The sequence below is a fragment of the Agrobacterium bohemicum genome (assembly GCF_001562555.1).
Lineage (GTDB): Bacteria > Pseudomonadota > Alphaproteobacteria > Rhizobiales > Rhizobiaceae > Agrobacterium > Agrobacterium bohemicum.
Genome location: NZ_KQ961033.1, coordinates 113006 through 170676, shown reverse-complemented (window position 1 = coordinate 170676; position 57671 = coordinate 113006). Strand labels below are relative to the sequence as shown.

General features: G+C 56.0%; 51 protein-coding genes, 1 tRNA gene and 1 other annotated feature (2 of these 53 running past the window's edge). Of the genes, 37 read left to right on the top strand and 15 right to left on the bottom strand.

The window, feature by feature from the left end:
• Positions 1 to 640, top strand: partial view of a helix-turn-helix domain-containing protein gene (locus tag ATO67_RS17780; RefSeq protein WP_067652383.1) — the 3' portion only. Its footprint begins 197 nt before the window's first position; the window shows 640 of its 837 coding nt (coding positions 198-837); the start codon falls outside the window, past its left edge; its stop codon occupies positions 638 to 640.
• A gap of 195 nt (positions 641 to 835) precedes the next feature.
• On the opposite strand, the gene ATO67_RS17775 is transcribed toward ATO67_RS17780, so the two are convergent.
• The 5 genes from ATO67_RS17775 to ATO67_RS17755 form a co-directional block, all read right to left on the bottom strand.
• Positions 836 to 1732, bottom strand: a complete 897-nt coding sequence (locus ATO67_RS17775; RefSeq protein ID WP_067652466.1) for a dihydrodipicolinate synthase family protein — start codon at positions 1730 to 1732, stop codon at positions 836 to 838.
• 22 nt (positions 1733 to 1754) lie between these two features.
• Entirely contained in the window at positions 1755 to 3374 is a 1620-nt protein-coding gene (locus ATO67_RS17770) for an ABC transporter ATP-binding protein (protein ID WP_067652381.1), read from the bottom strand.
• The gene (locus ATO67_RS17765) at positions 3367 to 4233 is read right to left on the bottom strand and encodes an ABC transporter permease (protein WP_170063832.1); all 867 of its coding nucleotides are present in this window, start codon (positions 4231 to 4233) and stop codon (positions 3367 to 3369) included. Before ATO67_RS17765 ends, ATO67_RS17770 begins: the two co-directional genes overlap by 8 nt.
• Before the next feature lie 95 nt (positions 4234 to 4328).
• On the bottom strand, positions 4329 to 5243 hold the full coding sequence (locus tag ATO67_RS17760) for an ABC transporter permease (RefSeq protein WP_067652377.1): 915 nt from the start codon (positions 5241 to 5243) through the stop codon (positions 4329 to 4331).
• A gap of 200 nt (positions 5244 to 5443) precedes the next feature.
• A complete protein-coding gene (locus ATO67_RS17755; RefSeq protein ID WP_067652375.1) occupies positions 5444 to 6961 on the bottom strand; it encodes an ABC transporter substrate-binding protein in 1518 nt (505 codons plus the stop codon).
• A 351-nt stretch (positions 6962 to 7312) separates the two neighbouring features.
• Between ATO67_RS17755 and ATO67_RS17750 the strand changes: the two genes are divergently transcribed.
• The 3 genes from ATO67_RS17750 to ATO67_RS17740 are packed head-to-tail and all read left to right on the top strand — an operon-like array spanning position 7313 to position 10590.
• Entirely contained in the window at positions 7313 to 8503 is a 1191-nt protein-coding gene (locus ATO67_RS17750; RefSeq protein WP_067652373.1) for a sialidase family protein, read from the top strand.
• Positions 8504 to 8506: 3 nt separating this feature from the next.
• Positions 8507 to 9472, top strand: a complete 966-nt coding sequence (gene pdxA, locus ATO67_RS17745) for a 4-hydroxythreonine-4-phosphate dehydrogenase PdxA (RefSeq protein WP_067652371.1) — start codon at positions 8507 to 8509, stop codon at positions 9470 to 9472.
• The gene (locus tag ATO67_RS17740) at positions 9469 to 10590 is read left to right on the top strand and encodes an iron-containing alcohol dehydrogenase (protein WP_067652369.1); all 1122 of its coding nucleotides are present in this window, start codon (positions 9469 to 9471) and stop codon (positions 10588 to 10590) included. The genes pdxA and ATO67_RS17740 overlap by 4 nt, the downstream gene beginning before the upstream one ends.
• 60 nt (positions 10591 to 10650) lie before the next feature.
• Here ATO67_RS17740 and ATO67_RS17735 read toward each other — a convergent pair whose 3' ends face one another.
• The gene (locus ATO67_RS17735; RefSeq protein WP_067652367.1) at positions 10651 to 11355 is read right to left on the bottom strand and encodes a FadR/GntR family transcriptional regulator; all 705 of its coding nucleotides are present in this window, start codon (positions 11353 to 11355) and stop codon (positions 10651 to 10653) included.
• A gap of 3 nt (positions 11356 to 11358) precedes the next feature.
• A complete protein-coding gene (locus tag ATO67_RS17730; RefSeq protein WP_067652364.1) occupies positions 11359 to 12387 on the bottom strand; it encodes a four-carbon acid sugar kinase family protein in 1029 nt (342 codons plus the stop codon).
• A 421-nt stretch (positions 12388 to 12808) separates the two neighbouring features.
• Between ATO67_RS17730 and fdhA the strand changes: the two genes are divergently transcribed.
• A complete protein-coding gene (gene fdhA / locus ATO67_RS17725) occupies positions 12809 to 13999 on the top strand; it encodes a formaldehyde dehydrogenase, glutathione-independent (protein ID WP_067652464.1) in 1191 nt (396 codons plus the stop codon).
• Between the two features lie 295 nt (positions 14000 to 14294).
• Here the strand turns inward: fdhA and ATO67_RS17720 are convergent, their stop codons facing one another.
• The 4 genes from ATO67_RS17720 to ATO67_RS17705 are packed head-to-tail and all read right to left on the bottom strand — an operon-like array spanning position 14295 to position 19336.
• Complete coding sequence (locus tag ATO67_RS17720; RefSeq protein ID WP_067652362.1) at positions 14295 to 14828, bottom strand: sarcosine oxidase subunit gamma family protein; 534 nt, start codon at positions 14826 to 14828, stop codon at positions 14295 to 14297.
• Positions 14821 to 17784 carry a sarcosine oxidase subunit alpha gene (locus ATO67_RS17715; RefSeq protein ID WP_067652360.1) on the bottom strand — a complete coding sequence of 988 codons (2964 nt, stop codon included), beginning with the start codon at positions 17782 to 17784 and terminating at the stop codon, positions 14821 to 14823. Before ATO67_RS17715 ends, ATO67_RS17720 begins: the two co-directional genes overlap by 8 nt.
• Complete coding sequence (locus ATO67_RS17710; RefSeq protein ID WP_067652358.1) at positions 17781 to 18059, bottom strand: sarcosine oxidase subunit delta; 279 nt, start codon at positions 18057 to 18059, stop codon at positions 17781 to 17783. The genes ATO67_RS17715 and ATO67_RS17710 overlap by 4 nt, the downstream gene beginning before the upstream one ends.
• A 26-nt stretch (positions 18060 to 18085) precedes the next feature.
• Positions 18086 to 19336: a sarcosine oxidase subunit beta family protein gene (locus ATO67_RS17705; RefSeq protein WP_067652356.1), complete on the bottom strand. Its 1251-nt coding sequence runs from the start codon at positions 19334 to 19336 to the stop codon at positions 18086 to 18088.
• Between the two features lie 96 nt (positions 19337 to 19432).
• Between ATO67_RS17705 and ATO67_RS17700 the strand changes: the two genes are divergently transcribed.
• The 18 genes from ATO67_RS17700 (at position 19433) to ATO67_RS17615 (ending at position 37973) form a co-directional block, all read left to right on the top strand.
• The gene (locus tag ATO67_RS17700; protein ID WP_067652354.1) at positions 19433 to 20407 is read left to right on the top strand and encodes a GlxA family transcriptional regulator; all 975 of its coding nucleotides are present in this window, start codon (positions 19433 to 19435) and stop codon (positions 20405 to 20407) included.
• Positions 20408 to 20444: 37 nt separating this feature from the next.
• Positions 20445 to 21104 (top strand): helix-turn-helix domain-containing protein, encoded by a 660-nt coding sequence (locus tag ATO67_RS17695; protein ID WP_067652352.1) that lies wholly within the window; start codon positions 20445 to 20447, stop codon positions 21102 to 21104.
• Between the two features lie 91 nt (positions 21105 to 21195).
• A complete protein-coding gene (locus tag ATO67_RS17690; RefSeq protein ID WP_067652462.1) occupies positions 21196 to 22101 on the top strand; it encodes a class II glutamine amidotransferase in 906 nt (301 codons plus the stop codon).
• A gap of 29 nt (positions 22102 to 22130) precedes the next feature.
• Entirely contained in the window at positions 22131 to 22817 is a 687-nt protein-coding gene (locus ATO67_RS17685; RefSeq protein ID WP_067652349.1) for a GltB/FmdC/FwdC-like GXGXG domain-containing protein, read from the top strand.
• 15 nt (positions 22818 to 22832) lie between these two features.
• A complete protein-coding gene (locus ATO67_RS17680) occupies positions 22833 to 24161 on the top strand; it encodes an FMN-binding glutamate synthase family protein (protein WP_067652347.1) in 1329 nt (442 codons plus the stop codon).
• 83 nt (positions 24162 to 24244) lie between these two features.
• Positions 24245 to 25552 carry a type III glutamate--ammonia ligase gene (gene glnT, locus ATO67_RS17675; RefSeq protein ID WP_067652460.1) on the top strand — a complete coding sequence of 436 codons (1308 nt, stop codon included), beginning with the start codon at positions 24245 to 24247 and terminating at the stop codon, positions 25550 to 25552.
• A gap of 71 nt (positions 25553 to 25623) precedes the next feature.
• Positions 25624 to 26508, top strand: coding sequence for a formyltetrahydrofolate deformylase (gene purU, locus ATO67_RS17670; RefSeq protein ID WP_067652345.1), 885 nt, complete (start codon positions 25624 to 25626; stop codon positions 26506 to 26508).
• 151 nt (positions 26509 to 26659) lie between these two features.
• Positions 26660 to 27361 (top strand): GntR family transcriptional regulator, encoded by a 702-nt coding sequence (locus ATO67_RS17665; protein ID WP_067652343.1) that lies wholly within the window; start codon positions 26660 to 26662, stop codon positions 27359 to 27361.
• A 232-nt stretch (positions 27362 to 27593) separates the two neighbouring features.
• Positions 27594 to 28196, top strand: a complete 603-nt coding sequence (locus ATO67_RS17660) for an amino acid synthesis family protein (RefSeq protein WP_067652341.1) — start codon at positions 27594 to 27596, stop codon at positions 28194 to 28196.
• A gap of 14 nt (positions 28197 to 28210) precedes the next feature.
• Entirely contained in the window at positions 28211 to 29047 is an 837-nt protein-coding gene (locus ATO67_RS17655; RefSeq protein ID WP_082760315.1) for an alpha/beta fold hydrolase, read from the top strand.
• Positions 29044 to 29973: a flavin reductase family protein gene (locus tag ATO67_RS17650; RefSeq protein ID WP_067652339.1), complete on the top strand. Its 930-nt coding sequence runs from the start codon at positions 29044 to 29046 to the stop codon at positions 29971 to 29973. The genes ATO67_RS17655 and ATO67_RS17650 overlap by 4 nt, the downstream gene beginning before the upstream one ends.
• A 2-nt stretch (positions 29974 to 29975) precedes the next feature.
• Positions 29976 to 31016, top strand: coding sequence for an LLM class flavin-dependent oxidoreductase (locus ATO67_RS17645; RefSeq protein WP_067652337.1), 1041 nt, complete (start codon positions 29976 to 29978; stop codon positions 31014 to 31016).
• A gap of 3 nt (positions 31017 to 31019) precedes the next feature.
• Positions 31020 to 32483, top strand: a complete 1464-nt coding sequence (locus ATO67_RS17640) for an aldehyde dehydrogenase (protein ID WP_067652335.1) — start codon at positions 31020 to 31022, stop codon at positions 32481 to 32483.
• A gap of 214 nt (positions 32484 to 32697) precedes the next feature.
• Positions 32698 to 33708, top strand: a complete 1011-nt coding sequence (locus ATO67_RS17635; RefSeq protein WP_067652333.1) for an ABC transporter substrate-binding protein — start codon at positions 32698 to 32700, stop codon at positions 33706 to 33708.
• Between the two features lie 94 nt (positions 33709 to 33802).
• A complete protein-coding gene (locus ATO67_RS17630) occupies positions 33803 to 34672 on the top strand; it encodes an ABC transporter permease (protein WP_067652331.1) in 870 nt (289 codons plus the stop codon).
• Positions 34672 to 35472 (top strand): ABC transporter permease, encoded by an 801-nt coding sequence (locus ATO67_RS17625; protein WP_067652329.1) that lies wholly within the window; start codon positions 34672 to 34674, stop codon positions 35470 to 35472. Before ATO67_RS17630 ends, ATO67_RS17625 begins: the two co-directional genes overlap by 1 nt.
• Complete coding sequence (locus tag ATO67_RS17620) at positions 35469 to 36554, top strand: ABC transporter ATP-binding protein (protein ID WP_067652327.1); 1086 nt, start codon at positions 35469 to 35471, stop codon at positions 36552 to 36554. Before ATO67_RS17625 ends, ATO67_RS17620 begins: the two co-directional genes overlap by 4 nt.
• A 594-nt stretch (positions 36555 to 37148) precedes the next feature.
• Complete coding sequence (locus ATO67_RS17615) at positions 37149 to 37973, top strand: SHOCT domain-containing protein (RefSeq protein ID WP_245304018.1); 825 nt, start codon at positions 37149 to 37151, stop codon at positions 37971 to 37973.
• Between the two features lie 121 nt (positions 37974 to 38094).
• On the opposite strand, the gene ATO67_RS17610 is transcribed toward ATO67_RS17615, so the two are convergent.
• Positions 38095 to 38184: transfer RNA gene (locus ATO67_RS17610), tRNA-Ser, on the bottom strand.
• A gap of 242 nt (positions 38185 to 38426) precedes the next feature.
• On the opposite strand from ATO67_RS17610, the gene ATO67_RS17605 reads away from it, so the two are divergent.
• From ATO67_RS17605 to ATO67_RS17590, 4 genes are read left to right on the top strand one after another with little or no spacing between them, the layout of a single operon-like run.
• Complete coding sequence (locus tag ATO67_RS17605) at positions 38427 to 39215, top strand: N-formylglutamate amidohydrolase (protein ID WP_067652325.1); 789 nt, start codon at positions 38427 to 38429, stop codon at positions 39213 to 39215.
• Positions 39212 to 41086, top strand: a complete 1875-nt coding sequence (locus tag ATO67_RS17600; protein ID WP_067652323.1) for a flavohemoglobin expression-modulating QEGLA motif protein — start codon at positions 39212 to 39214, stop codon at positions 41084 to 41086. The genes ATO67_RS17605 and ATO67_RS17600 overlap by 4 nt, the downstream gene beginning before the upstream one ends.
• An 11-nt stretch (positions 41087 to 41097) precedes the next feature.
• Complete coding sequence (locus ATO67_RS17595) at positions 41098 to 42144, top strand: glutathione synthase (RefSeq protein ID WP_067652321.1); 1047 nt, start codon at positions 41098 to 41100, stop codon at positions 42142 to 42144.
• Positions 42145 to 42183: 39 nt separating this feature from the next.
• A complete protein-coding gene (locus tag ATO67_RS17590) occupies positions 42184 to 42801 on the top strand; it encodes a nucleotidyltransferase family protein (protein ID WP_067652319.1) in 618 nt (205 codons plus the stop codon).
• Here ATO67_RS17590 and ATO67_RS17585 read toward each other — a convergent pair.
• The 3 genes from ATO67_RS17585 to ATO67_RS17575 are packed head-to-tail and all read right to left on the bottom strand — an operon-like array spanning position 42790 to position 44456.
• Entirely contained in the window at positions 42790 to 43494 is a 705-nt protein-coding gene (locus tag ATO67_RS17585; protein WP_067652317.1) for an XdhC family protein, read from the bottom strand. The genes ATO67_RS17590 and ATO67_RS17585 overlap by 12 nt on opposite strands.
• Complete coding sequence (locus ATO67_RS17580; protein WP_425352230.1) at positions 43494 to 43835, bottom strand: XdhC family protein; 342 nt, start codon at positions 43833 to 43835, stop codon at positions 43494 to 43496. Before ATO67_RS17580 ends, ATO67_RS17585 begins: the two co-directional genes overlap by 1 nt.
• Positions 43836 to 43883: 48 nt before the next feature.
• On the bottom strand, positions 43884 to 44456 hold the full coding sequence (locus tag ATO67_RS17575) for a DUF6030 family protein (protein WP_067652313.1): 573 nt from the start codon (positions 44454 to 44456) through the stop codon (positions 43884 to 43886).
• A 215-nt stretch (positions 44457 to 44671) separates the two neighbouring features.
• Here ATO67_RS17575 and paoA point away from each other — a divergent pair, with 215 nt between their 5' ends.
• The 10 genes from paoA to leuC all read left to right on the top strand — a co-directional run.
• Positions 44672 to 45307 (top strand): aldehyde dehydrogenase iron-sulfur subunit PaoA, encoded by a 636-nt coding sequence (paoA, locus tag ATO67_RS17570; protein WP_067652311.1) that lies wholly within the window; start codon positions 44672 to 44674, stop codon positions 45305 to 45307.
• The gene (locus ATO67_RS17565; protein WP_067652310.1) at positions 45304 to 46254 is read left to right on the top strand and encodes an FAD binding domain-containing protein; all 951 of its coding nucleotides are present in this window, start codon (positions 45304 to 45306) and stop codon (positions 46252 to 46254) included. Before paoA ends, ATO67_RS17565 begins: the two co-directional genes overlap by 4 nt.
• A gap of 3 nt (positions 46255 to 46257) precedes the next feature.
• Positions 46258 to 48456 (top strand): aldehyde oxidoreductase molybdenum-binding subunit PaoC, encoded by a 2199-nt coding sequence (gene paoC / locus ATO67_RS17560; protein WP_067652308.1) that lies wholly within the window; start codon positions 46258 to 46260, stop codon positions 48454 to 48456.
• A 378-nt stretch (positions 48457 to 48834) separates the two neighbouring features.
• Positions 48835 to 50556, top strand: a complete 1722-nt coding sequence (locus tag ATO67_RS17555) for a sensor domain-containing phosphodiesterase (RefSeq protein ID WP_245304017.1) — start codon at positions 48835 to 48837, stop codon at positions 50554 to 50556.
• Positions 50557 to 50624: 68 nt separating this feature from the next.
• A complete protein-coding gene (locus ATO67_RS17550) occupies positions 50625 to 51608 on the top strand; it encodes a GGDEF domain-containing protein (RefSeq protein WP_067652304.1) in 984 nt (327 codons plus the stop codon).
• Positions 51609 to 51933: 325 nt separating this feature from the next.
• Positions 51934 to 51989: a sequence feature (sul1 is cis-regulatory element that is thought to sense ions involved in sulfur or methionine metabolism; They are found in Alphaproteobacteria), on the top strand.
• 70 nt (positions 51990 to 52059) lie between these two features.
• Positions 52060 to 53526, top strand: coding sequence for a SulP family inorganic anion transporter (locus tag ATO67_RS17545; protein ID WP_067652453.1), 1467 nt, complete (start codon positions 52060 to 52062; stop codon positions 53524 to 53526).
• A 395-nt stretch (positions 53527 to 53921) separates the two neighbouring features.
• A complete protein-coding gene (locus ATO67_RS17540; RefSeq protein ID WP_067652302.1) occupies positions 53922 to 54599 on the top strand; it encodes an isochorismatase family protein in 678 nt (225 codons plus the stop codon).
• A gap of 1 nt (position 54600) precedes the next feature.
• A complete protein-coding gene (locus ATO67_RS17535; protein WP_210176148.1) occupies positions 54601 to 55548 on the top strand; it encodes a polysaccharide deacetylase family protein in 948 nt (315 codons plus the stop codon).
• Positions 55548 to 56471, top strand: a complete 924-nt coding sequence (locus tag ATO67_RS17530) for a polysaccharide deacetylase family protein (protein WP_067652300.1) — start codon at positions 55548 to 55550, stop codon at positions 56469 to 56471. Before ATO67_RS17535 ends, ATO67_RS17530 begins: the two co-directional genes overlap by 1 nt.
• A gap of 36 nt (positions 56472 to 56507) precedes the next feature.
• Positions 56508 to 57671, top strand: the 5' portion of a protein-coding gene (gene leuC / locus ATO67_RS17525) for a 3-isopropylmalate dehydratase large subunit (protein WP_067652298.1). 243 nt of this gene lie beyond the right edge of the window; the window shows 1164 of its 1407 coding nt (coding positions 1-1164); the start codon lies at positions 56508 to 56510; its stop codon lies off the right edge, out of view.

Here is a 57671-nt window from a genome sequence, read left to right as displayed (position 1 = left end):
GCTCGACTGGCTGCTTGGCCTTTCCCACGATCAGGGCTTGATGGGTGAACTGCGACCAAGCTTCGAGATCGAGGAAGGCGGGGCGGATTACACCGATACGCTTTTGATGAAATGGCATGCGGAAGCGACAGGCTCTAAAATCCGCTATGTGCCTGCACGCATTCCTGATCTTCTGCGCACGCCTGAGATTATCGCTTTCGAAGCGATGGGTGCGCATCAAAGTGTTATGGCGCAGGTCAGCGAAACGGCCTTTCGTCTCGACTACAACCGGCAGCCTGGCACCGACATGGAAGTGTGCATGCCTCGCGAAACTCTGGAGGCATTTGCACATGGGCACGGCATGTGGAGCGGATTGGATCCCCACATACGTGCAGAGCAACTCCAGCACATGTCTGCATTGATCAGCGAACTCTATCCGTCATTCAGACTGTTTCTGTTCAATGAAAAAGAACGTTTTTCCGTGCCCTACACCATCTTTGGCTCGCAACGGGCAGCGCTTTTCGTGGGCGGCATGTATCTTGTTCTCAACAACGCGGAAGCCATCCGCAAGATGCAGTGCCACTTCGATGAACTGATCCGTTTCACATGCATTCACGCCCATGAGACTGCTGATTTTGTAAAAAAACTAGACATCAGATAGTGGCCAATCGTGAACCGCGCTGCTCAAGGTGATCAATCAGGGCCTTACCATCAACTGCAAAACGACAAGTCATCAAGGTATTGGGCGTTGCCTCCACCGGCCCGGTCGCCCCCTCAATTGCGGCACCCGCATCCCCGCGGCAGGGGGTGCATGGCTCCCGCACACGGTTGATCCATTACCCCCGTCAAGCAATACTCAAGCGGCACGTACGGTCAAAAGATCGTATTTTCTGAGGATGTCTCTGATCTTATCGTCCTGTTCGGTATTGGGCATCAATGCGGGCTGGCGACTTGCGCCGACAGACGCGTCCTGCAAATAGAGCGCGCGTTTGACCATCGCCGGAGGAAAACCGTGGGCATAGAGGTCCGTGCGGAAGGCGGTGTAAACGGACTGTTGACGTTCCGCTTCCGCAATGTCTCCAGAATTGAAACCATTGACGATACCGGCAAGAACGTCGGGCATCGCGTTGCCGAGACCGGAGATGCAGCCCGCGGCTCCATTTTGCAGTGCCCAGAGGACGAGATGATCAGGGCCGGAATAGACCTCGAATCCATTGACCTCCTTTGAGACCTGCAAGTAAGCCTCCAATGTCTCCTGCGCCCCGCCGGAATCCTTGATCCCGGCAATATTGCCATGGGCCGCCAGTTTTCGCGCCGTTTCGGGTTCGATGTGGTTCTGGGTGCGCGCTGGAATGTCATAGAGATAGACCGGCGTGTTCACCGCATCTGCCACCGTCGAAAAGTGGCGAACCAGACCATCCTGCGTGCAGGCTATGAAGAATGGTGTGATGACGGCAATGCCCTTGACGCCGATGCGGTCGAATTCCTTGGCAAGCTGCAGCGTCTCGAAAGTCGCGGGCATACCGGCATTGACGATGACATCGACCTTACCGTCGACTTCATCGACCACTTCTTCCAAAAGCCGGATTTTTTCGGAATGAGTGAGCGCGGTGAAATCGCCATTGGTGCCAGCGCACATGATGTTGTTGCCGGCAACCACTTGACGGCGAACCTGCGCGCGGGTGGCGTCGTAATTGATAGTCTCGTCATCGTTAAAGCAGGTCACGATCGCGACGGACGCTTTTCTGGTCATCATCTATACTCCGGTCATTCAATCAGGAAACGCTGGCGAGGCGAGCATTCCGGTTGGCCGCCTGGACGTCCGGGTCAGGGTCGAGGGTGGCGGAAATCAGGGCTCGTGTGTAGCGCTGCTGTGGATTGTTGAAGACTTGCGCAACTGTGCCGAACTCGACCACCTCACCTTTCTGCATGACCATGACGTAGTCTGCAAAATCGCGCACCAGAGGCAGGTCGTGAGCGATGAAGATGAAGGCAATTCCCATCTCTCGGCTCAGCTTGTCGAGCAGCCTCACCACCTGCGCCTGCACCGATACGTCGAGCGCCGAAACGGCCTCGTCACAAACGATCAGTTGCGGCTCCAGCGCAAGCGCGCGAGCAATGGCGATACGCTGACGCTGGCCACCGGAGAACTGATGCGGGTAGCGGCCCATATGTTCGGGCGACAGCCCGACTTGATCTAGCAATTCTGCGGCGCGTGCGCGCCAGTTCGCCTTGGGCAGAATCTCCGGGTGAATGACCCAGGCCTCGGATATCAACTGGTAAACCGTCATGCGCGGATTGAGCGATTGGGTCGGGTCCTGAAACACCATTTGCAGGTCGCGGCGCAGTTTGAAGAGATCGCCCGGCGAAAGCGCAAAAAGGTCTTGGCCTTTCCAATGCGCCGTGCCGCTATCCGGGTCATCGAGGCGCAACAGAATGCGGGCGAGGGTGGATTTTCCAGAACCGCTTTCACCGACGACAGCAACCGTTTCGCCGGCCTTCAGATCAAAGGAAATGCCCTTCAGTGCTTCGAAACCGCCATAGGACTTGCGGGCATCCCGAACCTTCAGGATCGGCTCGCCATCGGTAGAAGGCTCGTGCAATTGACCCTTGCCGGGGGCTGCTGCGATCAGTTTCTTGGTATAGGGGTGCTGTGGATTGCGGTAGACTTCGCGAACGGTGCCACTTTCGACCAGCACGCCTTTTTCCATGACGACCACACGGTCAGCGACTTCCGACACGACGCCGAGATCGTGGGTGATGATCAGAACACCCATGCCGGTTTCGCGTTGCAGTTCCTTGAGCAGCGCCAGAACCTCCGCTTGCACCGTGACGTCGAGCGCTGTGGTCGGTTCGTCCGCGATCAGCAGGTCGGGTTTCAACGCCAGCGCCATGGCGATCATCACGCGCTGTCGCTGGCCACCGGAAAATTCGTGTGGATATTTGTCGAGCGCCTTTTCAGGCTCCGGTAGGGCCACCCGTTTGAACAGACGCAAGGCTTCGGCCTGGGCTTGGCGGTTATCGATACCGTGCGTTCTTAGCGCTTCGCGCATCTGCCAGCCGACCGTGTAGACCGGGTTCAAGTGGCTGAGCGGGTCCTGAAAAATCATGGCGATGAGGCGGCCATTGACGGCCCGGCGGTCCTCCGCACTCATCTTCAAAAGGTCCTTGCCGTTGAGCAGGATTTCGCCAGACGAAATCTTGCCGGGCGGCATGTCGATCAGGTTCATGATCGCAGAGGATGAAACCGACTTGCCAGAACCGCTCTCACCCAGAATGGCGAGCGTTTCGCCACGGTCCAGATGGTACGAGATGTTGCGCACAGCTTTGACAGTTCCGGTAGCGGTATAGAAGTCCACCGAGAGGTTGCAGACCTCCAGCAAATGATCAGCCATTTTTCGGTCCTTTCATTTCCAGGCGCCAACGCTGGACGGGGTCGAGCGCAATACGCAGCCAGTTGGACAGAAGGTTGAGTGATAGCGTGGTGAGGATGATTGCCAGACCCGGCCAGAAGGACAGCCACCAGGCATTGGTGAGATACTGACGGCCCTGACTGATCATCAGACCCCAGGTGATCTCAGGCGGCTGAATGCCGATGCCGAGGAAGGATAAGGCACTTTCCGCCAGCATGACATAGGCGAAATCCAGCGTCGCCAGGGTCGTGAGCGTTGGCAGAACGACGGGCAGGATGTGGCGGAACAGGATGCGCTTGGACGACGCGCCCATGACACGTGCCGCCTGCACGAACATACGACTGCGGATCTCCATCACCTCGGCGCGCGTGGTACGGAGATAGACGGGGATACGCGTAATCGACAGAACCAGCATCAGGTTGAGGATCGAAGAACCCAGAATGTAGAGCACGATTACTGCGACAAGCAGCGAGGGGAACGACATGATGACGTCGGCAAGGCGCATGATGATCTGGCTGGTGCGCTGTGACGAAAAGCCTGCGATCAGGCCCAGCAGCGTGCCAACGACGGCAGATATGAAGACTGCCCCGGCGGCGACCATGATGGTGTTCTGCGTTGCAACAATGATGCGTGGCCACAGCGGCCGCCCCAGCGCATCGGCACCGAGCCACATGAACCATTCGCGGCTGAAATCGAACGGCGCGAGGTTACGGCCACGCAGGTTCTGTTTGGTCGCGAGTTCGTTGAGCAGGGTCGGGCCGATAATTGCGAGGATGATCACAAGGATGAGAAAGATCGCGGCACAGAGCGCAAACTTGTCTGCCCAGAGCATGCGTGCCATGCGCACGATGGCGCTGGCTTCTTCAGTGACGGGTTCTTTTGCGCTGCTGTTATCGGCGGTGTTGGGGGATTGAATGGCCATGGTCATATCGATCCTCAGTAGCGGATGCGCGGATCGAGCAGCGCATAGGCAAGGTCGATCACGAGGTTCATGAGGAAGATGGCGAAAGCGGTGAGGAGGATTGCCGCCAGCACGACGTTGAAGTCACGCTGCAGAATGCTGTCGATCATCAGCTTGCCAACGCCGGGGAAACCGAAGATCGTCTCGATAACGACAGCGCCATTGAGAAGGCTCGCGGCCTGGTCTCCGATGACGGTGATGACGGGCAGCATCGCATTGCGCAGCGCGTGAATGAAGATGATCGGGCCGGATTTCACGCCCTTGGCGCACGCTGTCTTGACGTAAGCAGACGACAGCGCCGAGATCATCGATCCGCGTACGACCTGCACGATGATGCCGAAGGGGCGCACGAACAGCACGCCGATCGGCAAAATCCAGTGGGACAACGTGCCGGTACCGGAGGTGGGCAGCCAGGAAAGCTGGATGGCGAACACGACGATGGCGACGATGGCCAGCCAGAAGTCAGGCACCGATGCGCCGATCAGCGAGACCATCGAGGAGAAGCGGTCGAAGAAACCGCCGGTGCGGAATGCGGCGAGCGACCCGACGACGATGGCGCAGATGGTCACCAAGGTCATGGTGATGACGGCAAGCCACAACGTCCAAGTGAAAGCCTCGAGCACCACGTCTAGGGCAGGGCGGGCCTTACGCAAGCTCTCGCCGAGATCGCCCGTCATGACATTGCCGACGTATTGGACGAACTGCACAAGAAGCGGCTGGTCCAGCCCGTGCAGGGCACGAAACTCGGCTTTCATCTGAGCGGAGGCTTCGACGGGAAGAAACAATGACGCAGGGTCACCGGTCAGACGGGACAGAAAAAACACCATGACCAGAAGCCCTATCAGCGAGATAAGGCTGGCGAGGGCGCGTTTGCGGATGAATCTGAGCATTGAGACCTCGATCTAGCTGGAATGGCCGGCAAAGGTTTCGCCGTCCACTTCACGTCGACAGGACGATCAAACGCCCTCTGGTTGGATCGGCAGAGCGGCAAATGATGACGTGCCGCTCTGACCTCTGTTCAAGGAGGAATTTCCATCCTGCCCACATGACCGTGACCCGATCAAGGCTGGCAGGATGGTGTCTTCAGGGCTTACTTTTTGAAGCCAATCTCCGAGAGCTGCAGCATGGAGTTGGTGGCGATGGTGGGCTTGAAGTCCAGACGTTCCGACACACGGGAGTAACCGACCATGTGGAACAGGAGGACATCGGCAACCAGATCGTCATGGACATAGGCGATCAGCTGTGACCAGAGTTTTGCGCGTTCGTCACCGGTCGCGGCAGATGCGCGGGCGATCAGGTCATCCACGGTCTTGTCGGAAAAGCCCGACTGTGTGCCGTTGGTATCGTACTTGAAGAACATCGTAAACGATGGGTCGCCCTTGGAATTGTCGTGCATGGCAGCAACGATCTGCGGACCACGGCCTTCCTTGAACGGCTTCGAGTAATAGACCTCATGCTCGGCGACTTCGACGAAGCGCAGCTCGACCTTGAAACCAACGTCCTGCAACTGCGCCTGCACGGCTTCCATGATTTCCGTCACATTCGGGAAATTGGCTGTGCGCGCAATGATGGTGATCGGGGTGTCGACCGGAACGCCAGCGGCCTTGGCTTCTTCAAGCAGCTTCTTTGCCTGATCGGGATCGTAAGGGAAAACCTTGACGTCCGGGTTCCATCCAAGCGTCGTCGGCGGCACCAAGGCAGTTGCGAGAACGGCGTCCTGCGGAACGAGCGTGCCGATAAACGCCTGCCGGTCGATGGCAAGGTTCAGCGCCTTGCGAACGCGGACATCGTTGAGCGGCGCGATATTGCCATCGAGGCGCAGATACACCGTTTCGCTGTCGAGATAGGAGAAGTCCGTCTTGTCGTTGGTCGCATCCACCTGGGAAATCGACGGAGCGAGACCAGCTTCACCGGCTTGAACCATGGCGGCGCGAACGGCTGGATCGGCACGGAATAGATATGTGGCCTTGGTGACGGCGGGCTTCTTGCCCCAATAATCGTCACGGGCATCGAGAACGATCTGCTGGCCCGGCGTCCAGTTGGACAGCTTGTAGGGGCCGGTGCCGATAGGCTCGCGCACGAATGCCAGCGGCGTTCCATCCGGAACAATGGTGACGAGGGAGAGCAGCAGCGGCAGGATCGGCTGAACCGGATCGACCTTGAAATCGATGGTGTTGTCGTCAACGACTTTAACGTCAAACTTCATGCCGCCGAAATAACGGCGCGACTCGCAGATGTTCTTGTCGCTGAAAATGCGGTCGAAGCTGTATTTGACATCCTTGGCACCAAAGGTCTTGCCGTCGGAGAATTTGACGCCCTGACGCAGGTGAAAACGCCAGGCGCCATCGCCGGTCTGTTCCCATTTTTCGGCAAGGCGGGGCATGACACCCTGTTTGCCACGCACGTCGAGCTCGGTCAGCGTTTCGCTGACATTTTCCATGATGACGCGCCCGATATTGGAGCGTGTCGCCATGCAGGGCTCGAGCAGGTCGGCCTCTTCAGGCAGAACGATCTTGATATCCGTCGACGCGGCCTTGACCGGTGCGATGCCGGTGCTGAGTACGAGAACGGAACCCAGAATGGCTCCGAAAAGATGTGAGGTTTTCATGTCATTCTCCTCCCTATAGGTGCAGATCGCACCGCTTATTACTCACCTCGCGACGGCATCGATGCGACGCGGTTTGAATGCATTCCTCCTTGAAGCCCTATGCGCCACCAGAGATACCTCGTTCTCTTGATGTCGCCATAAGTGGGCTGGCGCAGACCATCGGATTTCCTTGCAAGTTTGTCAAATTAAATATTCATTGCCGTCATTTTGTGAAAAATTCATACGGATAAATATGTTATATTTCATATAGATATTGATATTGATTACGTCAAAAATAGCAAGTTTCCATACTTTTCAAACTTGACAACTTTATGATTTTTGTGATTTTCGTAGCTGTAAGAGGAGACCGTGATGACGCCTGAGCAGATTGCAACCGTCATGACCGGCAAAGTTGAAGCTGCCGGAAAAGGACGACATGAGGCCGTGCTGGCCTCGCCGATGATTCAGAACCACGCATCCTTCCTGCACCTGACCGATGATGGCGCGCTCATCTGCGCTTGGTTTGGCGGTACGCTGGAGGGAAAATCGGATATTTCCATCTTCGCGTCGGTTCTGGCAGCGGGGTCCAATAAATGGGGCGAGCCGCAGCGGCTGAGTTTCGATCCTGATCATTCCGAGCAGAACCCGGTGCTGTTTGCAGCGCCCGGCAACACGCTGTTGCTGTTCCATACGTCGCAGCCATCAGGCAATCAGGATGAATGCTGTATCCGGATGGCGGAGGTTTCGCGCCACGCCTCGGACCCGACCAGACTGACGGCGGGTGAGGGACGTTATCTCGACCTGCCGCGTGGCTGCTTCGTTCGTGCGCCACTGATAGTTCGGGCGGACGGCGCATGGCTTTTGCCGATCTTCCGTTGCATCCAGCGTCCGGGCCAGAAATGGAACGGCAGCCATGACCGCGCTGCGGTCGGCATTTCCGAAGATGGCGGCAAGACCTGGCGTCTGGAGGATATCGACCAGTCCACAGGCTGCGTGCATATGAGTCCCTTGGTGATTGGCGACGAAAAGCTGGCTGCGGTGTTCCGCCGTCGTCAGGCCGATTTCGTCTATCGCACGGAAAGTGCCGATGGCGGTCGCACATGGTCGGCGCCCCAGGCGACCGATGTGCCCAACAACAATTCGTCCATTGCCGCGATCCGTTTAAACGATGGCCGTATCGCGATGATCTGCAATCCAACCAATGCCGCCGTGTCGAGCGACCGCCGCGCCTCACTCTATGATGAGTTGGGCGAGGATGACGACCGGCCTGATGCCAACCCCGATGGTGGCTGCGTGCCGATCTGGGGTGTGCCGCGTGCACCAATCACGGTCTGCATTTCAGAAGATGGCGCAAAAAGCTTTCCGCAGCGGATCACCATCGAAGATGGTCCCGGTACCTGCCTTTCGAATAACTCCATTGACGGTCACAACAAGGAAATGTCCTATCCGTGGCTGCTTGAGGGAGCCGATGGCAGTCTCCACATAGCCTACACCTATTATCGGCGCGCTATCAAATATGTTCGTCTGGCTCCGGGCTGGGCACGTGCGGAAGACGGGAGATAAATCATGAGCAATATCATTGGTATCACCATGGGTGACCCCTGCGGTGTCGGACCGGAAATCACGGTGCGGGCGCTGGCCGAAATGGATGAGGCGGATCGCGCCGCCACGCGCATCTACGGTAACCTGCCAACACTGGAAGCGGCACGCAAGGCGCTGAATGTCGATATTGATCTGGCGCCCTATGTGGTCGATCTGCCGATCGAAGGTGCGCCGTTGGCCTGGGGTCAACTGTCGCCTGTTGCCGGTGATGCGGCTTTCCGCTTTATCGAAAAAGCAGTGCGCGATGCTGAGGCTGGATCGATCGGCTGCATCGTGACTGCGCCGATCAACAAGGAGGCGCTTAATCTTGCTGGCCACCACTATGATGGCCACACCGGCATGCTGCGCAGCCTGACCAAATCAGCCGCGGCCTATATGCTGCTGGCCTCGGAAAAACTGAAGGTCATCCATGTTTCCACCCATGTGTCATTGCAGGAAGCAATCCGTCGCGCCACGACCGAGCGGGTTCTGGCGACCATCAAGGCTGGCAACGACCACCTGAAACGCACCGGTTACGAGCGCCCGCGCATTGCGGTTGCCGGGATTAACCCGCATTGCGGTGAAAACGGCCTTTTCGGCACGGAGGATGACGATCAGATCGCGCCCGCCGTTGCCGCCGCTCGCGCCGAAGGCATTGATGCTTATGGTCCGATTTCCGCCGACACGGTGTTCCACCGCGCCTATTCCGGTGGCTTCGATCTCGTCGTAGCACAGTATCACGATCAGGGGCATATCCCGATCAAGCTTGTCGCCTTCGATACGGCGGTGAACGTTTCCGTGGATCTCACCATCGACCGCACCTCTGTCGATCACGGAACGGCCTTCGACATCGCTGGCAAGGGCATCGCCAATCACGGCAACATGCTGTCCGCCATTGCATACGCCCGCAAGCTCGTGGCTGGCGGCGCTTCCAAGGGAGCGCAGGCATGACGAGCACTCCCATCATCACCCTGCATCAGCCAAAGCGGCTGATCGTCGGTGCCGGAACAATCGGCGACGTCGCCAACTGGGTCGGAGAGGTCTCCTCGACGCTGGTCATTGCCTCGCCGATCACCGGCAGCTTCGTTGACCGTATGAAACTGCCTGGCAAAGTCGCCTTGTTCGACGCCATTCCGGGCGAGCCTGAGATATCCACGCTCGATGCAGCGCTGGCAGCGGCACGCGTGGCCAAACCTGATCTCGTCATCGGTCTCGGCGGCGGTTCGGTGATGGATGTGGCCAAGCTGGTCGCCGCCCTGTGGGATGGCGAACAGACGCTTGCCGATGTCGCAGGCCCTAACAAAGTGGCGGGCCGCCGAACCCGGCTGGCGCAGATTGCCACCACGGCTGGCACCGGCTCGGAAGCGGGCATCCGCTCGCTGATCACCGATCCAGTCAAGGGCAACAAGATCGCGGTCGAAAGCCCGCATCTGATTGCCGATCTCGCCGTGCTCGATCCCGAACTGACCTATTCGGTACCTCCTGCGGTAACGGCCGCAACGGGCGTGGATGCCATGGCGCATTGCGTCGAATCCTTCACCAGCAAACGCTCGCATCCGATGATCGATGGCTTTGCCCGCATGGGGTTTCACCTCGTCGGTAAATTTCTGGGTCGCGCGGTGCGTGACGGGTCGGATCGGGAAGCACGCGAAGGGTTGATGCTGGCTTCCTATTACGGCGGGATCTGCCTTGGACCCGTCAACACGGCGGCAGGTCATGCCATCGCCTATCCGCTTGGAACGCTGCTGCACCTCCCACACGGATTGGCCAATGCAATCGTGTTCCCGCATGTGCTTGCTTTCAATCAGCCCGTCGTTTCGGCCAAAACGGCGGAAGTTGCCGAAGCGCTCGGTCTTGGGGCTGGTCTGTCGCAGACACAGTTGCAAGACAGCGCTCGTGGCTTCTGTTCCGATCTCGGGATCGAGATGTCACTTGCGAAACATGGTGCGACCGAGGCTGATTTGTCGCGCTACGCTGCCGATGCGCATGCCATCCGTCGTTTGATGGACAATAATCCGGCAGATATGAGCGTCGATGACGTCCTCGACGTCTACAAGGCCAGTTTCTAAGCAACGTCAGTACAGCAGGAAAAGGCAGCGCATATGTGCTGCCTTTTTGGTTTGATCGGCCTATTTCTGCGAGGCTTGAAAAAGCCGTCCGCGCGATCCCTGAAGATGCTCGAACATTAGCCTTCTCGCATCGTCCTCTTGGCCATCGGCAATTGCTTTGGCAATAGCCTCATGTTCAGCGAAGACACGGGTCAGGCCTGTGGCTTCACGACGGATAGACGCACCGTGGAATTTCATGCCGACCGCAATGTGGTCTTTCAGTGCTTCCATTGCAGTGGAGAAATAAGTGTTCTGGGCAGCGCGGGCTATGGCCAGGTGAAACTGAAAGTCGGCGTCCTCACGGTGCGATTGCCTATTCGTGGCATCGCGGAGCAGTTCAAGTGCCTGCCTGATGGCTTTCAGGCTGTCGGCGTCATGGCGGCTGGCTGCTGCCGCTGCTGCTGCAGGCTCAAGCGTCAGGCGAAACTCGTAGCAATTCAACAGATCGGCGACATTTTCCAACTGGCCGAAGCCAAGTGGCTGCCGAAGTCCGACGGAGCGCACAAAACTACCCGCGCCGCGGCGCGAATAGATCAGGCCCTGATCGCGCAGACGCTTGAGCGCTTCGCGAATAACAGGGCGCGAGACCTCAAACTCAGCGGCGAGTTCGTGTTCGGTGGGCAGACGTTCGTCAGAATTATAGGCGCCTGATTTAATAGCGCGCAGCATGCGCTCGAACACGATGTCGGCAAGGCCTTTACGAGCGATTCCGGCTTCCAGTCCCATATATCAACTTGCCTTTCGCAGAACCATGTCTGCAACTATCTTGAGGGTATCTGGATGCCCGAACCCGCCTGATTTGGCAATGATGGTGCGCCCATTTGCCGAGGCGACGCCGAGCCCCGGCAGGCATTCACCGTGCAGATGAAGCCGTGACACACCAAGGCTGCGCATAACGGCATCAGCCGTGGCGCCACCCGAAAGAAGCAACGTGTCGAAGTGCCGCGACAGGCTGTCTCTAAGGCTATCGCCAAGAGCCTCTGCGACCGCTAGCGGGTTTACGTCCCGAGTACCCGGTGTTGCTTGTATCAAGGTCAGCGCGACGTCCGGGCCTATCGCATCTTCTGAATGACCATTCGGCGCGGCCACGTAATGCAAGTTCATGGCAGAGCGAAGTGCGTCTATCTGGACAAGTGTAATCGGATCGCGTGAACCAATGACAAATGTAGCGCGGCCGGCGGGGATCATCACCAGTTGCGAAGACGCGCCCTTGGTCATGCGGCAGGCAAGGGCATCGGCAAGGCCGCGCGCGCCGATCAAAAGGTCTATGCCATCGCGTTCGGCGGCAGCGAGCGCCTCTTCCATGTCGGCCTGCGTCCCCGTGTCAGGCGCATTGATACGGGCGAAATGCGAACCGAAGCGATCTGCTATCGATATCGGCTTTTCAATACCGTGACCTGTGACGTGACCTGCCTCGACAATACGGTCGAACGCCGGAATAGCGGGTGCGGCGAGTGCGCGGGAGTAGGGGATAGCATCGAGTTCAGCAACAATATTACCCTTAAGTCGCGAGTCGACCTTCTTGAACAGGCGCGTCCCGGTCGGCAACAAACGAATTGCGGCCGCGGTTGCTATCCTTGCATCGTCGGCGCCGATCTCACGGGTGTTAAGATTTATCGAAATCACATCCGGCTTATCTGCGACGATGTCGGGAACAGTCTTTAAATCCAGCGCGATGTATGCATGAAGGCCACGCGAAGCGAAAGGGGCTGCCGAATCAAGCGCGCCGGTCAAATCGTCCGCAAGAATGGCCAACATAATTTTTACCTTATAAAGTTGTTATCTTTATAATTGCAAAAAACGCTTTATTGTCAATCATTCATCACGATATCCGAACAAATCATGTTGCAGGCTCCGTATCGCTGAATGACTGCCAGCGCTCGCCGTTATTGGTGTAGAATATCCAAGTTGAGCGGAGGTCCTCTGCTGAGGATAGTTACAGAAGTTGTCTGCCCACTTTGCAGGATGTGGCGTATCAACGATCGCATGTCGTGTAGCACATTGAATCTGTCGCAATCCCTGCCACATCTGATGTCTCACTCTGGTCTTCTGAATGGGATGCGTATGCCCATCAATGTGCATGGGAAGAAGTGAAGATCAAACATTGTCAGAGGAGTGGCGAGGTTTGGTCAAGCCAGTTGATCATCGTGACCGCAGCATCGACAAGGAGGAGATTGAAATGAGCAGGAACCGTGGCGTCGTTTATCTGAAGCCGGGAAAAGTGGAAGTCCGCGATATCGATGATCCGAAGCTTGAGGCGCCCGATGGTCGCCGTATCGAGCACGGCGTCATCCTTAAGGTTATTTCGACCAATATCTGCGGATCTGACCAGCACATGGTCCGCGGTCGCACCACCGCGATGCCGGGCCTTGTTCTTGGCCACGAGATTACCGGCGAGGTGATCGAGAAGGGCCTCGACGTCGAGATGCTCGAGATCGGTGACATCGTTTCGGTTCCCTTCAACGTCGCATGCGGGCGATGCCGTTGCTGCAAGTCCCAGGACACCGGTGTTTGCCTGACCGTTAATCCGTCGCGGGCTGGCGGTGCGTATGGCTATGTCGATATGGGCGGCTGGATCGGCGGGCAGGCCCGCTATGTCACCATCCCCTATGCGGATTTCAATCTTCTGAAATTTCCCGACCGCGATCGGGCAATGTCGAAGATACGTGATCTTACCATGCTTTCCGATATCCTGCCGACTGGCTTCCATGGCGCAGTCAAAGCAGGTGTCGGGGTCGGGTCAACCGTCTATGTCGCTGGTGCTGGCCCCGTTGGTCTTGCCGCCGCAGCGTCTGCACGCATCCTCGGTGCTGCGGTTGTTATGATTGGCGATTTCAACAAGGATCGCCTTGCGCATGCAGCCAAGGTCGGTTTCGAGCCTATCGACTTGTCGCAGAGCGACCGTTTGGGCGACATGATCGCGCAGGTGGTCGGTACAAACGAGGTGGATAGCGCGATCGATGCCGTTGGCTTCGAGGCCCGAGGACACGGTGGCGGTGAGCAGCCGGCTATCGTGCTGAACCAGATGATGGAAATCACGAGAGCTGCTGGCTCTATCGGAATTCCCGGCCTTTACGTCACCGAAGATCCAGGCGCCGTGGACGCCGCTGCCAAGCAGGGAAGCTTGTCGCTACGCTTTGGCCTTGGCTGGGCGAAGGCACAGTCGTTCCATACCGGTCAGACGCCAGTCCTCAAGTACAATCGTCAACTGATGCAAGCCATACTGCACGACCGTCTTCCGATTGCCGACATCGTCAACGCCAAGATCATCCCGCTGGATGAGGCCGCACAGGGGTATGACAGTTTCGATCAGGGAGCGGCGACCAAATATGTGCTTGATCCTCATGGGGACCTGATCAAGGCCGCCTGAGACTCGCACCGTCTCGATTGAGTTCTCAAAGCACCCGGTATCACTTTTGATACCGGGTGCTTTTCCCGATCAACGTTCGTCATTCAGTGAAAGACAGACCTTCGGATTGACCCAGTACTGACTGTGGTTTCGTGCACAAAGAACTTTACTGGGATCACTTGGCGCATGCAAAGCGAAGTGGGTTCTGTCGTGGCGATATAGCACAGCAACGAAAAGGTGGTTGATGTCTGGACGTTGTTTATCGTCGGTCTCCGACATCGCATGCGCGTGCCGACTCGAATCCATTAGCGCAGAGTTAAGCGAATTCTCTGCACATCGCCACAAGGTCATCCCAAAGACTTTCTGCGAAGCCTCTGAGTACCATGAGTTCAAAGGCGAACATGCTGGTCCTTGTCATATGCGTGGCGATGTGTCCCATCAAGGTGACGGTTGCACTGCCAACTGGAAAGCTGGTTGGGGCCAGATCGACCGATGTTCCCTTGCTGAGAACGCGCTCGACCATTGTGCCTTGCACAAGAATACGCACACGGCCAGCACTTTGATCGACGCCGTAAATATCCGCGCCTAGTCCTGTGAAGAGCGCTTCGATTTCCCTCTGGGTCTTGGGGTGGTCGCCAACAATAAACCATTGGCCCGGCCCAGCTGCGCGCACGGCGTTTGGCTGGCGTTCTGAAAGAGAGGCCAGCTGGGTCTCAGCGTTGGTGGTACCTGGTTTTCCCATGACGAGAATGACGTGACCTTCAGGAAGCACCTCCATTGAGATACGTTCACCAACTATCGGCTTGCGATCTGCAAGTGCTGGCTTTGAGACGAGGCGAAAGTCAGACATGAAGCTTCTCGTTTTTTGGATCGACAAAGACAGGGTTGCACAGGCGTCCGGGTGTGAATTCGTTGCGGATACCGTTCCAGATCATCACCTCCTCGCCGTGGCGCTTAGAACCGCGCTTAACGAGTGCAAGGCCGATCGTGCATCCTACATGCGGAGAGAACGCGCTGGAGGTGACATAACCCTGGTCATTTTCAAGCGTTGCAGCTGCATTCTCTTCCAGAATGTGTGAGCCGCTGCGGAATGATGTATTCGGATCAAGCGGGATAACGCCGACGAGCTCCGGTCGCTCCGGTGATGTGAGGCCCTCGCGCTCGACCATTGCCTTGCCGATGAAATCCGCCTTGGTGGAGGAGACCATTTTGCCGAAACCGAGATCGGCAGGCACCACCGTTCCATTAATTTCATTGTGGGTGACATGGCCTTTTTCGATACGCAACACACTCAGCGCCTCGACGCCATATGGCTGGATACCATGTTCGCCACCTGCTTCCATCAGCGCATCTGCCACACTTTCACCGTAACCTGCCGGGACGGCGAGTTCGAACGCCAGTTCACCTGAGAAGGAAATCCGGAACAAGCGCCCGTGAAGCTGGCCGCTAAACAGAGACACGTCCCGTGCACCCAAGAACGGGAAAGCGTCGTTGGAAATGTCTTCATCGACAATGGTCTGGAGAATGAGACGGGCTTTGGGTCCGGCGATGGCCATTTGCGCCCACTGGTCCGTCGATGACGCCAAGTGGACGTCGAGGTTTGGCCAGAGGGCTTGTGCGCAGAATTCAAGGTGGTTCATGACGCCGGCGGCGTAAGCGGTGGTGGTCGTCATGAAAAAGCGTTCTTCCGAAAGACGGCTTGTCGTGCCATCATCATAGATCACGCCGTCTTCGCGCAGCATGAGGCCATAGCGTGCTTTGCCAACTGGTAGCTTCAGGAAGGCATTCGAATAGACACGGTTGAGGAATTCCGCCGCATCCTTGCCGCAGATCTCAATCTTGCCCAGCATGGACACATCACACAAGCCAGCGTTCAGGCGCACATTACGCACTTCGCGATCGACGCTTTCCCGCCAGGTCGTTTCACCATGGCGCGGGAACCAGGAAGAGCGGTACCACAAACCTGTCTCGACAAAGGTTGCACCATTCTTCTTCGCCCAGCCATGCAACGGCGATTTGCGCACGGGCTGAAAATGTTCGCCATGGTACACGCCGGTTAGCGCGCCGAATGATACCGGCGTGTAGAACGGCCTGAATGTTGTCGTGCCAACCTCTGCCGGGGAGACACCCTGGGCTTCAGCCAGAAGGCCGATGGCGTTGACGTTTGAAAGCTTACCCTGATCCGTCGCCATACCGTTGGTGGTATAACGCTTGGCCAGTTCCACATGGCCGTAACCTTCCTGAACGGCGAGGCCCAAATCCTTGCGGTGCACATCGTTCTGATAATCGACGAAGGCTTTGCCTTTGATGCCGGGAATGTTCCAGACGGGTTTGGCCGCAGGCGAAACGGTATCGCCTTCGATTGTGCCGAATGATACGGGTGACGTCTTGAAGCCGAGTTCCTCGACAAGTGAAGCTGCGCGATTTGTGCCCTCTTCAAAGCAAGCGGCGATGCCGGCAGTGGTGGCGACGGCACCTGCAAGCTCAATACCTTTCAGGCCCTGCGGTGCGAGAAAGGCTGGCTGTTGGTCCGACCAGATAGGTTTGCCGCCACGATGGCAGGCGAGATGGATAATGGGCGAAAAACCACCTGACATAGCCAACGCGTCCACCTTGATCGTCTCTGCGATGCCATTCTTGAAAACACTGATGGAGGAAAGTGCCTTGCCGCCATGGGCATCGGACACATAGGCACCCTTGATGAGACGCGCTTTGCCCGCATAGGCACAGTGTCCCTCCGGCCTTGAATCGATGATAGCGACGGGCAAAATTCCGCACGTTTCAAGATCATTCGCCAGCGCGTAGCCGCTGTCATTGGTGGTGAAGATCGCGATCTCTTTGCCGGGCGCAACACCATAGCGGTTGAGATAGGTGCGCATGGCTGTCGCCATCATCACGCCGGGTGTATCGTTGCCGCCAAAGACCAGCGGGCGTTCCTCCGCACCGCTGACAAGTAGGGCTTTTTTCGTAACGATGCGCCAGAGGCGCTCTATGGGCAACGCTGGATTCGGAAAAGAGATATGCTTCTGAACCCGTTCCACCGCGCCGAAGACGTTGCCGTCATACCAGCCGAAGGCCGTTGTGCGTGTGAGAACCTGAACGTTGGGCAGCGAATTGAGTTCGTCCATAGATTGCTTAACGAAGGTGGGCGCTGCCGCATTGCCAATTGTGGCAGTTTCAGACAGAAGCGAGCCGCCAGCCAAGGAATGCTCGTCTACCAGAATGACGCGCGCTCCGGAGCGACCGGCGGTCAGCGCCGCCGCGATGCCTGTGGGACCGGAGCCGATAATCAGTAGATCGCAATGGGCCCAGCATTTCTCGTATGTGTCCGGGTCTGCTTCGTACGTTGCTTTTCCCAAGCCCGCCGCCTTGCGGATGAAGGGTTCGTAGAGCTTTTCCCAAAGTGGCGCTGGCCACATGAACGTCTTGTAGTAGAAACCTGCACCGAGGAAAGGTGAGAGCAGACTGTTCAACGCGCCGATGTCGTAGTCAAGCGATGGCCAGCGGCTTTGGCTTTTAGCTTCCAGTCCTTGATAAAGTTCCTGCATCGTGGCGCGGGTGTTGGCTTCGGTACGACCGCCGCGACCGATTGTCATCAACGCATTCGGCTCTGCGGACCCTGCCGTCAGGATGCCGCGTGGGCGGTGATATTTGAAACTGCGGCCAACCAGTTGCCGCCCGTTGGCCAGCAGGGCAGAGGCGAGGCTATCGCCTTCGAGACCCAGCATGCGCTTGCCGTCGAAGGTAAACGACACGGTGGTCTGGCGGTCGATCAGCCCGCCGGTCTGCAAACGATAGGATGTCATGGGCGGATATCCGTTGCCTGGGCGAGTGCCACGTCGCGGCTATTTTCGATGTCATGGGTCGCCGTGTTACGCGTTACCACCAGCCAGCGGCGGCAGCCTGATGTGTGGTGCCAGTACTCCTCATAAGCACCACGCGGGTTGTCGCGTAAATAGACGTAATCCATCCACACATCCGTTCCGGCATCTGGGGCCGGGCGGGCAAGGGCTGCACCCTTGATGGTGAATTCTTCCTTGGGTCTTGCACCGCAATGCGGGCAGGGGACGAGACTGGCCATATCAGGCTATTCCTTGTGCTGCACTGTCAGTGAAGATTGGGCTGGGCACCCTGGCCTTTTTCATCCAGCATGAAACCGCGGGCGAAACGATCCAGCCGGAACGCCGTGGCTGTTTCCTGCGGGGTTCCGCGCGCCAGAAGATGGGCGAAACAGAACCCGGAAGCTGGTGTCGCCTTGAACCCGCCATAGCACCAGCCCGCATTGAGATAGAGATTATCGAGATGCGTGCGGTCGATGATCGGTGATCCATCCATCGACATATCCATGATGCCGCCCCAGGACCGCAGAACGCGCACGCGCGAAAGAGACGGGATCATGGCTTTTCCGGCTTCCGCCACATGTTCCACGGTCGCCAGATTGCCGCGCTGGGCATAGGAATTGTAGCCATCGATATCGCCACCGAAAACGAGGCCGCCCTTGTCGGACTGCGATACGTAGAAGTGGCCAGCACCAAAGGTCACGACGCCATTGATGAACGGCTTCAGCCCTTCGGAGACGAACGCCTGAAGCACATGGCTCTCAATCGGAAGCTTTAGTCCCGCCATTTCAGCCACGCGGGATGAGTTGCCAGCGGCCGCAAGGCCCAACTTGCCGCAGCCGATAAAGCCCTTCGTGGTTTCGACGCCGGTGACTTTGCCATTTTCGCGGCGGATACCGGTGACTTCGCAATTCTGGATGATGTCGACACCGCGCATGTCGGCCCCGCGGGCATAGCCCCAGGCGACCGCATCGTGGCGTACCGTGCCACCACGCTTTTGCAGCAGGCCGCCCTGTATCGGGAATCGGGCGTTATTATAATCGAGAAAAGGCAGCATCTTTTGCACCGCCGCCTTGTCCAGCAGATCGGCGTCGACACCGTGTAGCCGCATGGCATTGCCACGTCTGGTATAGGCATCGCGCTGCGCGTCCGAATGGAACAGGTTCAACACGCCGCGTTGGCTGACCATTGCGTTGAAATTGAAATCCTGCTCGAGACCTTCCCAAAGCTTCATCGATAACTCGTAGAACGGGTTGTTGCCTTGCAGCAGGTAGTTGGAGCGAATGATCGTGGTGTTGCGCCCGACATTGCCAGAGCCGATATAGCCCTTTTCCAGAACCGCGACATTGGTGATGCCGAATTCCTTGGCAAGATAATAGGCTGTCGCCAGACCATGCCCGCCGCCGCCAACGATGACGACGTCGTAATGCGGTTTCGGTTCCGGTTGCCGCCACGCGGGCGACCATGTCTTGTTGCCGCGAAGTCCGTTTAAAAACAGGGAAAGAGCCGAATAACGCATGTGATTGCCGCATCTCTCGAAAATGTTGCCGCAAGTGTAGGCTCCGATTACCAATACGGATTGCACAAAAGAGACGTTTTCAGATAGATATAGGCCATGTCACGGTCTGATACTCCCACGCTGCAACGCATCGGTTTCGTATTGATGCCGAATTTCGCGCTGATGTCCTTCGCATCCGCAACCGAACCTTTACGAGCCGCTAATTTGATCGCAGCATTAACGCTCTACGAGCCAATAGCCTTGTCTGCCAACGGGCAACCCGTGCACTGTTCATCAGGTCTAAGTGTCGAATGTCATGATCTGATGGCGCATGGCAGTGCCTGTCACACGGTGTTCGTTTGCGCGGGTGGTGACCGTGCGGATTGGGACGATCGTGGTGGTCTCTATGCCGCTTTGCGAAAGCTTGCGCGGCAAGGCGTACGGATCGGGGCAATTTCCAGCGGTGCGTATGTTCTGGCCGCTGCCGGTTTGCTGGAAAACCGCGATTTTACAATTCACTGGGAACACGCGGGCGTCTTCAAAGAGGCGTTCCCACATCTTAACCCGCGTCAAGCGCGTTACTTCATCGATGGCGACAGGGTCACCTGCGGCGGCGGCATCGCGCCTCTCGATATGATGCATGCCATGATTTCACAACGTATGGGCTCGCATTTTGCGCGCCGGGTCAGCGACTGGTATCTGCATACGGCCATTGCCGAACCAGGTGCGCCACAGCGTGGATCGACAGCGCAACGCTTCGGCACCCACCATCCTGCCTTGTTGACCGTGCTGGAAAAAATGGAAGCGACCATCGAGCAACCTATGGACCGCGCTACGCTTGCGCAATTGGCAGGCGTCAGCGTCCGTCATCTTGACAGGCTCTTCACCGAACATCTTGGCAAAAGCTTTCTGGAAACCTATCGCCTCATTCGCCTGCGTCATGCCCAGAACCTGTTGGAGCAAAGCGCTCTTTCCATTTCGGAAATCGCCTTCGCTACCGGCTTTTCGAGTGCTAGCCATTTATCGCGTGCTTGCAAAGATGTGCTCGGCAAATCACCGGGTGCTTTTCGTTTGAAGTTTCCTGCTGATTAATGGAATATTCCTCTCAGGATAATTTCGAGAGGTGAATATGGCGAAAATCGAAGCGAATGATGATTCAGGAGCGGCGTTGTCACAGGACCCGCACGCCGTAAAAGAGCCACGCGGAAACAATCTTGAAATGGCAATAGGCCACGAGGTGCGTACCTATCGCAAGAAGCTCGGCATCACAGTGACAGATCTTGCCGCCGCAACAGGCGTGTCTGTCGGCATGCTGTCCAAGATCGAAAACGGCAATATCTCGCCATCGCTGACAACGCTTCAGACGCTGTCTCGCGCGCTCGGTGTACCGCTGACGGCATTTTTTCGCGGCTTCGAAGAAGCGCGCAGTGCGACTTTTGTAAAGGCAGGCGAAGGCGTTAATCTGGAGCGGCGCGGCACGCGTGCGGGCCATCAATACAGCCTGTTGGGCCATATCGATAACAACAGCAGCGGCGTCACCGTCGAACCCTATCTGATCACGCTGACGACGGATTCGGATGTCTTTCCTACGTTCCAGCACGAGGGCATGGAGTTTCTCTACATGCTGGAGGGAGAGGTGGTCTATCGCCACTCGGAAAGTCTCTACGCCATGCAACCCGGCGATAGCCTGTTCTTCGATGCCGACGCGCCGCATGGCCCGGAACAGCTTGTGAAACTGCCCGCGCGTTACATCTCAATCATTTCCTATCCGCAGAACAAAGCGAAATAAATTGCCTTAGAAGAAAATATTATTCTTCATAGTTGATATGTGAAATGCTCTATGCTAGCAATTCCTCCATCGAAGAATGGAGACGCTGGCCATGTGTGGTATTGTTGGATTGTTTCTGAAAGACAAAAGCCTCGAGCCGCAGCTTGGGGAATTGCTGTCGGATATGCTCATCACCATGACGGACCGTGGGCCGGACTCAGCTGGCATCGCGATCTATGGCGCACCGGCATCTGGCAAGGCCAAGGTGACGTTGCAGTCAGCGCAGCCGGATGTGGATTTTGGCGGTCTGGACGCCGATCTTGCCGCGGCTGGCATTGATGCCACGGTTATCGTGAAGAGCACCCACGCTGTGGTCGAGATTGCCGCCGCCAAACTTTCATCCGTCCGCTCAGTGCTGTCTGAAATACGGCCTAATATCCGCATCATGGGTTCTGGTGATAGTGTCGAAATCTATAAGGAAACCGGTCTGCCGAAGGATGTTGTTGCTCGCTTCGACGTGCGCTCCATGGGCGGGACGCATGGTATCGGCCACACCCGCATGGCGACCGAATCTGCCGTCACTACGCTTGGCGCGCATCCGTTTTCGACCGGTGCTGACCAGTGCCTGGTGCACAATGGTTCGCTGTCCAACCACAACAATCTGCGCCGCGAGCTGGTGCGTGAAGGCATGACTTTCGAGACGCAGAACGACTCGGAAGTTGCCGCCGCGTACCTGACGGCAGAAATGGCCAAGGGCAAGGATCTGGGTGAGGCGCTGACCGGTGCTCTGGAGGATCTGGATGGTTTCTTCACCTTCGTCGTCGGCACCAAATCCGGCTTCGGTGTTGTGCGAGATCCCATCGCCTGCAAGCCTGCGGTCATGGCCGAGACGGATCAATATGTCGCCTTCGGTTCGGAATATCGCGCACTGGTCAATCTGCCGGGCATCGAAACCGCGCGCGTCTGGGAGCCGGAACCGGCCACCGTCTATTTCTGGGATCACGACAAGGCCGCCTGAGACAAGCCCATATCGAGAAAGTTCACACCATGCCAGTTTTCGATCTCTCCACCACGCCCTTGCGTGAACTCAACAGTGCGCTGCATGCCTTGTCCAAAGGCGCGAATGACACAGAATTTGAAGTCATCAATCCGCGTGGCAGCCATTCGGTCGCTGTTGGTATCGACGCACCCGTCACCGTCGAAGTGCGTGGTTCGGTCGGTTATTATTGCGCCGGTATGAATGATGGCGGCACCGTCACCGTTCATGGCTCTGCTGGTCCCGGCGTTGCCGAAAATATGATGTCCGGCACTGTCATCATCGAAGGCGATGCCAGCCAATATGCCGGGGCCACGGGTCGTGGCGGTCTCTTGGTCATAAAGGGCAATGCGGCGTCGCGTTGCGCCATTTCGATGAAAGGCATCGATATCGTCGTGCACGGGAATGTTGGCCATATGTCAGCCTTCATGGGTCAGTCAGGCAACCTCGTCGTTCTTGGCGATGCGGGCGATGCGCTGGGCGACAGCCTGTATGAGGCCAAGCTCTTTGTGCGCGGTACCGTCAAGAGCCTTGGGTCCGATTGCATCGAAAAGCAGATGAAGCCCAAGCATCTGGCGAAGCTGGCGGAGCTTTTGGAAAAGGCTGGTGTCACAGATGTGAAGCCCGAAGAGTTCAAACGGTATGGCTCTGCCCGCACGCTCTACAATTTCAACATCGATAACGCCGACGCGTATTAAGGCGAGGGACATTTCATGAGCTATCACAATCCCCACACCCCGCCGCGCAAATCCGCGACATTCGATGATGCGACGCTGGCCGAAATCCGCCGTGCCGCCGCCACCGGCATCTATGATATCCGGGGAGGTGGCACCAAGCGGAAGGTTCCGCACTTCGATGATCTGCTGTTTCTCGGGGCCTCGATCTCGCGCTATCCGCTCGAAGGTTACCGCGAAAAATGCGATACCTCCGTCGTTCTCGGCACGCGTTTTGCCAAGAAGCCAATCCACCTGAAAACACCCATCACCATCGCTGGCATGTCCTTCGGCGCTCTCTCGGGTAATGCCAAGGAAGCGCTGGGTCGCGGCGCGACGCTGGCGGGCACATCCACCACCACGGGCGATGGCGGCATGACGGATGAGGAGCGCGGTCACAGCCAGACGCTGGTCTACCAGTATCTGCCATCGCGTTACGGCATGAACCCGAAGGATTTGCGCCGCGCCGATGCTATTGAAGTGGTGGTCGGCCAAGGTGCTAAACCGGGCGGCGGCGGCATGCTTCTGGGTCAGAAGATTTCCGACCGTGTCGCCAATATGCGCAACCTGCCGAAGGGCATCGACCAGCGCTCGGCCTGCCGTCACCCGGATTGGACCGGCCCGGACGATCTGGAAATCAAAATACTCGAACTGCGCGAAATCACCGATTGGGAAAAGCCGATCTACATCAAGGTCGGCGGCGCTCGCCCTTATTACGACACAGCCCTCGCCGTCAAAGCCGGTGCCGATGTGGTGGTGCTGGATGGTATGCAGGGCGGCACGGCTGCAACGCAGGATGTGTTCATCGAAAATGTCGGCATGCCGACACTTGCCTGTATTCGCCCTGCCGTTCAGGCGCTTCAAGATCTGGGTATGCACCGCAAGGTGCAACTGATTGTTTCAGGCGGCATCCGCTCCGGTGCGGATGTGGCGAAAGCTCTGGCGCTGGGTGCAGATGCGGTTGCCATCGGAACGGCTGCACTTGTGGCGCTGGGTGATAATGACCCGAAGTGGGAAGAAGAATACCAGAAGCTTGGCACCACGGCTGGCGCGTATGATGACTGGCACGAAGGCAAAGACCCGGCTGGCATCACCACGCAGGATCCGGAACTTGCTGCGCGTCTGGAGCCTATCGCTGCCGGTCGGCGTCTTGCCAACTATCTCAAGGTCATGACGCTGGAAGCCCAGACAATCGCGCGCGCCTGCGGCAAGAACCATCTGCATAATCTGGAGCCGGAAGACCTCTGCGCGCTGACCATGGAAGCCGCCGCAATGGCGCAAATTCCGTTGGCTGGCACCAACTGGTACCCTGGCAAGGGTGGCTTTTAAGCCCCCTTACGCAATAGCAGGCCGCGTTTGGGAGGATGCGGCTTGTTGACGATGAGTGTCTGATATCCAAAAAGGGGAACAAAGTGACACTGGATCTCTCGCAATATGCCTCCGAAAACGGCGTCAAATATTTTATGATCAGTTTTACCGACCTCTTCGGTGGCCAGCGGGCAAAGCTGGTTCCGGCCGAAGCCATTGCCGATATGCAGGAAAACGGTGCCGGTTTTGCGGGTTTTGCCACCTGGCTTGATCTGACGCCCGCCCATCCCGATCTTTTCGCCGTTCCAGATCCATCCTCCGTCATCCAACTGCCGTGGAAAAAAGACGTTGCCTGGGTCGCTGCCGATTGTGTGATGGAAGACAAGCCGGTCGAACAGGCCCCGCGCGTTCTCTTGAAGAAACTGATCGCAGAAGCGGCTGGAAAAGGGCTGCGCGTTAAAACCGGCGTCGAACCTGAATTCTTCCTGATTTCGCAGGATGGCTCGAAAATATCAGACGAGTTCGATACCGCAGAAAAGCCTTGCTACGACCAACAGGCGGTGATGCGCCGCTATGATGTCATCGCCGAAATCTGCGATTACATGCTGGAGCTTGGCTGGAAGCCCTACCAGAACGACCATGAGGATGCCAACGGCCAGTTCGAGATGAACTGGGAATATGACGACGCGCTTCAAACCGCCGATAAGCATTCCTTCTTCAAGTTCATGGTCAAATCCGTTGCCGAAAAACACGGGTTGCGCGCCACCTTCATGCCCAAGCCCTTCAAAGGCCTGACCGGCAATGGCTGCCACGCCCATATCTCTGTGTGGGATACGGATGGCAAGGTCAACGCATTCGCTGACAAGGGGATGGATTTCGGCCTCTCGGCGCAGGGCCGCACGTTCCTCGGCGGGATCATGAAACACGCGTCTGCTTTGGCGGCTGTCACCAATCCCACCGTCAATTCCTACAAGCGCATCAATGCACCGCGCACGATCTCGGGGGCGACATGGGCACCGAACACGGTGACCTGGACAGGTAATAACCGCACCCACATGGTGCGCGTGCCGGGTCCTGGTCGTTTCGAACTTCGTCTGCCGGATGGCGCGGTCAATCCTTATCTGTTGCAGGCAATCATCATTGCCGCAGGCCTGTCCGGCATTCGCACCAGCGCCGATCCCGGGCCGCATCACAACATCGATATGTACCGCGACGGTCATACGATTACCGATGCGCCCAAGTTGCCTTTGAACCTGCTGGACGCCCTTCGCGAATACGAGAAGGACACCGAGTTGCAGCAGGCCATGGGAACAGAGTTCTCGAGCGCTTATCTGAAACTCAAACAGGGCGAGTGGAATACATATTGTTCCCAGTTCACATCATGGGAACATGACACGACGCTGGATGTCTAGGTGCCGCCTTATAGCTCAGCCCCGCGCTATCGTCCGGGGCTTTTTATCGCCTTTCCAAAAGAGATCGCCCGATGACGAAATTCATTCTGACAGTCACCTGCACATCGACACGCGGTATTGTTGCAGCACTGTCCGGTTATCTGGCGAAGCTCGGTTGCAACATCATTGACAGCTCCCAGTTCGATGATCTGGATACAAATCGCTTCTTCATGCGCATCAGTTTTTTGTCGCAGACCGGCGCCACTCTCAAGCAACTCGCTGAAGGCTTGAAGCCGATCTCGCAAGAGTTTCAGATGGATGCAGAGATCCACGACGCGACGCAGCGTATGAAAGTGTTGTTGATGGTCTCGCGCTTCGGCCATTGCCTCAACGATCTGCTATACCGCTGGAAGATCGGTGCACTGCCGATAGATATTGTCGGTGTCGTGTCCAACCATTTTGACTACCAGAAAGTCGTGGTCAATCACGATATTCCTTTCTACCATATTCCCGTGACAAAGGAGAACAAGCCGCAAGCCGAAGCAAAGATCATGGATCTGGTGGAAAGCACCGGCACCGAACTGATCGTGCTGGCACGTTACATGCAGATCCTCTCGGACCGCATGTGCACCGAAATGTCCGGCAAGATCATCAACATCCACCATTCCTTCCTGCCCAGCTTCAAGGGCGCAAACCCCTACAAGCAGGCGTATCAACGCGGCGTAAAGCTGATTGGTGCGACAGCGCATTACGTAACTGCCGATCTAGATGAGGGGCCGATCATCGAGCAGGATACGGTGCGCGTTACCCACGCGCAAAGCCCTGATGATTATGTGTCGCTTGGCCGGGATGTGGAGGCGCAGGTGCTGGCGCGTGCCATTCATGCGCATATTCACCGTCGTACCTTCATCAATGGCAACCGAACCATCGTCTTTCCCCCGAGCCCTGGCTCCTATGCTTCAGAGCGTATGGGGTAGCCCGCGGCTCTGTACACATGTCTGAGGGAGTTGCAAAACAGATGTCCCGCCGATATGTATTTGGTACGCCATAATATTATGCTGCCTATCTGAGTCGCTATTTAGCAATTCGGTTGTGCGTCAGAAGGCGTCTCAGTACAGGGAGCGGGTAATGAATACGATTTTGCAGGGCTCGACAATCAAGGTGGAGCGTCCGGCAAAAACGTTGCGCGAACTAGCACTCGAGAAGGTACGGGAAGCTATCGTCAGCGGTCACTTCCGTCCGGGGGATCGTTTGGTGGAGCGTGATCTCTGCGCCCAGCTTGGCGTCAGCAGAACCATCGTGCGCGAAGTCTTGCGACATCTGGAATCCGAAGGGCTGGTTGCCAACCTTCCAAACAAAGGGCCGATCGTCGCGCAACTGGACCTGAACGAGGCGCGTCAAATCTATGAAATCCGCGGTGCGCTGGAAGGCATGGCCGCACGTTTGTGCGCCGAACGTAACGACCCCGCCATCGTCGCTGCGCTGGAAAAATCGCTGCACGGCATCCGCCAGTCTTATCATGACAAGGACATGCAGGGCGTTCTCACGCATACATCTGCATTCTATCAGACACTGTTCAGCAGTGTGGAGCGCACGGTGGCGTGGGGCATCGTCAATCTGCTGACGGTCCGTATCAACCATCTGCGCTCAATGACAATTAAGACGGAGAGCCGCAATATCGATGGCCCCGCGCAGATGGAAAAGATCATCGAGGCCATCCGCAAGGGTGATGGAGAGGCGGCTTACCAGGCAGCAATGAAGCATGTTGCCAGCGCATCGGCCATTGCCGAAGCTGTCCTTTCCGCGCAGTCACCCGTTCCTCGCGTATAATCTCCTCGTCCGTTCAATTCAGATAAGCTTACCAAACGCATTTTTACGCGCGACGCCGAGATGCGACCGGTGACGTGTGTGTCCACGTTTCCGGCTTATGTTATCCCTTTAAGCAGTTGATTTAATTCGATTAAATAATGATCTACTGACGATCATATATCGTTGGCAGAAAGTCTATTGACAGCTCTATATTATGGCATACCATAACCTCATATTCAATTGAGGGCCGAGCATGACCATTCAAATCCGCAAGACGATTTTGCAGGTTGAGACCGCCTTGATCGAGGGTGGGAAGGCGGCGCCGATCCCGTTGAAACTCTATTCCGCCTTCGCCGTCGTGAAGAACCCATGGGCTGGTCGTGGCTTTGTCGAGGACCTGAAACCCGAAATTCACGCACTCGCGCCGGTGCTTGGCGAGTTGTTGACGCGCATGATTATCGACGCTGTTGGTTCGGGCGAAGCGGTAGAAGGTTACGGCAAGGCGGCGGTTGTTGGTCTCGATGGTGAAATCGAACATGCCTCGGCGCTCATTCACACGCTGCGCTTCGGCAATCATTACCGCAATGCAGTCGGGGCCAAATCCTATCTTGCCTTCTGCAACACGCGCGGTCCCGCCAATGCGCCGATCATGATCCCGCTGATGGACAAGAATGATGAGGGTCGTCGCTCCCACTACCTGACTATTCACACCGCCATTCCCGATGCGCCAGCCGCAGACGAGATCGTCGTTGCTCTGGGGGCATCTGTCGGTGGACGCCCGCATCATCGCATCGGAGACCGTTATCAGGATCTGAAAGATCTGGGTAACGATGTCGCCAATCCCGCAGGCGTTTGAGATCGGTCGCCGCCATGCACACCAGCCCCACCGTTTCGCCTGACAACATATCGCAGCCGCCACAGTTTCAGCGTTTGCATACCGATGGCGGCGTCTCTTATGTCGAGGCGGGTTCTGGCGAGCCGTTGGTCCTGATCCACGGCGTGGGTATGCGGTTGGAGGCATGGGCTCCGCAGATTGGGATTTTTGCGAAGACGCACCGCGTGATCGCGGTTGATATGCCCGGCCATGGCGAAAGCGAAAGACTGCCTGACGGAAGCACACTTGAAGACTTCGTTGTTTGGTTTGGCCGGTTTCTGGACGAGATGAAAATCGAGAAAGCCAACGTTGCCGGTCACTCCATGGGCGCGTTGATCGCCGGAGGTGCTGCCGCCACGCTCAGTCAGCGCATCAAGCGGGTTGCCTACCTCAACGGTGTCTATCGACGGGACCCGGAAGCGAAAGCTGCTGTCATGGCGCGGGCTGCATCGATCGGCACTGTTGGTATTGATCGCGAAGGGCCGCTGAAGCGCTGGTTTGGCGACGATGCCGAGAGCTTGCATGCGCGTGAACTCACGCGCAACTGGTTAAGCCAGGTTGATCCGCAAGGTTACGGCGTTGCCTATACCGCCTTTGCGGGCGGCGACGAGACTTATGCAGACCATTGGCGCGATGTTCGCTGCCCGGCGCTGTTTTTGACCGGCTCTCACGATCCGAATTCGACACCAGACATGGCGCATCAGATGGCGGAGATAACGCCGAATGGTTGGGCGAAGATCGTGGAGGGGCATCGGCATATGGTCAATCTGACTGCACCCCATGCCGTGAATGGCCTGCTTGCAGAGTGGCTTGAAACAGAGGAGCCGAAATGATGCCGGATACCATTGATCCCCGCGCATTGAGAGATGCTTTCGGCGCTTTTCCAACCGGCGTTACGGTTGTTACCACCCGAAATTCGGATGGCAAGCCGATCGGTTTTACGGCCAACTCGTTCACGTCGGTCTCGCTAGATCCGCCGATGCTGCTCGTCTGTCTTGCACGCACCTCCCGCAATTTCGCAGTTATGACAAATACGAAAACTTTCGCCGTCAACATTCTCTCTGAAACGCAGAAGGATGTTTCCAACACCTTCGCCCGGCCTGTCGAGGATCGTTTCGCGGCGGTGTCGTGGAGCGATGGCCCCAAAGGTTGCCCTGTTTTCGATGATGTGGCGGCGTGGTTCGAGTGCACGATGGAAAACGTGCTGGAAGCGGGCGACCACGTCATTCTTCTTGGGCAGATTACAGCCTTCACCAACAGTGGCCGCAACGGTTTGGGTTATGCACGCGGGGGCTATTTCACGCCGCAACTGGCGGGCAAGGCAGTTTCAGCGGCAAGCGAGGGCGCATTGGAAATTAGTGCCGTTCTCGAAAGCGATGGCGACGTATTATTGCTAGGCACCGAAACACTGTCACTGCCAACCTGCCACAGCACGGATGGTGATCCGACGCTCGTGCTGGCCGCCTATCTCAAAGAACTAACGGGTCTCAGCATCACAATCGGCTTTCTATATTCCGTTTTTGAAGACAAGGCCGAACGTCGCCAGCATATTGTCTACCGTGCTTTTGCTTCCGAAGGCGTACCGAACGAAGGACGGTTCTTTTCGCCCTCCAGCCTGTCGGGCCTGACATTCAACACGGCCGCCACGGCCGATATCGTCAATCGTTTCGCGATGGAAAGTTCGCTGGGTAACTTCGGGGTCTATGTCGGCAACGAAACGGTTGGACGCGTTCACTCCATCAACATGAAGGGCGTCTAACCGTGAAATTTTCCCTTTTCGTCCATATGGAACGCCTTGATCCAAGCCAAAACCACAAGGCTCTCTACGAAGAATTCGTGGCGCTTTGCGAAATTGCCGATAAGGGCGGCATGCATGCCATCTGGACCGGCGAGCATCACGGCATGGACTTTACCATTGCTCCAAATCCATTCGTCACGATTGCCGATCTGGCGCGTCGTACGAAGAATGTCAGGCTCGGTACAGGCACTGTGATCGCGCCCTTCTGGCACCCGATCAAGCTGGCTGGCGAAGCCGCCATGACCGACATCATCTGCGATGGCAGGCTGGATATCGGTATTGCGCGTGGTGCCTATTCCTTTGAATATGAGCGCTTGTCGCCGGGTCTGGATGCCTGGGGCGCTGGCCAGCGCATGCGTGAACTGATCCCCGCCGTCAAAGGCATATGGGATGGCGACTATGCCCATGACGGCGAGTTCTTCAAGTTTCCGGCCACGACTTCCGCACCAAAGCCCCTGCAGGAGCCTTACCCACCAATTTGGGTTGCAGCGCGTGATCCTAACTCCCATGAATTTGCCATCGCCAATGGCTGCAATGTGCAGGTGACGCCGCTGTGGCAGGGTGACGATGAAGTCACTACGCTGATGTCACGTTTCAACGACGCCTGCGCCGCGCATCCCGACATCAAACGTCCAAAGATCATGCTGTTGCGGCACACATATGTGGGTTCGGATGAGGAAGACATTGCGCTCGCGGCCCATGAATTGAGCGTCTATTACAATTACTTCTTCGCCTGGTTTAAAAACGAAAAGCCTGTCACCCAGGGTCTGATCGAGCGCATTCCAGATGACGTGATCGCCGCAAACGAGATGATATCCGCAAACTCGATGCGCCAGAACAATGTCGTCGGCAATGCCGATGATGTCATTGCGCGTTTGAAGACCTATGAGGCCATGGGTTACGACGAATATTCCTTCTGGATCGACACCGGCATGAGCTTTGAGCGAAAGAAAGCATCGCTTGAGCGCTTCATGGCTGAGGTCATGCCAGCGTTCGCGGAGTAGACCATGCAGCACTTCCAGTATTACATCGATGGACAGTTTCTCGAAGGCGAGGCACGCTTCGATAGTCTTGACCCTTCGACGGGAAAGCCATGGGCAACAATGCCGGAGGCCCGCGAAGCAGATGTCGACCGCGCCGTTTCTGCCGCATACACTGCGCTTTACGACGGCCCCTGGCCTAAACTTACCGCCACGCAACGCGGCAAGCTGCTGTATAAGCTGGCTGATCTGGTGGCTGCCAATGCGCAGAAACTGGCAGAGCTGGAAACACGCGACACCGGAAAAATCATCCGCGAGACCTCGGCCCAGATCGCTTACGTGGCTGATTATTATCGTTATTATGCGGGCCTTGCTGACAAGATCGAAGGCTCCTATCTGCCGATCGACAAGCCGGACATGGATGTCTGGCTGCGGCGCGAACCGGTGGGTGTGGTCGCCATGGTCGTGCCATGGAACAGCCAGTTGTTTCTGTCGGCGGTCAAAATTGGTCCGGCACTGGCAGCCGGTTGCACCATGGTGGTCAAGGCGTCCGAGGATGGCCCGGCACCGCTTCTGGAACTGGCGCGGCTCATTCATGAGGCAGGGTTTCCTGCGGGTGTCGTCAACATTCTGAACGGCTTTGGCCCATCTTGCGGTTCGGCGCTTGGGCGTCATCCGAAGGTCGCGCATGTTGCCTTCACTGGTGGCCCGGAAACGGCGCGCCATGTGGTGCGCAACTCAGCTGAAAACCTCGCCTCGACCTCGCTGGAACTGGGTGGCAAATCGCCCTTCATCGTCTTTGCCGATGCCGATCTTGAAAGTGCGGCCAATGCGCAAGTTGCCGGTATTTTCGCGGCGACCGGGCAAAGCTGCGTTGCCGGTTCGCGATTGATCGTCGAGAGAAGCATCAAGGACCGTTTTGTCGCTTTGCTGAAGCAAAAGGCTGAGGCCATCCGTATTGGTGCCCCACTGGATATGGCGACCGAAGTTGGGCCTCTTGCCACAAGTCGTCAGCGCAAAGGCATCATTGATCTCGTTGCTCGCTCGCTCGACGCCGGTGCTGTTCTTGTGACAGGGGGCAAAGCGCTCGATGGTGATGGGTTTTATTACCAACCGACGATCCTCGATTGTGACGGCGTTGCTTCGCCATCGCTGGTCAACGAGTTTTTTGGCCCGGTTCTTTCGGTGGTGTCCTTCGAGACGGAGCAAGAAGCTCTGCGCCTTGCCAACGATACAGTTTTTGGTCTCGCATCCGGCATCTTCACGCAGAACCTGACCCGTGCGCATCGTCTGATGAAGGGTATTCGCGCTGGTGTCGTCTGGGTCAACACCTACCGCGCCGTTTCTCCCATTGCGCCGTTCGGCGGGTTTGGCCTGTCTGGACACGGGCGCGAAGGCGGTATGGCGGCGGTTATGGATTATACCCGCACCAAAACCATCTGGCTGCGGACGTCGGATGATCCAATCCCCGATCCCTTCGTGATGCGGTGACCCCGATGTTTTATGAAATCCGCACCTACAGACCGAAGAACGGGGCAATACCCGCCTATTTTGAGGTTCTAGAATTCGCGATTTGATCGAGGTCGGGGAAAACAAGATCATGAAACCAGCCCGTTTTTCTCCCTTTGGAGGCAGCGCGCCAAAGGCATAAGCATAAAAACAAGCAACGCATAAAAAGCTCTATTAAAACAAGGAGTACGGGAACATGAAAATCACATTCGCATTAGCGGCTTTTACCGCAACGGTGTCCGCATCGGCACCGGTTTTCGCCGCTGATATCGTCTTTTCCAGCTGGGGCGGAACGACGCAGGATGCGCAGAAGTCCGCTTGGGCCGATAAATTCACCGAAAAAACCGGCATCAAGGTGCTGCAGGACGGACCGACGGATTATGGCAAGATCAAAGCCATGGTGGAAGCCAAAGGCGTGACCTGGGATGTGGTCGATGTCGAGGGCGATTATGCCGCCCAGGCAGGAAAAGGCGGCATGCTCGAAAAGCTCGACTTCTCCGTCATCGACAAATCCAAGCTCGATCCACGCTTCGTCACAGATTATTCCGTCGGCAGCTTCTATTATTCCTTCGTCATCGGGTGCAACGCCGATGCAGTCGATACTTGCCCCAAGACGTGGGCGGACCTGTTCGATACGGCAAAATTCCCCGGCAAGCGGACATTCTACAAGTGGTCGGCCCCTGGCGTTATCGAAGCCGCGCTTCTGGCGGATGGCGTTCCCGCTGACAAGCTCTATCCGCTTGATCTTGACCGCGCATTCAAGAAGCTCGACACCATCAAGTTGGATATCGTCTGGTGGTCCGGCGGCGCGCAGTCGCAGCAGCTTCTGGCATCCGCTGAAGCCCCATTTGGCAGTGTCTGGAACGGGCGTATGACGGCACTCAAGAGCAGCGGCGTCAACGCCGAGACATCCTGGGAGCAAAACATCACCGCAGCGGATTCGCTCGTTGTACCGAAAGGCGCCAAGAACAAGGATGCAGCCATGCAATTCATCGCGCTGGCCACATCCGCACAGGCGCAGGCCGATATGGCCACGGCCACCGGTTACGCTCCGATCAATGTGGACGCTGCCAAGCTGATGGACCCGGAGGTTGCCAAGACGCTGCCTGATCAACAGAAGGCAAGTCAGGTCAATGCCGATATGAAATACTGGGCCGATAACCGCGACGCCATTGGCGAGCGCTGGTACGCATGGCAGGCCAAATAAGATTGGCTTTGTGAAATGCTGCAGCCGGCTAAGTGACGGTTGCAGCATCGCATCTCGTTCCTGCGATCCTTTCAGAGCCTGAGGGAAAAATTTCATGTCATCATCGACAGAGCCTTCAACGATGAATGCGCCTGCGCAATATAGGAGGCCGAGCGGCATGCGATGGACGTTGCCTGCGCTCGTCTTCCTCATGCTGTTCTTCGTCGTGCCTGTTGTCGCCCTGTTGCTGCGCAGTGTCACAGAGCCACAGCTTGGTCTCTCGAATTATGTCGCGCTGCTGGGATCGTCCACTTACCTTAAAATCTTCGTCAACACCTTCCTCGTGTCGGCGGTGGTGACATTCATATCGTTGCTCATCGGCTTTCCGGTGGCGTGGGCGCTGGCAATCATGCCCAGCAGGCTCGCCTCGGTCATTTTTGCCATTTTACTTTTATCGATGTGGACCAACCTTCTGGCCCGTACCTATGCGTGGATGGTCCTGCTGCAGCGAACGGGTCTTATCAACAAGATGTTGATCGGCATGGGGTTGATCGACAAGCCCTTGGCTTTGGTCAATAATCTGGTCGGTGTCACCATCGGCATGACCTACATCATGCTGCCCTTCATCATTCTACCGCTTTACGGCGTCATCCGCAAAATCGATCCGGCGATCTTGCAGGCCGCCGCCCTTTGCGGGGCGACACGCGGCCAGGCCTTGGTGCGGGTGCTTTTCCCGCTGACAATACCCGGAATGGCCGCAGGCGCATTGATGGTTTTCGTCATGTCGCTGGGCTATTTCGTCACGCCCGCTTTGCTTGGTGGCACGTCCAACATGATGCTGGCGGAACTCATCGCGCAATTCGTGCAGTCCCTGGTCAACTGGGGCATGGGTGGCGCGGCGGCACTGGTGCTGCTGGTGGTAACGCTCGCGCTCTACGCTGTGCAGCTTCGCTTCTTCGGTGATCAACGCTCGGGAGATCGCTGATGCTTCTGAATTTCTCACGGCTCGGCTGGTGGAAATATGCGTTGCTCGGCGTAACGCTGCTCACAGCAGCATTTCTGTTGCTCCCTATCCTGTTCATTGCGGCCTTATCGTTCGGTTCCTCGCAATGGCTGATCTTTCCGCCGCCGGGTTGGACGCTGAAATGGTATGCCAATTTCTTCGCCGATCCGCGTTGGCTCGAGTCCGCTTGGACCAGCTTCAAGATCGCCGCCATGGTCACAGTCCTGTCAGTGCTGCTCGGCCTCGTCACCTCCTTCGGTCTTGTGCGTGGCAAGTTCATGTTCCGAGAGGCGTTGAGAGCTTTGTTCCTCACGCCTATGATCCTGCCGGTCGTGGTGCTGGCCGTCGCTCTCTACGCATTCTTTCTGCAGATCGGCCTTAACGGCACGACGCTCGGGTTCCTCATATCGCATCTTGTTCTAGCACTGCCATTCTCCATTCTGTCGATCACCAAGGCGCTTGAGGGTTTCGATAAGTCGATCGAAGATGCGGCCGTTCTGTGCGGTGCCTCGCCGCTTGAAGCAAAGATCAGGGTCACGCTTCCCTCGATCAGCCATGGTTTCTTTTCGGCAGCGATCTTCTCGTTTCTGACCTCGTGGGATGAGGTCGTGGTGGCGATCTTTATGTCCAGTCCGACGCTGCAAACCTTGCCGGTCAAGGTCTGGTCGACGCTGCGGCAGGACCTGACCCCCGTCGTGGCGGCTGCCTCCACACTTCTTATTCTTCTCACCGTAATTTTGATGGCGCTGTTTGCGCTTGTGCGCAAGGGACTGAAATCATGACGAGACCGTTCCTGGAGATCAAAGGAATCAAGAAGCAGTACGGGCCCGTCACGGCCGTACAGAACGTCGATTTACAGGTCGAGCGTGGCGAGTTCCTGACCTTTCTCGGACCTTCCGGATCCGGCAAGAGCACCACGCTGTATATTCTGGCAGGCTTTGAAGACCCAACGGCCGGCGACATTTTACTGGACGGCAAGTCCCTCCTGTCCACGCCCTCGCACAAGCGCAACATCGGTATGGTGTTTCAACGCTACACCCTGTTTCCGCATCTCTCCGTCGGTGAAAATATTGCTTTCCCTTTGAAAGTCCGCCGTCTGCCGAAAGCTACGATCGATGCCAAGGTCAAGGAAATGCTGCGGCTGGTGCGGCTGGAAGGTTTCGAGGATCGCAAACCGGCCCAAATGTCCGGCGGACAGCAGCAGCGCGTCGCACTTGCGCGCGCTCTGGCTTACGATCCGCCCGTTTTGTTGATGGACGAACCGCTTTCTGCGCTCGACAAAAAACTGCGCGAGGAAATTCAGTATGAGATACGCCGCATTCACCAGCAGACCGAGGTCACAATTCTGTATGTGACTCATGACCAGGAGGAAGCCCTGCGCCTCTCCGATCGGATCGCCGTATTCTCGAAAGGTGTGATTGATCAGATCGGTACAGGGTCGCAACTCTACGCCAATCCTCGCACACGCTTCGTTGCAGAGTTTATCGGAGATAGCGATTTCATCGCCTGCGATCTTTTGTCAGCGTCTGATGGGCAGGCGACGGTCTCACTTGGAGATGGCATGGTATTCGATAACATCCCCGTGCACGGTGATGCCGTTTCGGGTAGCAGGGCATCTTTGATGCTGCGGCCGGAACGCATTCGCCTTTCAAAGGATAACGAGCAAACAACCGGCATCGCGGCCACGGTCAGTGATATCACGTTTCTCGGCAGCAACATCCATGTCATGACCGAAACGACATCAGGTAAAAAATTGGCTGTCCGACTACCATTCGGAAATGAAGCCATTTCAGGTCTCAGTCGTGGAGATCACATTCGCCTAAATTTCGATCCTCAGGCCGCACGTTTGTTTTGTGAGGTTTAGAACTGCTGATCATTCTCTCATATGTGTGGGTTGATAGCGAACCGCGACTTGCAGTGTGCCCGAAGCCAACCGGCACATGGGGGTGTTGCGTCTAGCCGATTGCAAATTTGTATTAAACCTACGTCAGTGGCGGTCAGTGTTCTCGAGGCAGCGGTTGTAGATTACATAACCACGTTTGCGTACCAGTGATCGTCTGAAAATGGGCAATCTGTACTCTGTTCAGCGCCCGAACGTGATCTACGACATTCTTTGACAGCGGCAGGCCGCAATCGCGGATTGCGACCTCAAGGACGTGACTCAGGATTGCGCCCCCATTTCTCGGCTTCGAGCTTGCTATCGAGTGATTTGCAACGCGGCTTCATTCCACGGAGGCGAACCTGCCCTTGCCAGCGTCTTTTGATTTCTGATTGTGCCATCTGGATCTCCAATAGATATTGGAGCTCACGCGAGGGATACCAAGGATTACTCCGGCGCTTTTAGACTCGAGAGGCTTGCACCAACTATGTCTATCGATGTCGCACAGAGTTGTGCAGCGCCTATCTTCATGGCTTCGCAAATGTAATAAGACAATTCCGAACCAATGGAGCGCAGCTTGTGATCAGGGATACTAAGGAACAGAGCATTGTCGATGGCTTATCCCAGCGACACGGCGTCAGCCAAGGCGTCATCGAACATCTCACAATGGCGTTGATTGCAGGCCATACCAATCAGGCACAGTTCAATCACCCCGAACTTGGTGGAATGGGGCAATGGTCGAGCGGCGGCATGATCATGGTCGGCGACATGTTCAACAATGGCCTGAAGCACCGGGTTGATATGGTCTGCTCCGAGATAGCCGATTACATAAGGTCGGGCAAACTGTCCGGCCCGAAAATAGATCGGTCTCATCAGTCCCAGAGCCAGGGAGACGGTAGCAGCTTTTTCTACCAGTCAAGTTCGCACAGCAGTTCTTGGCCACAACATCTCGGACAGGCTTCGTCGACTGGTGCCCAGAACAATCTTCGTTACGCGTTCTTTCCCGCAAGCCGTCGGCTGGCCATCGATGTAAACGGACAGATCACCGTTTACGATACTAAGGACCACAACATTGGCGGCTTTTCCCAACAGCAGAGCGGCGACCAGTCACTAACCTTTACATCTCAGCACGGTCTCGTCCGTGTGGCTGATCTCGATATAATAACCACAGCCGACAGCCCTGAGACGCCGCAAGACACGCAGAGACCGGTTCCCATTCAGGTTCAACCGATACCAGTTCCGTCTATGACGCCTCCAAGCATGAGTGTTGTCTCCGGTCCGACAGCTTTTGATCAAGACGATATCATCAGCAAGATTGAACGGCTCGCAGGTCTGCGCTCGAAAGGTATAATTTCGGACGAAGAATTTGCAGCGAAAAAGACAGAACTACTTGATCGGTTGTAAAGGTAGCGGCGAAGAAAGTGCATGATACAGATATTAAGAGGAAAACCGGCTCATAGGAGGAAGTGCCGGGGGATGACTAATAACCTCTGTATGATGAAGCCTTGTCACCCAAGGTTCACGATGGCGGAGAGGGTGGGATTTGAACCCACGATACCCTTGCAGGTATGCCGCATTTCGAGTGCGGTGCATTCGACCACTCTGCCACCTCTCCGCGGGCACGAACTGTGAGGATCGTGCGGGCGTTCTCATAACCAGCAATCCTTTGGTTTGCAAGGGTTAAATGTCTGATGAGGTAGTGCTTGCACAAGTTTTCGATTTTCTCGATGCGACATCCATGCTGGCACCTGGGTGCTTTTTCACACGGGTAATCAAATCGGAACAAAATTTACAGTTCCGCTGTTTGCGGTTTACGAATAACCGGCGGGACCGAGCGTGGCGGCTGCGAATAATGACATGAACAGGCGGTTCTGGTCTGTGGAGCGCGGATTGTCTGCCGTTGTTGGAACGGCCATTCATGACGGCCACGCCACTCGTGACGACGTGCTACCGCTCATGGCTCTGTCAGATGAAGAGAGATTGCGGGAAGAAGACCCTTTCACGGCGGAAATGATTGCGGGCCTCGCTAATCAGATCGTGGTGCATCAATCTCGCTTCGAGATCGATCTTAATCGTGCAAGGAATCAAGCGATTTATCTTGTGCCCGAACAATCGTGGGGACTGGACGTTTGGATCAAGCGTCCGCCCGAGCCGGTGCTACATGGTTCGCTTGCTTTTCACGATGATTATTATGCGATGTTGCGGCAAATGCTGGCGGCGATCGAACAACGCCATGGCGCCTTTATTGTTTTGGATGTGCACAGCTATAACCACAGACGAGGCGGTGCCGACGCTTCACCGACGGAACAACACAAGGCTCCGGATATCAACATTGGGACATCATCAATGGACAGAGGCCGTTGGGCGGATGTCGTTGATACCGTTATCGATCACTTCAGTCATGCAAGCATTGGAGGTCGGCGGTTGGACGTGCGCGAGAATGTGGCGTTTCAGGGCAAGGGAGAGCAGACCCGGTTCATCCATGAGCATTTCCCTAAAAACGGCTGTGCGATAGCCATCGAGTTCAAAAAAATCTTCATGGATGAGTGGACGGGGCAACCGGACACAAAAGTCATTCAGGATATCCGCGATTCGATTACGGCGTTGGAGCCGGTGCTGGAAGAATTGCTGAGGACCCGACAATGACAGCGTCTGATGCTAGAAAGCCTTCAATTCTGTTTGATGTATTGGAAGATATTAAGGATTGTTTGGCGGAGGGCAAAGCAATCCGCCAGGATATAGGGGCTGATGGCCGCCTTCATGTGGATCGTTCACTGCCATTCCTTTGCCTGCATTTGACCAACGGTTCTAAAAAGCTGGCTGCCCGAGATATTGCTTCAGCTCATGCTTCCTATCTCATCGCGTCCAACATTTCGGAAGCTGTGCCAATCCTGAAGGTGGTCGGTTCGGAGATGCAAAAACGCTTCGGGACCTTTATCGTGCTCGATGTTGGAGAGCTTGAGCATGATGTTCTTCTTGCTGACGATTCTCCGTTTCTGCCGCATTACGAAGTTGCTGTTTCGGCAACCTCGGAACCCGCGACGCAGGACGCAAAACGGGTATTTATCAAAGCAATTTGCGATGCGGACATCAGGTTCCGCACACCGCGCATTACCCGTCCTGATGAAACTGATGATCATGTTGCCAAACTGAAAGCAGCAGGGCTAGAGTTCCCATGCATCAGCGTGCGTTTCGCGCCGATCTACCGTCAACCTGAATCTGGGGCGGACTATCCAGGCCTTCGCGAAACGATGATCGCCGATCTGTTCGATGCTGGATTGCGTGCCTTTTCGGCGTTCTCAAGTCAGTCCGATGCGTTCAAAATTACGTCTCACCGTGCGCTCGGTCGAAAAGCATTCGTGGATGCTGTGCGTCGTGCCGATCGTTCGATAGACGAGATTGCAGCCTCGTTCGACTTTTTGTTGTCCGTTACGCCGATAAATGCACGAAAAGCCTTTGCTGAATTCAATGAAGGCAATTCGCAATATGCACCACATTTCCTTTATCGACCGCTTGGCGTCGATGTTGAGGAGCAGAAGCGGAAGCTTTATTCCGTTGCCTTCGATCATCTTGAAGATCCGGTTCTCTATCATCTTTACCGTGAAAAACAGCAGGAGATCGACCTTCAACTGACGATGCTGGCGCATCTGCATCTGCGCCAGTTCACGGACTTCAGCCGTGCCTTGTATGGCTCGGTGGAGCCACCGCTGATATCGCTTGCAGAAGATGTCTTGGCCCGCTGCACCCGTCACGATGAAGCTGGTGAAATCGCCATGGTGGATTGTTACGAGGTGACGAAGAAGGCGCGGGAAATGGTGGATGCCTACCGCGAAGAAAATCCCGAATTCAAGGCGCGGGTCGAAATTAGAGACGACCTTCCACCAGGTTTGATGGTGACGGGTGAAAAGCTATTGGTATCCCGCCACACTGTTATGGAACGTAGACGCCTCGATGCGCTTTTGCATCACGAGATAGGCGTCCATTTGCTGACATATTTCAATGGCTCCGCGCAGGGTCTTCGTCTCTTTCGCACTGGCCTTTCTGGCTACGAAGGTGTTCAGGAAGGTCTGGCGGTGCTGGCAGAGCATCTTTCCGGCGGCATGACGAGAGACAGGTTGCGTCTTATCGCAGCCCGTGTGGTTGGCTGTGCCGCCATGCTGGACGGAGCGAGTTTCGTCGATACGTTTCGTATAATGACGCACAAACACGGTTTTGAGGACGCCAATGCGTTCAATATGGTGCTGCGCATATACAGGGGCGGAGGGTTATCCAAGGATGCGATCTATCTTCGCGGCCTTGTCGAGATTCAAAGTCATTTAAGAAAAGGTGGTGCGCTCGATCCGTTCTGGATGGGCAAAATTTCTGCGGCACATTTCCCTGTCATGCAGGAGCTTGCGCTTCGCGGCCTTCTTCACCCCCCTGGGATACGCCCAGCATTTCTTTCGCCAGCGAAGGCAAGTGAGCGGCTGGAAAAAATAAGATCAGGTTTATCGATAGCAGAAATGGCAACGTTATAAGGGAGGGACGCATGCGTCTTGCATTTTTCGTCAATTCAATCGAGGGCGAGCAACCGACCTTTGCGACGGGGTTGCTGGCAATGGCCGCACTGAATCGCGGTCATGAGGTGGTCTATCTTACTCCGGGGGATTTCACACTAAGGCAAGATGACAGTCTTGTGGTTCATGGCTTGGTATTGCCACGCCAGAAGTACAAGAAGATCGAGAATTTCCATGCGGTCTTGCAGGATAAGAAAGCCGAGCGGAAAACGATGGATGTCGAAGATATCGACGCGCTGATGCTGCGCAATGATCCTTCGCTGGATCAAACTGCACGGCCATGGGCTGTTCACTCGGGGATATTGTTCGGTCGCCTTGCAGAACAGCGCGGCGTTGTCGTCTTGAACGATCCGGAAGGTCTGGCTCTGGCGCAAAACAAGCTATATTTCCAGGGTTTTCCCGAAATCGTTCGTCCAACGACGTTGATCTCGCGCAATGTCGAGGAGATCAGAGCTTTCGCAGATGGTCACCCCAAGGGCGTCATCGTCAAGCCTTTGCAGGGATCTGGCGGAAAGAACGTCTTTAAAATCAGTTCCAGCAAGGAAGCCAATCTCAACCAGATTTTTGAGGCCATCAGCGTAGAGGGCTACCTCATCGCCCAGGCTTATCTCCCTGCTGCGAAAGGCGGTGACATCCGCTTTTTCATGATGAACGGTGAGCCATTGATGCGCGACGGTAGTTATGCTGCGCTTCGTCGCGTTCCGGCAGAGGGAGATTTGCGCTCCAATATTCATGCCAGTGGTACAGCGGAGGCAGTTGAGGTTTCTGACGAGGTGCTAGCACTAGCGGAGATGATGCGCCCCAAGCTTGTCGAGGACGGCATGTTTCTCGTCGGTCTGGACATCGTCGGCGATAAAATTTTGGAAGTGAACGTCTTTTCACCTGGTGGTTTGGCCCACATTCGTGATCTTACAAAGGTAGATTTCACTGAGACGGTGATTGAGGCTATCGAGAAGAAAGTTGCTATGCAGCAGGCCTCAGCGGGCGTTCTGAACAACCGACTGTTGGCGACCCTTTGAGCTGCCAACGCAGTCTGCCTCCAAGAATGGGAAGACCTGATGACCGTTGCGATCATTCTATTGGCGGCTGGGATGTCCAGCCGCACCGGCAAGGATGGCTTTCACAAGCTCCTTGCAGAGTTTGACGGGGTGCCGCTTCTGCGCCGAATGGTGACGGCTGCGGTAGACAGTGAGGCCATATCTGTCACGGTCGTCTTGGGGCACGGGCATGCAGAGCAGCGCAACATCTTGTCCGGCATTGAAGTCCAGATGGTTGTAAATCCAGACTTTGCTTTGGGGATGGCAAGTTCAATCGGGGTAGGCTTTGTCGCAACCGAGGCTCAAGATGCTGACGGGATTATGGTGATGTTGGCGGACATGCCCGATATCACGACTGAGCATTTGGATCGGATGATCAAGGCGTTCCAAGACGCCGGTGCGATTTCAATCGTGCGGGCCGTGTCCGATGGGAAACCTGGAAACCCTGTTATCTTGCCACGTTCGTTGCGAGATGCTGTTTTGGAAGTGCAGGGAGATGTCGGAGCACGCCACTTGATCAAGTCCTCTACCTTGCCCGTCATAAATATTGAAATTGGACGCGCTGCCGAACTTGATGTCGATACGCTGGAAGAGGTGGCAGCGGCGGGTGGCGTGTTTGTCAGCGCGTCAACCACTTGACAGGGACCGAACGCGGGCACCAGACCGCATCGTGCTGATGATCTCTGCCAGAATGGAAACGGCAATTTCGGCGGGGCTTGCTGCACCGATATTAAGTCCGATTGGTCCGTGAATGAGCGCAAGCTGAGCCTCATCGATGCCCTGATCTTGCAAGCGCTGCAGACGCGCTTGATGGGATTTTCGACTGCCGAGCGCACCGACATAAAAGCACCGCGATCGCAAAGCTTCAGTCAAGGGGAAATCGTCTATCTTCGGATCATGCGTCAGAGCAACAAGCGCGGTATGCGGGTCCAGCGGCCTGATTTGCAAAACGTCTTCGGGCCAATCCGCGATCAGATCGGCATTCGCAAAACGTTCTGCTGTCGCGAATGCCGTGCGTGGATCGATGATGGTGACGTCGAAGCCAGCGAGTTTTGCCATGGGCAGAAGTGCCTGACTGATATGAACGGCACCGATGATGAGGATGCGCGGCCGGGGGAGATATACGTTGATGAAGTACGTGATATCTTCGATTGTGACGTTGCCGGACTTTCCAGAATGAAGCGCGGCGGCGATCGCTTCGCCGAGATCGCCGTGAACTGAAGTTTTGTCTGAAACGACAATGCTGATGCCGCTTTGAATATCGGTAACCAGCGCTACCGGTACCCGTGCGAGACGGAAATGGTTTAGTTTCTCGAGGCTCGCAGTATCCATTACTGAAGTCTTTCGACGTAGATGCGAATGCGACCACCGCATGACAGGCCCACAGACCACGCCGTTGCGTCTGCCACGCCAAATTCAAGCATCTGTGGCACACCGTTTTCGATGACATCGATTGCGGCAGAGAGAACCGCACCTTCAACGCATCCTCCTGAAACAGAGCCTTCGAAGTGACCATCCGAGTCTATGACCAGATGGCTGCCAACGGGCCTCGGTGCCGATCCCCAAGTCTCGATAACCGTTGCGACAGCGACCTTGCGGCCACTTTTTTTCCAGTGCTCAGCGCGGCTCAAGGGATCATTCGTTTGATCGTGACCGGTCGTTTTCAAACTCATCTCCATTTCTCGATTGCGGCAGGTTTTTACTGGCAGCGCCGATTGCGTTCACTCCGGATTTGGCGCGCTTTTCTGCGGGCTCAATTTTTTACTTCCGAAGAGGTTGAAGCGATTGGGGTCAAGGCGTTCCTGTCGGTATTTTAACGTCACATCGTCGAATGTGATCTCCAACTCGCGTCCGCTCGCCAGCACACCCTCTAAGTCCCGGAGAGGGGTGTTCGTTCCGACCAAAAGATGAATGAGGTTTGCGGCGCGCGCGCCAAGAACCTGTCGCGAAAGCAGCGATCCGAAATTCAGCTTCACTCTAAAGCTGCTCCACACACCCGGTTCAATGCCGCGTATCTGAATGAAAAGAGAAGGAGTATGGCCTGTTTCCGAATATTCGAGCATGGAACTACACTCCCACTCGCCATTGTTCGTCTCGGTAAATACAGGCCTGCTGGATGCGGATAAGTCGGCAATACTGCTACATTGAAAAGCGGCAAACTTAGGTGTCAAGCTAAGAGTTGCCTGCGACTGGACGTAGTCCCCCCCTGCTTCACGGCCCAGGATGTCAACGTTCGTGCCGGGTTGGGCCACGACGCCAACAAGAAATAATGAAAAAATATAGGAGGTGAGCATGCTGTTCGAAGGCCATCCGTGCGGATGCAGAGTGTACTCTGTTGGGCGGGATGCACAAGACGACATGCCACTCTCAACACACAAGAATTTATGTAGCCGGACCGCGTATCCTGAGAGCGCAGTGAATACTAGACTATCAACTTTTCGTTCGTCACGGCACTTTTCCCCGTTCACATGGTTAGCTTGGCACCTCAACCACACAAGTGGAGCCAAATATGCACGATAGTGGCCAGCTGGAACTTTCTAGACGAAATTTACTTATCACCTCGGTTGCAACAATCGCAGCCACAGGTGCCGCTAGCAGCGCGGCAGCGCAGTCCCCGGGGAGCCAAATGACGTATACCTCAAAAATTGAACTCACCGTGAACGGTGAAAACCACCACCTTGAGATAGACAATCGCACCACCTTGCTCGACGCATTGCGCGAACATCTCCACCTCACAGGCACGAAAAAGGGCTGTGATCATGGCCAGTGCGGTGCCTGTACGGTTATGGTGGATGGGCGCCGCATCAATTCTTGTCTGTCTCTTGCTGTCATGCACGATGGTGACGACGTCACGACCATTGAGGGTCTAGGCCAGCCCGGCAAACTTCATCCTATGCAGGCGGCTTTCGTCAAACATGACGGATTTCAGTGCGGTTATTGCACGCCGGGACAAATCTGTTCGTCCGTGGCCGTGCTCGAAGAGATCAAAGCCAACATCCCAAGCCACGTTACCAAAGATCTCAATTCTCACGCACAACTCACGGCAACAGAAGTCCGTGAACGTATGAGCGGTAACCTCTGTCGATGCGGAGCCTATTCCAACATTCTCGATGCCATTTCCGAAGTCGGGGGGATCAGAGCATGAAGGCCTTCACTTATGAACGTGCATCATCGGTTGAAGCCGCAGCCAGCACCGCAGCAACGAATGCACAGGCGAAATTTATCGCTGGCGGCACCAATCTACTGGACCTTATGAAACTCGAGATCGAGACGCCGACACATCTGATTGACGTCAACGGCTTAGGCCTGGACACAATCGAAGCCACGTCCGATGGCGGCTTGCGTATCGGTGCAATGGTAAGAAATACGGACCTTGCCGCGCACACTACTGTGCGGAAAGATTACGGTCTGCTGTCCCGCGCCCTTGTCGCTGGCGCTTCCGGCCAGCTTCGCAATAAGGCAACGACGGCTGGAAATCTTTTGCAACGCACGCGCTGTCCATACTTTTACGACACCAATCAACCCTGCAACAAGCGACAACCTGGCAGTGGCTGCTCTGCAATTGGCGGGTTCAGCAGACAACATGCTATTGTCGGCGTTAGTGAAACCTGCATAGCCACCCATCCAAGCGATATGGCAATTGCCATGCGTGCGCTCGACGCCACGGTTGAGACAGTAAAGTCAGATGCGAAGCGTCGATCGATACCTATTGCCGATTTCTATCGCCTACCCGGCGACACCCCTCATATCGAAACCGTTCTCGAACCCGGTGAGTTTATCACTGCGGTTGTTCTTCCCCCACCCGTTGGTGGAAAGCAAATCTACCGAAAGGTGAGGGATAGAGCTTCCTATGCGTTTGCGTTGATTTCGGTTGGTGCGATTATTCAGCCTGATGGCACCGGCCATGTTGCAGTGGGTGGTGTTGCGCACAAGCCATGGCGTGTTGAAGCGGCAGAAGCGGACCTTCCAAAAGGCGCGCGTGCTGCAGCAAATGGCATTCTCGCAGATGCCCATCCGACGGAACAGAACCGGTTCAAGGTCGCACTTGTCGAGCGTACGCTCGGTGCCGTCCTTTCAGAAGCAAGGGGTTGAACGATGAAGTTCGATAAGCCAGCCACCACCAACCCCATCGATCGTCTCAAAGTCGTTGGCAAGCCCATTCACCGCATCGACGGTGAACTCAAGACGACGGGCCGCGCAATCTATGCATATGAATGGCACGACCCGGATAACAAATATGCTTACGGTTATCCGATCGGTTCTGCGATTGCCAAAGGCAAGATCAAGTCCATGGACGTATCCACCGCCAAGGCGGCACCCGGCGTTCTCGGTGTCATCACGACTCTGGATGCGGGCAAGCTCGAAAAAGGCGAGTATAATACCGCCAACTTGTTCGGTGGTGATGAAATCCAGCATTACCATCAGGCTATCGCTCTTGTGATCGCTGAGACGTTCGAGCAGGCACGTGCTGCGTCTTCTCTCGTCAGGGTCGAATACACGGAAGAAAAAGGTGTTTTCGATTTGGCGGCAGAGAAGGGATCGGCGGAAAAACCGGACGAATCCCAAAAGCCTGACAGCTCTGCGGGAGATTTCGACAGCGCGTTCCGTGCGGCTCCAGTCACCTTGGACCAGACCTACACCACGCCGGATCAGTCACACGCGATGATGGAGCCGCATGCTTCCATCGCTGCGTGGAACGGAGACGAGGTGACGGTATGGACGTCCAGCCAGATGATCGACTGGTGGCGCTCCGACCTTGCGACAACCCTTGGTGTCGATAAGGATAAGATCCACCTTATGTCGCCATTCATCGGCGGGGGATTTGGCGGTAAGCTGTTTCTTCGTGTCGATGCGGTGCTTGCCGCGCTTGGCGCGAAGCAGGTTCACCGTCCGGTCAAGGTAGCACTGCCTCGTCCGCTGATGATCAACAATACGACGCACCGGCCAGCCACCATCCAGCGTATTCGTATTGGCTGTGGCAAGGACGGCAAGATCACCGCAATTGCGCATGAAAGCTGGTCTGGCAATCTTCCGGATGGAGCGCCGGAAACCGCCGTCAACCAGACACGCCTGCTATATGCGGGTGCCAACCGCATGACTGCTATGCGTCTGGCAAAACTGGACTTGCCCGAAGGTAACGCGATGCGTGCTCCCGGCGAAGCTCCAGGTTTGATGGCACTTGAGATTGCCGTGGACGAGATGGCAGAAAAGCTCGGTATCGACCCCATCGAATTCCGTATCCTCAATGATACCCAAGTCGATCCCGAAAATCGTGATCGCCCCTTTTCCCATCGTGATCTCATTGGCTGTCTCAAACTGGGCGCAGAACGTTTCGGCTGGAGCAACCGGCCGAAGGTTGCTTCCAAACGCGAAGGCAACTGGCTCATCGGCATGGGGGTTGGCGCAGCGTTCCGTGACAACCTCGTGCTTCCATCGGCTGCACGCGTCGTTCTTGGCAAGGATGGCATTATCACGGTGCAGACGGATATGACGGACATTGGCACGGGAAGCTATACGATCATTGCGCAAACCGCCGCCGAAATGATGGGCGTGACCGTCGACAAGGTCGCCGTTGAACTTGGCGATTCCCGTTTCCCGATCTCTGCGGGGTCGGGCGGGCAGTTTGGAGCAAACTCTTCCACGTCGGGTGTTTATGCCGCTTGCGTCAAACTCCGGGAAGCAATTGCCCAAAAAGTCGGGTTCAATTCCGAAGACGCCGTTTTCGAGGATGGTGTGGTCAAGTCAGGAAACCGAAGCGTTCCTCTGGCCGAAGCCGCGGGTGCAGATGGTCTGGTCGGTGAAGACAAGATGGAGTGGGGCGATCTCGCCAAGACCCATCAGCAATCCACCTTCGGCGCGCATTTTGTAGAGGTGGGTGTCGATATCGCGACTGGCGAAACGCGCATCCGCCGAATGTTGGCGGTCTGCGCGGCAGGGCGAATCCTCAACCCCATTACCGCGCGAAGCCAAGTTATCGGTGCGATGACCATGGGGGCCGGTGGCGCGCTGTCAGAAGAGTTGGCGGTGGATAAAAAACGGGGCTTCTTCGTCAATCACGATCTCGCAGGCTATGAGGTGCCCGTTCATGCCGATATTCCACACCAGGACGTCATCTTTCTGGACGAGACCGATCCGATGTCGTCGCCCATGAAGTCCAAGGGTGTCGGTGAGCTTGGCCTATGTGGTGTCTCTGCCGCTATTGCGAATGCTATCTACAACGCCTCCGGCGTCCGTGTGCGAGACTACCCGATAACGCTGGACAAGCTGATTAGCGGGTTACCGGAAGTCGCCTGACATCAATTCGTTCACAACCGGTCTGCTCGTTTGGTGTTCAGCGAGCAGACCCGGGATCAAGGCAAAATGTACCATCGGCATTTTCCCGATTGCGGTTACGGTTCCCTAACCATGCAAAGAACTCTCAGGGAACGATTTATGTATGATTCAATTATTATCGCGTAGAACAATTTCAAGAAGAACCGTGAAATGGCTTGGGCATGATGCCTTAACACTGTCAGGTTGCGTTTACCCCGGAGTGGGTTCCAAGCCATCGACACCGCTGCATTGAAAATGACCCGAACCCGAACTTGTGTGCCGCGAACGTACGAGTGCGTGGTCATGGATTTTACTATGCATAACGAGATAGCACGCCTTTCAAGCCTTAAGAGTTTGCGGTTGCTCGATACACTCCCAAGTGAAAATTTTGATCGGATCACACGGCTTGCAGCCGACATTTTTGGACTTCCGATTGCGGCGGTGTCGCTGACCGATGTCAACCGGCAGTGGTTCAAGTCCAAGGTCGGTGTCGATCATAACGAAATTCCCCGAGAAAAGGCGCCTTGCGCTAATGTCGCGGAGACGAAAAAACCATTCGTCATCCGCGATTTTCAGCAGGATGACTGTTATGTCGACAGTACCCTCGGCTGTGCCGGCATCCGGTTTTACGCGGGTGCTCCTTTGGTGACGGCGGATGGTTATGCGTTGGGTGCGCTCTGCGTGCTGGGAACGGAACCGCGCGACGTCACCGATAAAGAAATGGCAACATTGTGCGATCTTGCCGCAATGGTCATGGACCAGGTGGAATTGACGCACGCACTCGGACGCATCGAACCTTGCAGCGGCCTTCCCAACCGTTTCCAGCTCATGAATGATCTTACTGATTCCGCTTTGCGTGCTGATGTCGGCGAACGCATCATCAGCTTGCTGGATCTCGCGCAGACAGAGCAATTTGAGCGACTGTCACGGGTCCTCGGCCCATCACATTTCGATACTGTCATCCATGCCGTTTCCAGTCTTTTGACAGAGCATGTCGGACCCAACGCTACGCCCTATCATGTAGGGCCAACGCAGTTTGCGTTCTTTGCCCCTGACAATTCGGATGTCGAAAGCTATATGATTTTGCTCAAGGGTTTGCTGTGCGAAATCGAAGGCGACAGCGATACTCAAATTTCGATGACGCCAGCGATAGGCATGGTCTCCTACGATCCGCAAACGATGTTGCCGGAAGATATCCTCAGATCCCTGCAAAGTGCGGTTCAGGACGCGCGCGAAAGTTCAGCGAAAATCGAGCTGTTTTCCCCGGCGATGGATTTGCGTCACAGACGCAATTTCAGAATCCTGCAGGATTTTCGCTCGGCACTGGCCGCGTCGGATCAATTATCGTTGGTATTCCAACCTCGTTTGGATGTCGCAACCGGTGAAATCCGCAGCGCGGAAGCCCTGCTGCGATGGGACCATCCCGTCTTGGGTCCAATCTCGCCGGTCGAATTCATTCCCGTTGTTGAGGCGTCTGCTTTCGCCCGCGAATTGACCGATTGGGTCATGCACAAAGCGATATCGCACATTTCGGTATGGGGTAAGAGAGGTCTGCGCTTCAAGCTTTCTCTCAACCTCTTGGCCCTCAATCTGGAGGAAGGCGACTTTTTCGAGAGACTGATGTCAAAGCTTGTACTGTTTGATGTCGAGCCTAACCAGATCGAACTGGAACTGACGGAAACGGTGATGATGAAAGAGACCGAAGGTGCATTTGGTCTCCTCAATCAGTTGAAGACGGCGGGCGTGCAACTCGCCATCGATGATTTCGGAACCGGCTACAGCAGCCTTGCCTATCTGCAGAAACTACCGGCAGACGTTGTCAAGATCGACCGTTCCTTCGTGGCCGAGATGGAAAACGGAAATCGTGAGCGCGTGCTTGTGCGCTCGATGATCGATCTTTCCCACAGCCTGGGGTACCGCGTTGTCGCCGAGGGCGTGGAGACCCAGGAGGCTGCAAACCTGCTGGAGGTATTAGGATGTGACGAAATCCAGGGTTATTGGCTATCGCGCCCCGTCCGAAGTGAAGCACTGTTGGATTGGTTGATCGCGCGCCAGCGTCCTGTGGTTCTATTGGCCGGATAAATCTCCGTTTGATGCAATTTGTTGTTTCGCGAAGTCTCTTGGATTGACCCCTAAGAAAGGGCGATGAAATGAAACATGTTTTTGAGCGGATGGTCAGCGGCACGCACAGGCTTGACGACGAACTTCTGATGATCCTTGATGCATTGCCTATACCGCTGTCGTGGGCCTCGCTGCCCGATGGTGATATACGGTTCGTCAATCGCGCCTTCACAAGGACGTTCGGCTATCAGAATGGCCGCTTTGCTACCGTGGATGACTGGATCGACGAGACCTATATCGACGAAGCAGAACGCAAGCAGGCGCGGCAGCGTTGGGAGCAGCTCAGGAGTCCCGAAGGCAGTGGAATAACGGAAATCGAGCCGTTCGAGATAAAGGTCAGGCATGATGACGGCGAGACCGTGCCTGTGCTTCACAGGGGAATTGTCCTGCATGATTTTCAATTGTGCATCGCAACGTTCGAAAACCTGTCGTCACAAAAGCTTGCCGAAAACGCACTCCGTTGCATCGCCTATGAAGACCCGTTGACGGGACTAGCCAACAGACGCGTTCTTCAGGAAAAATGGGATGCAGAGGTGGCGAAAAAAGATACGCGGCGTCCACCCGTCATGGCCGCGCTTTTAATGATAGATCTCGATAACTTCAAACCTGTGAATGATTACTTTGGTCATGCCGCCGGTGATGAGATACTGAAAAAAGTAGCGACCCGGCTTCGCCAATCCGTTCGTTACGACGATACTGTGGTGAGAATGGGCGGAGACGAGTTCGCCATTCTGCTCACCGACCTAGAAGATCAGACCGCTGCCGAGAAGATATGTCAGAGAATATCGGATGCGTTCACCGCGCCTTTCATGGTTCACGGTCAGACGATCAAGGTGGGTGCAACGGTAGGTGCCAGCCTATACCCGCATCATGCGGAAGATCTGGAGATGCTGCTACACGCGGCAGATCAGGCGCTCTATCGCATGAAACGCAACGACAAAGACAACTGGGCCTGGTTCGACCGCTCGCTAGAGGTCGCAAACGACCCGCAGCTTGTGTCCAGTGTCATGTGAGGAGGGGTTGGCGGTTTCCCTGACGTAAATCAACCACCAGTTTTAATAGTTGAAGGATGATCGTCTGAAAGGGACCAGATATAGATCCCGGCATCCATGTCATCGTGGGCGGAGTGCTCCCCATGTGTCAATTTTAACTCCTCTCGCCGTTCTTTGATCTGTACCATTATCGAGGTTCCTGACCGCATAAGAGTTTTCATTGTATTTTCGTTTCACTTGGTTTGTAGCAATTTGCGTTAAGCGCCTATCGGATGAATAATTGGGCGGGGTCTTTGTCGATAAGATATTGCATCCCCGAATATATTCGATATTTAAGGGGCATCACCACGGACCCGGTGAGATTCCGGGTGGCTCTTCTGGCCGCCGATCCGCCAGACAACGCAATAACTGCATGCCTTTTCAAATGATCGCTTTTAAAAGCGCATTCGCATGCCTTGCGGGACTTCATCATATGCAATTTAATTCTATTCGCCGGGATTGGTCCGCCAACCCAACTCGAGAAATGCTCGCCGGAGCGGTCGCAACATTCGCGCTGATACCGGAAGTCATCGCCTTTTCTTTCGTCGCAGGTGTCGATCCACAGGTCGGTCTGTTCGCCTCCTTTATCATTGGCATTGTCATCGCTTTCACGGGCGGTCGCCCTGCGATGATCTCGGCTGCTGCCGGTTCCGTCGCGCTTGTCGCTGCCCCGCTGGTTCACGCGCACGGGCTGGCGTATCTGTTCGCTGCGGGTTTGCTTGCTGGCATACTGCAAATCCTGTTCGGACTGCTCCGTCTCGGGGTTCTGATGCGTTTTGTTTCAAAGTCCGTCCGGACAGGTTTCGTCAATGCCTTGGCGATCCTTATTTTTGGGGCTCAGCTTCCACATATCATTGGCGGCGATTGGCTGGCCTACGGCATGCTGGCTGCCGGGCTCGTCATCATCTATGTCCTCCCTTTGCTGACCAAGGCTATCCCTTCACCCTTGATCTGCATTCTTGTTCTGACGGCCGCATCCATATCGCTGCAACTCCCGGTCATGACAATCGCAGATCTGGGAAAGCTGCCGGATAGCCTTCCGATCTTCGGTTGGCCGGCCGTACCGCTGACCTTGGAAACGCTTAAAATCATTGCGGGACCAGCGCTTGCCATCGCAATGGTCGGCCTGCTCGAATCCATGATGACGGCGAGCGTGGTTGACGATCTCACGGGAACACCCAGCTCCAAGAACCGGGAATGTACCGGTCTCGGTATCGCCAATACTGCCGCAAGCCTGTTTGGAGGAATCGCCGGTTGCGGCATGATTGGCCAGACGGTTAGCAACGTCAAATATGGCGGTCGCGGTCGCTTTTCGACCCTTTTTGCGGGCGCCTTCCTTCTCGTTCTGATGGTTCTCTTGAAACCCTGGGTTTCGCAGGTTCCTGTGGCAGCGCTGGTTGCTATCATGGTTATGGTGTCAATCGATACGTTCGACTGGTCATCCCTAAAAACACTCGTCATTCATCCCAAGATGTCGAGCGTTGTCATGCTTGTCACAGTTCTCGTCACCGTATTGAGCGCCAATCTTGCTCTCGGTGTTGCGGTCGGCGTCCTTCTCAGCGGCGTGTTCTTCACCTTCAAGGTTGCTCGCTTATTGCAGGTCAAGATGGAAAGAAACGACGATACGCGGTGTTTGACGTACCGGGTTTCGGGACAGGTATTCTTCGCATCGGCAGATGTTTTCGTGGAGGCCTTTGATATTGAAGAGGCTAACGGCATGAACGTCCTGATCGACGTGACGCAAGCCCATTTCTGGGACATCACCGCCGTTGCCGCGCTCGACAAGGTGGTCGATCGTTTCAACGCGCACGACATCCCGGTGACAGTAATTGGTGTCAATGATGCCAGCGCGACTTTGATTGGTAGCCTCAATGGCGGGATCAACCTTAAGGATATTTGAGGGTGTTTTCCACCAAAAAGACACCGGAATTTTTCATCTGAAATAGTCATGCAATCTTTCTGCCGCCACCGCCCGAAAAGCGGTGGCGGCACTGTTTCGTTCGCAAGCAAATGGGCAATTCTGTATCGTCGACCCGTGGCTGGAGCTAAGAGGGCGTCGGACGTGCTTCCGTCTATCTGTCTGTGAATGCTGAATTTATCGGCACTTATTCTGCTGAATAAGAGGCATCTGCCCACGCAAAAAGCGCTTCCTAAAAAGAGGCCTGTGGCCTTCGAAAAGTGGCTTTACAAATGATATAAAGTGATAACAATAGAAAGAATAAAGCGTCCTCTTTGCTGAGGAAGCGGCCTGTAAGTCGGGCCGTGCGAAGTGGCGGGGTGTACAGGAGGTTGTCTATGGAAATGTCATCGCTTACCGCCCGTCAACTGTACGAGCTGGCCAAGGCTAATCCCACGCGCAAACGATTTGGGTTCGGCAGCAGGCCGATGCTGATCAACATCGACCTGCAATGCGCCTACACGTCGCTCGGCGAGTTCGTCTCCGCTTACGAAACCGATCCTCGGCAGCTCGAGTACATAAACACGCTGTCCAATCTAGCTCGCAGCAAGGGTCTGCCGGTGACGTGGACCTATGTGGCCTACATGGAATCGGGCGAGGACTGCGGTGTTTGGGGTACACGTACCAACACGCCGGACTCCCTGCAAAACATCAAGGTCGGTTCTCGCAGGGCCGAGTTCGATCCGCGCTTAGAGATCGATCATGTCAAGGACATTGTCATGAACAAGCGCATGGCGTCCCCGTTCCATGAAACCAACCTCCAGTCGCTGATGGTTTGGCACCAATGCGACACGGTTGTTTTGACCGGTGGTTCAACATCCGGCTGTGTTCGCGCTTGCGTAGTGGATGCAATCTCGCGCGGCTACCGGGTCATCGTTCCCGAGGAATGTGTGGCGGACAAGCATGAGAGCCCGCATTTCGCCAATCTCTACGATATTTCGGTCAAGTATGGCGATGTGATCCCGGTTGCGGATGCGATTGCCTGGTACGAGGCCTATCAGCCGGAGGTTCGCTGAGATGGCCGCTGAAGATGCCGCGATGAAGTCGGATATGGGGCTGTACGATTACCTGCCCTGGCCCAACCGCCCCAAGATTGTCTGGCCCGGCAACAAGAAGATCGCCGTCTGGATCGCGCCGAATATCGAGTTTTACGAATACAATCCGCCCAACAATCCAACCCGCACGCCGTGGGCGCGGCCAAACCCGGATGTTTTGCAATATTCCCACCGCGATTACGGCAACCGTGCCGGTTGGCAGCGGATGATGGCAGCGATGGACAAGGCTGGGTTTCGTGGTTCCGTCTCGCTTAATGTTGCGCTGTGCGATCACCATCCGGAAATCATCAAGGCCTGTGCCGATCGCGGATGGGAGTTCTTTTCCCACGGCATCTACAACACACGCTATGTCTATAATCTCGACATCGAGCAGGAGCGCGCTGTTATCCGTGATGCCTTCGATACGGTGCGCAAACACACAGGGCAGGAACTGGCGGGATGGCTCTCACCAGCATTGTCCAACAATTTCTGGACGATGGATATCCTGTCGGAAGCGGGCATTCAATATACCTGCGACATGTTCCACGACGACCAGCCAATGCCGGTCAAGGTCAACACAGGCAAGCTCATCTCCATGCCGTACTCGCTCGAGATGAATGACGTCATCGTTTACAACAGCCAGAAGGTCACGCCGCGCCATTACGGCGAAATTATCAAGCGGCAGTTCGATCAGCTTTACAAGGAAGGCGATGACAGCGGCACGGTCATGTGCATTCCACTGCACCCTTACCTCGTCGGCCAACCGCATCGTATCGACGCTTTTGCCGAAGCCATCGAATACATCGCGGGGCACGACGGCGTGTGGCAGACGACTGGCCGCGAAATCGCCGCCGCCTATCACGCCGCCGGCGCTTATGACGCCATGAGTGCCGCGATGGCTACCCACAATTCCGGGAAGGGTGCGCGCTGATGTCTATGCCTGAAGACTATCTCAACTATCCCGCCCGTCGTTACGGCATGGACCATGACCGCTATGAGTGGAGCGATCTTTTCTCTCGCAAGCCGATTGCCTGGCCAGATGGTGCGCGCATTGCGCTGTCCATCGTCACCCATGTCCAACATTTTCCACTGGATATGCCGTCCAAGCCTTTCAAGGCGCCGGGCGCATTGTCCATGCCTTACCCGGATTTTCGCTATTACACGAACCGCGACTACGGCAATCGCATCGGCATTTTCCGCGTCCTCAAGCTTCTTGCCGAAAAAGAACTAGAAACCAGCTTCGCGATCAATGGCGTGATTGCCGCGCGTTATCCGGCGCTGATCGAGGCTGTGGTCAGAGGCGGCCATGAAATCATCGCCCATGGACTGGATATGGGCAAGGTCCATCACTCCGGGCTGGGTGAGGAGGAAGAAAACGCCATCATTGCCGAGGCCTTGAGCCTGCTGCGCAACGCAAGCGGGCAGAAGGTTGAAGGCTGGCTCTCGCCTGGCCGTGCACAGGGCTTTAATACGCCTGATCTTCTGGCGAAGAACGGCATCGCCTACAGCCTTGATTGGGCAAATGACGACCTTCCTTACGAGATGCAAACCCGCAACGGTTCGTTGCTGGCCATGCCTATGGCCTACGAAACGGACGACCGCGTGGTTGCCGACGAGTATTTCCACTCGGAAGCGGAATGGGTGCAGCAGGTCAAGGACCGGTTCGACGTTCTTTACCGCGAGAGCGCGGAATATGGCGGTCGCGTCATGAGCCTGCCGCTGCATAGCTGGGTGTCGGGCATGCCGTACCGCGTCGAATACCTGCGCGAAGCACTCGACTACATTCTGTCGCATGAAGGCGTGTGGAACGCGCCCGCGGGGGACATCTGCGCGGCCTTTCGTGCTGCTGGCTAAAGCCGAACGTGGAACTGACAACAGAAAGACAAGGTCATGGCGCAAGCAGTCGCACCGCGCACAATGTTGGGCAAGATCTGGGATGAGCATGAAATATTGCGCCATCCTGCAGGCCCGTCGCTGCTCTACATTGATCGCGACATGATCCACGAAGGCAGCTTTCATGCCTTCGCTGATCTAAAGCGGCGCGGCCTGAAGCCGCGGCGTCCGCAACAGATTTTCGGTGTGGCCGATCATTACGTGCCGACGCTCGGCCGCACGTCGAGCGATGCGGCAAGCCCTGCTATCGCTCACATGATCGATACTTTCGATCAGAACATGGAGTGGGGCGGGATGCGCCATTTCGGCCTGTCCAGCCGTGAGCAGGGTATTGTCCATGTTGTGGCGCCGGAACAGGGCATTACGCTGCCAGGGCTGACCATCGTCTGTTCTGATAGCCATACGTCTACGCAAGGGGCGCTTGGTGCTATTGCATTCGGCATCGGCCAATCCGAAAATGCCCATGTGCTGGCCACGCAAACGCTGTGGCAGTCGCGCCCCAAGACAATGCGGGTCACGATCGATGGCGTGCTGGGGCAGGGCGTGACGGCCAAAGACGTGATGCTGGTACTTATTGCGAAAATCGGTGCCGCCGGTGCCGGTGGTCATGCCATCGAATTTGCCGGACAAGTGGTGAGGGATCTCTCCATCGAAGGGCGGCTGACGCTGTGCAACATGTCGATTGAAGCCGCAGCCCGCTTCGGCATGGTCGCAGCGGATGAAACGACATTTACCTATGTCCGAGGCCGTCATTTCGCGCCATCGGAACAAGAATGGGACGGTGCGGTCGCCCACTGGCGCACGCTCGCCAGCGATAGTGACGCGTTCTTCGACGTGGAAGTGAGAATGGATGGTGCGGATATCGCGCCCATGGTGACGTGGGGTACTAGCCCGGAAGATGCCGTTTCCATCAATGGCCGCGTTCCCGATCCTGCAAGTTTCGAAAGCTCCGACAGGCGCAAGGCCGCGACGAAATCACTGGAATATATGGAGATCGCCCCCGGCACGCCTCTGGATGGCTTGAAACTGGACAAGGTTTTCATCGGTTCCTGCACCAACAGCCGGATCGAGGATTTACGGGCTGCGGCCTCCATACTCAAGGGCCGCAAGGCCGTGATCCCGGCCATCGTCGTGCCAGGCTCGACACGGGTGAAAGAGCAG

Excerpts from the sequence above, each read along its gene's own strand:
- ATO67_RS17650 (WP_067652339.1), top strand. The coding sequence starts at position 29,044 with ATGATGCCGGATACCATTGATCCCCGCGCATTGAGAGATGCTTTCGGC.
- ATO67_RS17730 (WP_067652364.1), bottom strand. The coding sequence starts at position 12,387 with ATGTTGGCCATTCTTGCGGACGATTTGACCGGCGCGCTTGATTCGGCA.
- ATO67_RS17770 (WP_067652381.1), bottom strand. The coding sequence starts at position 3,374 with ATGGCTGATCATTTGCTGGAGGTCTGCAACCTCTCGGTGGACTTCTAT.
- ATO67_RS17660 (WP_067652341.1), top strand. The coding sequence starts at position 27,594 with ATGACCATTCAAATCCGCAAGACGATTTTGCAGGTTGAGACCGCCTTG.
- ATO67_RS17540 (WP_067652302.1), top strand. The coding sequence starts at position 53,922 with ATGGAAATGTCATCGCTTACCGCCCGTCAACTGTACGAGCTGGCCAAG.
- paoC (WP_067652308.1), top strand. The coding sequence starts at position 46,258 with ATGAAGTTCGATAAGCCAGCCACCACCAACCCCATCGATCGTCTCAAA.
- ATO67_RS17585 (WP_067652317.1), bottom strand. The coding sequence starts at position 43,494 with ATGGATACTGCGAGCCTCGAGAAACTAAACCATTTCCGTCTCGCACGG.
- ATO67_RS17530 (WP_067652300.1), top strand. The coding sequence starts at position 55,548 with ATGTCTATGCCTGAAGACTATCTCAACTATCCCGCCCGTCGTTACGGC.
- ATO67_RS17625 (WP_067652329.1), top strand. The coding sequence starts at position 34,672 with ATGCTTCTGAATTTCTCACGGCTCGGCTGGTGGAAATATGCGTTGCTC.
- ATO67_RS17760 (WP_067652377.1), bottom strand. The coding sequence starts at position 5,243 with ATGCTCAGATTCATCCGCAAACGCGCCCTCGCCAGCCTTATCTCGCTG.
- ATO67_RS17655 (WP_082760315.1), top strand. The coding sequence starts at position 28,211 with ATGCACACCAGCCCCACCGTTTCGCCTGACAACATATCGCAGCCGCCA.
- ATO67_RS17700 (WP_067652354.1), top strand. The coding sequence starts at position 19,433 with ATGTCACGGTCTGATACTCCCACGCTGCAACGCATCGGTTTCGTATTG.
- ATO67_RS17765 (WP_170063832.1), bottom strand. The coding sequence starts at position 4,233 with ATGGCACGCATGCTCTGGGCAGACAAGTTTGCGCTCTGTGCCGCGATC.
- ATO67_RS17575 (WP_067652313.1), bottom strand. The coding sequence starts at position 44,456 with ATGCTCACCTCCTATATTTTTTCATTATTTCTTGTTGGCGTCGTGGCC.
- ATO67_RS17640 (WP_067652335.1), top strand. The coding sequence starts at position 31,020 with ATGCAGCACTTCCAGTATTACATCGATGGACAGTTTCTCGAAGGCGAG.
- ATO67_RS17750 (WP_067652373.1), top strand. The coding sequence starts at position 7,313 with ATGACGCCTGAGCAGATTGCAACCGTCATGACCGGCAAAGTTGAAGCT.
- ATO67_RS17685 (WP_067652349.1), top strand. The coding sequence starts at position 22,131 with ATGCCAGTTTTCGATCTCTCCACCACGCCCTTGCGTGAACTCAACAGT.
- ATO67_RS17635 (WP_067652333.1), top strand. The coding sequence starts at position 32,698 with ATGAAAATCACATTCGCATTAGCGGCTTTTACCGCAACGGTGTCCGCA.
- ATO67_RS17545 (WP_067652453.1), top strand. The coding sequence starts at position 52,060 with ATGCAATTTAATTCTATTCGCCGGGATTGGTCCGCCAACCCAACTCGA.
- purU (WP_067652345.1), top strand. The coding sequence starts at position 25,624 with ATGACGAAATTCATTCTGACAGTCACCTGCACATCGACACGCGGTATT.
- fdhA (WP_067652464.1), top strand. The coding sequence starts at position 12,809 with ATGAGCAGGAACCGTGGCGTCGTTTATCTGAAGCCGGGAAAAGTGGAA.
- ATO67_RS17715 (WP_067652360.1), bottom strand. The coding sequence starts at position 17,784 with ATGACATCCTATCGTTTGCAGACCGGCGGGCTGATCGACCGCCAGACC.
- ATO67_RS17690 (WP_067652462.1), top strand. The coding sequence starts at position 21,196 with ATGTGTGGTATTGTTGGATTGTTTCTGAAAGACAAAAGCCTCGAGCCG.
- ATO67_RS17535 (WP_210176148.1), top strand. The coding sequence starts at position 54,601 with ATGGCCGCTGAAGATGCCGCGATGAAGTCGGATATGGGGCTGTACGAT.
- paoA (WP_067652311.1), top strand. The coding sequence starts at position 44,672 with ATGCACGATAGTGGCCAGCTGGAACTTTCTAGACGAAATTTACTTATC.
- ATO67_RS17620 (WP_067652327.1), top strand. The coding sequence starts at position 35,469 with ATGACGAGACCGTTCCTGGAGATCAAAGGAATCAAGAAGCAGTACGGG.
- ATO67_RS17630 (WP_067652331.1), top strand. The coding sequence starts at position 33,803 with ATGTCATCATCGACAGAGCCTTCAACGATGAATGCGCCTGCGCAATAT.
- ATO67_RS17580 (WP_425352230.1), bottom strand. The coding sequence starts at position 43,835 with ATGAGTTTGAAAACGACCGGTCACGATCAAACGAATGATCCCTTGAGC.
- pdxA (WP_067652371.1), top strand. The coding sequence starts at position 8,507 with ATGAGCAATATCATTGGTATCACCATGGGTGACCCCTGCGGTGTCGGA.
- ATO67_RS17705 (WP_067652356.1), bottom strand. The coding sequence starts at position 19,336 with ATGCGTTATTCGGCTCTTTCCCTGTTTTTAAACGGACTTCGCGGCAAC.
- ATO67_RS17680 (WP_067652347.1), top strand. The coding sequence starts at position 22,833 with ATGAGCTATCACAATCCCCACACCCCGCCGCGCAAATCCGCGACATTC.
- ATO67_RS17740 (WP_067652369.1), top strand. The coding sequence starts at position 9,469 with ATGACGAGCACTCCCATCATCACCCTGCATCAGCCAAAGCGGCTGATC.
- ATO67_RS17775 (WP_067652466.1), bottom strand. The coding sequence starts at position 1,732 with ATGACCAGAAAAGCGTCCGTCGCGATCGTGACCTGCTTTAACGATGAC.
- ATO67_RS17735 (WP_067652367.1), bottom strand. The coding sequence starts at position 11,355 with ATGGGACTGGAAGCCGGAATCGCTCGTAAAGGCCTTGCCGACATCGTG.
- ATO67_RS17565 (WP_067652310.1), top strand. The coding sequence starts at position 45,304 with ATGAAGGCCTTCACTTATGAACGTGCATCATCGGTTGAAGCCGCAGCC.
- ATO67_RS17550 (WP_067652304.1), top strand. The coding sequence starts at position 50,625 with ATGAAACATGTTTTTGAGCGGATGGTCAGCGGCACGCACAGGCTTGAC.
- ATO67_RS17755 (WP_067652375.1), bottom strand. The coding sequence starts at position 6,961 with ATGAAAACCTCACATCTTTTCGGAGCCATTCTGGGTTCCGTTCTCGTA.
- ATO67_RS17720 (WP_067652362.1), bottom strand. The coding sequence starts at position 14,828 with ATGTCTGACTTTCGCCTCGTCTCAAAGCCAGCACTTGCAGATCGCAAG.
- ATO67_RS17695 (WP_067652352.1), top strand. The coding sequence starts at position 20,445 with ATGGCGAAAATCGAAGCGAATGATGATTCAGGAGCGGCGTTGTCACAG.
- ATO67_RS17595 (WP_067652321.1), top strand. The coding sequence starts at position 41,098 with ATGCGTCTTGCATTTTTCGTCAATTCAATCGAGGGCGAGCAACCGACC.
- ATO67_RS17665 (WP_067652343.1), top strand. The coding sequence starts at position 26,660 with ATGAATACGATTTTGCAGGGCTCGACAATCAAGGTGGAGCGTCCGGCA.
- ATO67_RS17710 (WP_067652358.1), bottom strand. The coding sequence starts at position 18,059 with ATGGCCAGTCTCGTCCCCTGCCCGCATTGCGGTGCAAGACCCAAGGAA.
- ATO67_RS17600 (WP_067652323.1), top strand. The coding sequence starts at position 39,212 with ATGACAGCGTCTGATGCTAGAAAGCCTTCAATTCTGTTTGATGTATTG.
- ATO67_RS17605 (WP_067652325.1), top strand. The coding sequence starts at position 38,427 with ATGAACAGGCGGTTCTGGTCTGTGGAGCGCGGATTGTCTGCCGTTGTT.
- ATO67_RS17590 (WP_067652319.1), top strand. The coding sequence starts at position 42,184 with ATGACCGTTGCGATCATTCTATTGGCGGCTGGGATGTCCAGCCGCACC.